We start from the raw sequence: 57,310 nt of genomic DNA, 5'->3' as shown, positions 1-57,310 counted from the left end.
GCGGCGGCCGTCGCGAGGGCGAACCGGGGAGCGACGGCGGGCGGAGTGGCCGAGGCGGGGACGTCCTGGGGGACTGGGGCAGAGATGGGCGGGGGGAGCAGGGCAGGGATGGGCGGGGGGAGCACAGCGGGGACGGCCGCACCGGCCGTACTGTGCCTGCGACTGCCCTTCCGCGCCCCTCTCAACCCCGACAACCTGTTCGGCCACCTCGCGGCGACGGCCGTGCCCGGGGTCGAGGAGTGGCGCGACGGCGCCTACCGGCGCACCCTGCGACTGCCCTACGGCCACGGCATCGTCGCGCTCACCCCGCACGCCGACCACATCGGCTGCCGTCTCACCCTCAGCGACCTGCGCGACCTGACCGTCGCCATCAGCCGCTGCCGCCGCATGCTCGACCTGGACGCCGACCCGGTCGCCGTGGACGACCAGTTGCGCACCGACCCGCTGCTCGCCCCGCTCGTCGACAAGGCGCCGGGGCGCCGGGTGCCGCGCACGGTGGACGAGGCCGAGTTCGCCGTACGGGCCGTACTCGGCCAGCAGGTCTCCACGGCCGCCGCGCGTACCCACGCCGCCCGTCTGGTCATCGCGCACGGCGAGCCGGTCGAGGATGCCGAGGGCGGCCTCACCCATCTCTTCCCTTCCCCCGACGCGCTGGCCGCGCTGGACCCCGAATCCCTCGCCATGCCGCGCACCCGCCGCACCACGTTCACCACGCTGGTGCGCCAACTGGCGGACGGCACACTTCACTTGGGGGTGGAGAGCGACTGGGCGCAGGCACGGGCCCGGCTCCTCGCCCTCCCCGGCTTCGGCCCCTGGACGGTCGACGTCATCGCGATGCGCGCCCTCGGCGACCCCGACGCGTTCCTGCCCACCGATCTCGGAGTCCGGCGTGCCGCACGGGAGTTGGGCCTGCCCTCCACTCCCGCCGCCCTCACCGCCCGCGCGGCGGCATGGCGCCCGTGGCGGGCGTACGCGGTCCAGTACCTGTGGGCGACGGACAGCCACCCGATCAACTTCCTTCCCGTATGAGCCCGTCCCGGGCCCGCACCAAGGACACCCAGTGAAACGACACACGGTCACCGACAGCCCCTACGGTCCTCTCACCCTCGTCGCCGACGACGGGCTCCTGTGCGGCCTCTACATGGTCGGACAGCGCCACCGCCCGCCCGAGGAGGACTTCGGCGAGCGTGACGACACCCTCCTGGCCGAGCCGAAGCGTCAGCTGGCGGCCTATTTCGCGGGCGATCTGAAGGAGTTCGACCTGCCGATGCGCCTCGCCGGCACGCCCTTCCAGCGCAGCGTCTGGGACCAACTGACCAGGATCCCCTACGGCGAGATCCGCTCGTACGGGGAACTCGCCGACGCCCTCGGCAACCCCAAGGCCTCCCGCGCGGTGGGCCTCGCCAACGGCAGGAACCCGGTCGGCATCATCGTGCCCTGTCACCGTGTGGTCGGCGCCGACGGAAGCCTCACGGGCTACGGCGGCGGCCTGGACCGCAAGCGGAGCCTGCTGGACTTCGAGCGGGGCTCCGCCCTGTTCTGACCCGTTCCGGCGCGGAGAGAATGAACCATGAGGTTCCTGAAGCGGGCGAGCTCCCGGGCGAGGCAGGCCGACGAGACTCCGGTCGACGACGAGGTATCCGCCCGTGGCGGCTACCTGATCAGAGCCGAGGCGGAGGCACCCGCGATGATCCTCACGGAGCCGATCCGGAGCATGCGCTCGGAGGAGTTCCCGGTCTCCGACCCTTCTTCGCCAGCGCTGAAGGCAGGGGTGCACTGCCTCCTCGGCGGCCCGGGGCAGCCGACCTGTGAGGTGGTGCAGGTCTCGGCGGCCGAACCCCGGCGCATTCGGCGAGGCATGTCCGGCACCCTCGCCTCCCCTCATCCGGCGGGCACGGTGGTCACCTTGGTCACCACCGAACGCATCGACGACTGGTCGCGGTGGAAGGGGGAGGACGGCGCGGGGCGAGGGAACCCGTGAGACCGGGGCGAGGCGAAACTTCCCGCCGTGATCAGCCGCTCTCCGCGCCGAGCCGACGCAGCAGCGCCGGCAGCGCGACACCGATCGGTTCCCGTACGACCTCCTCGGCGCGGTCGTCGTACGGCGTCGGTTGGGCGTTGACGACGACGAGCCGGACGCCGTGGTCGGCGGCGACCCCCGCGAGGCCGGCGGCGGGTTGGACCTGGAGGCTGCTGCCGACGGCGATGAACACCTGGCAGGCCTTGGCGATGGCGGCGGCCTGGCCGAGGACGACGGGGTCGAGGCGTTCGCCGAACATCACGGTCGCTGGCTTGAGGATCCCGCCGCACGTGAGACAGGCCGGGTCGCCCTCACCGGCGTCGACGCGTGCGAGGGCGTCTTCCATGGGCGTCTTCGCGTGGCACCCGGTGCACACCACTGTCCTTGCGGTGCCGTGCAGTTCGAGGACCTTGCGTGCGGGCATTCCGGCGAGCTGGTGGAGTCCGTCGACGTTCTGGGTGATGACCCGCACCGGTACCCCGGATCGCTCCAACTCGGCCACCGACCGGTGCGCGGCGTTGGGCTCGGCCCGGAGCGCGCCGCTCTCGCGCCGCATCTGCCACGCCCGGCGCCTGATCTCCGGATCACCCATGTAGTACTCGTACGTGACGAGCTTCTCGGCCTCGGGATCCTTCCGCCACAGCCCGTTGGGCCCGCGATAATCGGGGATCCCGGAATCGGTGGAGATGCCTGCCCCACTGAGGATGGCGACGAGTGGCCTGTTCATGGACATGAAGGTACGGCGCTCGCCTGCACGGAGCGACCCGATATCCGGGCACGGGCGATGGGGCTGGTTCTGCTGCCTCGCCGGGATCCGCATCGACTCGTCCACCGCTTGGGGGGCGGGTTCACAGACTGCAAGGGCCACTCCGCGGGTCATGGAATCGCACCTGTCCCCTTGGGCTCCCGTCCGAGGGTGGCCGGACGGCTGCCGTGGCAACACGACCGGCATCCTCTGACATGTTCCTTCGTGTTCAGTCCTGTTGATGCCGTCGGGGGTAACTCAACCGGCCTGCTGTGCAGATGCGCCCCATCATTCGCACGGATAACGGATAGGCGGGAGGGGCTACTTGATGAAGATGAAGGTGCGGGTCCCGCGTGGAAGACGAGGATCCGTCGACTTGGCCGCTGAACTCCTCGGCCAGATCCCACGTACCAGTCTCTGCGAACAGCACCGTGCCGACCGGCGCGGGGGCCTGCCGCAGGATGCATCCCCAGCGGCCGCCGACGTGCCGGCGGGATGCAACGAGCGATGCCACGAGAAAGGGTTCGACGATTTTAGCGGATACGAGTCGCCCGGTCAGCAGCACTCATGACTTAGCCGCCCCAGCCGGCCCGGAGGAGAAGCCGGGCGGAACGCATGCCCATCGGCAAGTGCACGGCCTGGATGGTCTCCGCGGCTTGGCGGCACTGTATGTGGTGCTGTTCCACTGCTGGCTGTACACCTTCCCGGGGTATCCCGACAGTTCGGCGCCTCCATGGCTGGACGGGCTCATGTACGGGCGCCTTGCCGTCGTCTTCTTTCTGGTGCTGTCCGGCTTCTCCCTGGCCATCTCCCCGGCGCGTCACGGTTGGCGCTCAGGCGGCGTCGCCCCATTCCTGCGCCGACGCGCCTGGCGAATCCTGCCTCCCTATTGGGCAGCGCTGGCTATGAGCCTGATCATTTCCACTTTCCTGGTGCCGGCTTCTCACCACGGGCCACCCAGCGGTACGTCGATCCTGGTGTACGGCCTCGTAGCTCAAGACATGTTCACCGCCCCCACACCAAACGGCGCATTCTGGTCCATCGGGGTCGAGGCCGAACTCTATCTCCTCTTTCCCCTTGTCCTGTTGCTCCGACGGCGCTTGAGCGCGGTGGCCCTGGTCGCCTGTGTGACCCTCCCGGTGATTGCCGGTGGCCTGATGGCGGCCGGCGCATCCCCGGTGGAGGGCGACAACTGGCTTGCCCCGCATCTCGCTCCTGTTTTTGCCGCAGGCGTAGGAGGCGCAGGGATCGTCATTGCGTCGGACAGAATTCAACGCCTGCCATGGGGATGGTTCGCCATGCTGGCCGCCTTGCCAGTCCTGACTCTCGGCATCATCCAGGGTTCCGCGTGGACGGTGGACCACTACTTCTGGGTAGATCTCGCCATCGCTCCCGCCATGGCGATGCTGCTTGCCGCGGTAGCCACCGGCAAACCCGCCCTACTCGTACGCCTCCTGACCACACGCCCCATTCGCAGCCTCGGCAGCTTCTCCTACAGCCTCTACCTGATCCACTTACCCATCGTCATGGTGGTAATCCGCCGAGTAGCTCCACGTTTCGTATCGCCTGGACTGCCCACATTCTGGATCACGCTTGTGGTGGCTCTGCCTCTCACGATCTTTATCGCGTGGCTGTTCTCCCGAGTTTTCGAGATTCCCTTCAAACGAAACAGATCATGGAAATCGCTGATCGATCGGGAACGTTCCCACTGGATCGGCAGGAGTGCGGGAGCAAGGTGAAGCGATGTGCATCACCTCCCACGCCGGCCGGCCGGGACGATCCGATGCCAAGCTGTCGGCCCCCACGCCGTTTGAGGATTGAGCCCGAGTTGGGCACCGCTCCGTAGCGTCGTTGTCTGCGGCGAGCGTGACAGGTGAGCGGTATCGCTTGTCCGGCCCGGGGCAGTCAGCGACGCCCCGGCTGCGTGCCGTTGAGTGGGTCGTTCGAGTGAGGGACAGGTTCTCCGCCTTGGCTTACGCGCTGGGTCCTGAGGCGACACTGCGGCTGCCGGGCCGGTTCGGGGACTTCCTCCTCGAGTCGAGCAAGTCCGCACTCAACTGCCCGCGTTCTCCGCCACGCCGCCCGTACGGGCCATGGGACAGCCGGCCAAGTCCGCCGGTACTGACGTGGCCGCACACCGCACGTACCCCGACATGGTGTGCCCGCCGGAATATCGACGTGGTGGGGGAAAGTCGCCGGGTGCGGGCCAGCCGGTGAGGGGGCCTGGCGGCGTTCCCGCGCTGTGAGAGCCGTGCTGCGCGACGTCAGTCGAAGGGCACGACCAGGCGAACGCCTTCATCCCCGAAGCGGCCGCTCATAGCCCTCATCACAGCGAAGACATGTGGCCAGTGCGTCTCAAGACCCAGGACAGCGCCAACGGTCAACGGTTCGTACGTACAGACCATCTCGCCGGTAGTCCACTCCACGCGTTCTGCCGCACCCCGCACGCCCGCGGGTGGTACGCCCACCACGGACAGAACGTCCGACGGCCACGGATCGTCCACGAACTGTCGATACCGCACCGATGGCAGCGATCTCGTGTGCCAGGTCAGTCGGCCCGTGCGGAGATTGGGAACGGCCGTGTGATCGATCGACGCAAGCTCCACCCAGCTGACCCAGCTCGCGCCGTCCAGATCGCCCGTTGCGACCAAGGGGCCCAACTGCGAACGCATCCCGCTCGACAGGTCATCGGGAAGTCCACGGCCCGGGGCAAGCGGTTGAAAGCCCGCGTAGTTACGCACTCCGAAGAGACAAGCGAAGGCGGCGTAGTCGGTCTCGTCATACAGCGGCCAAAGATCCATGGCCGTCACCCACGGCTCGCCGTCGTAGTAGTCGGTACCGGCGCCGGGATGGCGAAACTCGATCCCGCCATGGATATCCGTACTCACGACGTCGCACCCTAACAGCGTTCATCCGCGCGGACTTGAGCATTGTTGGTCAGTAGCGGAGGCGGGCCGTGTCCCCGTAGATACGCAAGATGCAGTCTCTGAAGCAGGTCAGAGGCGCACCTCCGCCCTGAGGGTGCAGGGTCAGCCCAAGTCCCATGAGGGGGCGGATGGCCTCCGCATTCCTCCTCCCGTCGGGGTCAGGTCCTTGTACGGCCGCCCACGCCTCGAACAGCGCCCGGCAGGTCGTCTCCCATCCCGGTCCGGGCACGAAGTGGCACAGGAACGTGGGCTGATCGACCCCGTATTCGCGAAGCTCACCCACCCGAACGTCGCCACGCATGAGCCACCACGTCCTCATCCTGAACCTCCCCCGGTCCCTACCACGCAAGCACGCTATCCTCCGGGACCTCCTACGCGGCAACGCACTCGAGGCGGATTCCACTCGCCTGGTTGTCTCGCACATGGTCGGCCTGGCGGGCGACGAACCGGGCGCCATGGCCCGCGAGTCGGCCCTCAACTCGACCAGCGAGGCGTGCAATCACCACAGCCTGCCTCTGGGCATCGTCCGACCGTTGGTCGCCGCAATGCCGACGATGGAGCCGGAGCTCGGCGCTCATGCCCTCTACATCTTCGGCGTGAAGCACGATCCCCAGGCCCTTCCATTGATCGAGCCCCTTCCTCAGTCATCCCGACACGGACGTGCGAGAGGAAGCCGAACACGCGGCAGCCGAGACCACCGCAGGCTGACGGTGGGCGGTCTCGGGGGAGACGCGAGACAAGATGGGCGAGGCCACCAAGGAGGATCGTCGTCGAGGTCTCGTGGCTGTCGGTGACAGCCCATCAAGGACCGGTACGGACTGCACCGGTTGGGTGGCAAGCGCAGGATCGACCTGTCCGGCGCCGCGACCAGCACGCAGTTGTATGCGGCCTGACCAGCCTGCCGGCCTCCGACCAAGTGCTCCGTGATCCGGATCGAGCACACGCGACGAGTCCCATATGCTCGCGAGGCAGCTGGTATGAACAGTTCATTTTTTTGGGGGCGAAGCCGTATGGCTGACGAGATCAGGTACGAGTACAAGACCGTGCGGACCGTTCGCGGCACCGACAGGTTGGTGATCTCGAAGATGCAGAAGGACGGCTGGGAACTCGTGGAGGAGGCCCAGGGCACTCTTCGCTCCACCCTCGGCTTCCGTCGGCCGAAGAAACCGCAGCCGTGGCTACTGATCGGCGCGGCGGCGGCCGTCCCAGTGGTTCTGGCCGCCGTCATCGGCGTTGCCTCGGCAGTCAGCGGCGGAGGCGATAAGGAAGGCAAATCGAACAAGTCGACGGCCATGGCGAGCGAGAAGCATTCCCCTACCCCGACTCCGACCGCAGCCGAGTCGGCTGCCACTGAAACGATCACCCCCCAGAACAACCCGGAGTTCGCGGAGCTGCTGAAGGCGGACTACTGCGACGACGCGAACCTGAACTTCGCAACCAAGCACAAGGGCGAAACGCTCGCGTTCAACGGTTCGATCGTGAACATGGCACACCATGGTGACTACGACACCCGCTACGACATCCTCCTGGGCCCGGGCAACAAGGGACCGAACACGACGGTCGGCCCGGCCTTCAAGTACGAGGACGTCAACATTGCTGACCTGAAACTGACTGGCAAGAAGATCCCCGCCACGATCGGCGAAGGTGACCAGTTCCGCTTCGTCGCCCAAGTGCGCGAGTTCAACGCCGACTCGTGCCTCTTCTTCCTCGACCCCGTCTCGACGGAAGTCCGGTAGCCGGATCGGCAGCCGATTCATCAACCCCGGCCAGCAGCGCCCGTTGAACCACAGGTCGTGACCACTCCTCGCTCGTCGTGGTCCGGATGAGGCACCGGACGGCCCGACTTACGGTTACGCAAAAGGCTGTGAGCGCGACTTGGCATGAGTCATCAGGGTGCACGCATGGCCCTTTCCATGGGGGACGACGTCCCGAACCCGCAGGTTGCCCCTGATTCCATCGGCGTCAGCGAGGGATGCCTGCGGCATCCAGGTATTCGTGCATCACTTCCGCGGGGAGGCTCGGGTTGGCGAGGGCGCTGGGGGAGGTGTAGGCCCAGCCCCGCCTCTCCCTGCCGCTCACATGGCCAGCGGGTCGACCGGCGGCCAGGGGTAGCCCAGTTGCCCGGCATCATGCGAACCTCCCCAGACCTCGGCGGTGGCACGGGGATCGCCTGCGGTCAGCAGCGCTTCAAGGCGCGCGGCCTGCTCCGACGGGTCGTCCGCGGAGATCGGGAGGGTCATCCCGAACTGGAGCCAGGGCAGATCCACATCGGTCCGGTCACGGGGGTGCGTCAGGACGACGTCGATTCGATCGGGTTCCTTGCGGGAGGCCCAGACACCTTCCAACTCGCAGTCCCACCTGCCCAGCCAGTCCCCGCGTCCCCTCAGCCCGGCCTCAACAGCCGCGCCACCGCTCCTGCCGGCCACTCCCAACTGCGGTCCTCTCCGGCTCGCAGGACCTCGGCCTCGTACTGACCCGCGGTGAAGCGAAGCTCCGGCAGGTCGAGGTCCTGATTGGCCACGTCGCGCCAGCCCGCCCAGACAACATGACCCCCGTTACGCGTGACCGTCATGTACAGCGCGCCACAGCACACCTCGACGCCGCACCCGGACCAAGCGAGACGAACCTCGTGGGGCGTCGCCGTGGCATGCAACGGCCCATCCTGGCCCAGCAGATACCTGGGGCCTACTCCCAGGTACCAGGGGCCACTGACCACACCGGGGACCACCTCGGCGAGAAGATCCCGGCCATTGACGATCGGGCGGACCTCCACCACACCCTCGTCGGGCGGAGGGCATGCGATGTTCAGACCCAGCAGGTCCGGTCTCGTGGTCATCGGCCAAGGATCGCGGAGGTGGCTCGCAACTGTCATGTGAATTCGCGTGGCCTCCGCTCGGCCGGGGAATTGCGTGATCGTCCGCACAAAGCGCGCTGAAACCGACGAGCAACCCGCCGAAGCCTGCCCCGGGGCGTCATCGTCGGCCCAGCCCCAGCGCGAGACCCCCGCTCCCAAAAAGGGCTCTGTGAGGGCGGTTTGACATGGATCATCGAGCCGCGTTCACAGCCACTCCTCCATGCCTGGCGGGAGGCCATCCACGCGCTTGCGGGCCTGGTCGGCGGCCGCGCGGTCGCCCGATGAGCACGTCGGCCGCATCCGGGCGATTGCTAAGGTCGGGACATGACCAGTCGCGGCCGCGACCGCGTCGGGGACGTCCGCGGCGTCGTGGTTGCGCACATGCCCGACTATCAGATCGAGTCCGTCGTACCGCTGGGCGAAGGCCTGGACAACCTGGTGTACGAGGTCAACGGTGAGCTGGTCGTGCGCTTCAGCAAGGAGCCCGACCTGGCACGGCGGAGCGCCCTGGTGGGCCACGAGGCCCGCGTGCTCGCTGCCGTCGCCGACATCTCGCCGCTCCCCGTCCCCGAACCGGCGTTCACGGTCGCGGAGCAGGGATGCCTGGCCTACCGCAAGCTCCCCGGCGCGCCATTGCTGGACATGTCGCGGCACCGGCGATCGGCCCACGGCACGTCGATCGCCGCCACGCTCGGCGAGCTGCTCACCGCGCTGCACGCTGTTCCGATCGACCGGCTGGTCGATCTGGTGGACGTGGACCACCAGCCGCTGGCCGAGTGGCGACAGGAGGCCACGGAGATCTACGTGACGGTAGCCGGGCAGGTACCGGCGGCGCACCGCCGACCCATCGAGGCGTTCTTGGACGCCGCACCACCGCACGAGGGATGCACCCCGAGGTTCTCCCACAACGATCTGGGGATCGAACACGTTCTCGTCGACCCGGGCACGTGGAGAGTGACCGGCATCATCGACTGGAGCGATGCAGCCGTCGTCGACCCGGCCTACGACTTCGGGCTGCTCTACCGCGATCTCGGCCCCGCCGCCACCCGCGCCGCCATCAGCGGCTATCGAACCGACGCCGACGACCTCGCGGCTCTCGGCGAGCGTGCCGTGTTCTACGCCAGGTGCAGTGTCTTCGAGGACCTCGCACACGGCATCGAGACGGAACAAGGCAAATACGTCGACAAGAGCCTCGCCGCGATGGATTGGCTGTTTCCGCCGTAGCCGCCTTGTCCCGACCGGAACGCCGTGAGGAGCTTGGCGAGGGACGCAGCGGTCCGGCGGTACGAAGGGGTGACCGATTCGACCGAGGTCGCACGTCTCGTGAACGAGGGGTTCGTGCCGCTCATGCGCAAGGTCTCCGGATCGTGGCCTACTGATGGCCTACTGGTCGCCTGCAAGGCTGTGCCGGCCCGCGGCGCCGACGTACGTGGTCGTCCTTCGCAGTGTTGATCCCGTGGGCCTTCCTCCCCGAGCCGCCTGACTCACCAGGCGGGCAACGGGTGACGAGCCTCTGTCCCGAGGAAGCGCATCATGCCGATCACCTGAGGATGCCGGACCTCACGTGAGGTACAACTACCCGTGAATCGGGGCGCCTTGCGCGTGATCACGCCTGCCTGTCCGGCGAGGGCGAACCACCGGCCGCCCGGAGCCCGTTACAGACAGGTGCATCCGGCACGGTGGACAACAGTGGTACAGCGCCGGCCGACGGTAACGGTCCTCCGGCCGGAGCGGAGAGCGGTCCGGCCGGAGGTGACAGCGTCGCTCTTCGCCTGCGTCGACCTGGGACTTCGCCCAACCGTGGCCGGAGCCGCTAGGGTGCGCCGGAGCGAGGGTCGCGGGGCCGCGAGGCCGTGATCCGTCGGTCAACGCGTATGAGGCCGCTGTGAATTCCTGAGGCACTTGAACGCACCCGGGCCCCTCTACGTATGGCATGGGGGATTTCCATGCCGGGCCTGTTACGAGGCGTAGGAGTACACACGTGAGACGGAACACGCGCAGACGCCCCACAGGGGCACGGCGTGCGACATTTGCCGCAGCCGCGCTGATATTGGGCGGAGGAGGGCTGGTGGCGGTGAACGTATACGCGTCAGCCACCGAGAGCTGGGGCGGTGCGTCCGGGCAGCAGAACGAGACCAAGGCGGCGGGAGCCGCCACGATCGACTGCCCGGACGTGGGCAGCAAGCTCACAGAGGTGCCGGAGGCGGCGAAGGCGGAGGTCGACAAGCAACTCGCCCTCCTCGACCAGCAGATCTCCGAGGCGTACGCACGCCTCGCCTCGGCGGAGCAGGCCCAGAAGCAGGACCCGAGCTTCGTGCAGAACGCGGTCCTCGGCCCGCTGAAGGAGAAGCGGGGCGCGGTCATCGACCGCATCAAGATCGATTTCAAGAACGCGGGCGCCGAGGCCCCGAGCATGCTCGACGGTGTCGCCACCTGCACCGCGGTCCCCGCCACTCCGGCCCAGAACAACACCGGTGACCAGAACGGTGACGGCCAGCAGCAGGGCGACAACGGCGGCCAGCAGCAGAACGGCAACGGCCAGCAGAACAACGGCCAGCAGGGCGGCGGCACCGCGCCCGTGAGCGGGCCCGTCGCCGCGGACTTCGTGGACATCACGACGGTCCAGCCGAACGTGCAGCAGAAGCCGGGCAACAGCGGCGGCGCCTCGACGGGTACGTTCACGACCACGTGCGGGGTGAACGCCAACAAGAAGTTCAACACCGACAACGTGATCGTCGCCCCCGGTGTCGCCAACGGCGCCCACCACCTGCACGACTACGTCGGCAACCAGTCGAACGACGCGTTCGCCAGCAACGACGACCTCGCGGGGGGCGACACCACCTGCAAGAACCAGGGTGACAAGTCCACCTACTACTGGCCGGTGCTCCGTGTGCAGGACGGCACGCAGGAGTTCGACGCCGACCGCAACGGCGGCGGTCTGGAAGGCAACATCGGCAAGGTCCTCCAGGCCAAGCAGGCGCAGATCGAGTTCGTGGGCTCTCCGCAGAGCAAGGTCGTCGAGATGCCGACCTTCCTGCGCATCATCACCGGCGACGCGAAGGCGTTCGTCAACGGCCCCGCGAACGCCAACGCGCACTGGAGCTGCACCGGGTTCGAGGACAAGGTGCAGTTGACGGACAAGTACCCGATCTGCCCCCAAGGCAGCAGCGTGATACGGAAGTTCGCCTTCCAGAGCTGCTGGGACGGGCAGAACATCGACAGCGCCAACCACCGCACGCACGTGGCCTTCGCCGACGCGAACGGCAACTGCGCGGGCGGATTCAAGGCGATTCCGCAGCTGACGATGCGGCTGGTCTACGACGTTCCGCAGCCGACCATCGACAACGGCCAGGTGAAGAACCCGTACGCCGTGGACGGGTTCCCCGAGCAGCTGCACAAGGCCATCACCGACCACGACGACTTCATCAACGTCTTCGACGCGTCCCTGATGCGCGACATGGTGGACTGCATCAACACCGGCAAGCAGTGCGTCGACGGTGCCGGTAACGGTGGCGGCGACAACGGCAACGGTGGCGCCGGTGGCAACGGTGGTGACAACGGCAACGCCAACGGTGGTGCCGGTGGCAACGGCGGTAACGGCGGCGGTGACAACGGCAACGCCAACGGTGGCGCCGGCGGCAACGGTGGTGACAACGGCAACGCCAACGGCGGCAACGCAGGCAACGGCGGCAACGCCGGCGGTGGTTCCGACGAGCCGACGAAGGAAGCCCCGACCCCGAGTGCCGACCCCACCTCCGGCGGAGACGCCGGGGCCGACCCCGGTACCCCCGCGGCGACGCAGCGGCCGAAGCCCCCGGCCACCACGCGCGGTGCCGAACCGGAGGGCAGCGACCAGGGCGGCGTCGTACCCAAGGCGGACACGACGACCCCGGCCGCCGGGAACGACGCGCCCGCTGGGACCCAGGACGGCGCGGCCGACACCGGTCAGACGCCGGCCACGAGCGGGGACGCCCCGTCCGCGCAGGTGTCGTCGCAGGCCCAGGCACAGACCGAACCGCAGACGGTCGCGAGCGGCGACCTGGCCGAGACCGGCACGAACCTGTGGCCGGCCGCGGGCGGCGGCGTGCTCGTGATCGCGGGTCTGGTGCTCCTGCGCCGGATCAGGCGCGGCACCGTGTGACATCGCCCCCAGGGTGACCGATGAGACGACGCCCGTACCCGCGAACCAGCGGGTACGGGCGTCGTCCCCTTCCTGGGCGTACATCTCGCCGCCCGGCGCCACCCAGGCCCGCCCCAGCACCCGCCGCACCGACGGAAGCGGCCCCGACGAAAGCGGCCCCGACCCCGTCGGTCCGGCCGTGGTCGACGGGTCCGACGGCGTCGGGCGCCTGATCCGCCTGGCCTCGGTCCGGCCCGCGCGTACCGCCGGCCGGACCGGACCGACGGATCTGGCGGAACGGGCGGAACGGGCGGAACGGGCGTCAGCCCACCCGGTGGCCGTTCTCGAGCTCCGCCGTTCCCGAGCCCTCGGACAGGACGTCGAGCGCGACCAGCACCCGGCGGCCGAGTGAGCCCGGCAGATGATGGGCGAGTTCCTCGCGCGGCACCAGCCGCCACGACAGCAACTCCTCCTCCTGCAGCCGGATCGCCTTGAGCTGTCGCTCGTCGAGGACTCCACCGTCGTACAGATAGGCGACCAGCGGGGGGCGCCCGGCCCCGTGCACCCAGTCGACCGCGAGCAGCCGGCCCGGGTCGATGTCGAGGCCGATCTCCTCGGCGGTCTCGCGGCGGGCACCCTGCCGTGGGGTCTCCCCGTCGTCCGACTCGACGGTGCCGCCCGGAAGGGCCCAGCCTTCACGGTAGTTGGGCTCGACGAGCAGGATCCGCCCGTCGGCGCCGCGGAAGAGCACGGCGGCACCGGCGAGGACACGGGGCAGCCCCGCGATGTACGTGGCGAAGTCCGGGGTGGTCATCCACGAAGCGTAACGAGCCCGCGCGCCGGCCCGGGACCGCCGCCGGCTCGGCTCCGTTCAGCCCGAGGCCGAGGCCGAGGTTCCGGCCTCCGCGAGCGTGACCGTGCGTGCCGCCAGTTCACTGATCCGTACGCCGTCGAAGCCGAAGACCGCGCTGCGTACCGTGTCCTCCAAGGGGTCCTTCCACTGCGCGGGAACTGCCTCGGCCCCGCACAGGACCCCGGCGACCGAGCCCGCCGTCGCCCCGTTCGAGTCGGTGTCCAGGCCGCCGCGGACGGTGAGCGTGATGGTGCGGGTGAAGTCGCCGTCGCCGTACAGGAGCCCGGCCGTGAGGACGGCGGCGTTCGGGATCGCATGGATCCAGCCGAGCCCGGAGGTCTCCTCGGACACCGTGCTCAGCGTGTCCTCCCAGGTCATCCGGGTCTCGTGGAGCGTGAGCACCCGGCGCACGGTGCGGGCGAGGCGGCTGCCGGCGGGGATGACGGTCAGCGCCGTGTCGAGCGCGTGGCGCACCGTGGGCGCGGTGAAAGCGGCGGAGACCAGCGCCGCCGCCCACATGGCGCCGTACACGCCGTTGCCGGTGTGGGACAGCACGGCGTCCCTGCGCGCCAGGGAGGCCGCGCGGCGCGGCAGCCCCGGACAGGTCCACCCGTAGATGTCGGCGCGGATCAGGGCGCCGATCCACTCCTGGTACGGGTTGTCGTAGGTGGCGGTGAGGGGCGGCTTGAGGCCGGCCGCGAGGTTGCGGTACGCCGCTCGCTCCGCGGTGAAGGTCTGCAGATAGGGCAGGCGCAGCAGCCACAGGTCGCCGACCTGCTCGGTGCTGAAGCCGAAGCCGTGTGTCTCCAGCAGGTCGAGGCCGAGGATCGCGTAGTCGACGTCGTCGTCCCGGCAACTGCCGTGGATACGGCCGCGTACGCACTGCCGCCACTCGGGCCGCAGCGCGAACTCGTCGCGGTCGCCCTCGCCGTCGTCGCTGTCGGCGGGCCCGGGAAGGTAGTCGGTGAGCGGCAGGGCGGCGGCCCGTCGCAGATAGCGGTCGATGCGGTCCCGCGTCCAGTGGTCGCCCTGCTCGACCGGCTTGCCGAGCATGTTGCCCGCGATCCGGCCCAGCCAGCCCCCGAGGACGCGGTCCGCGAGCTCAGTGCCCACAGGGGTCATGGTTCCGGTCTACCCGATTCCGGCCGCCGCCGTGCGGTGTTCCGCGGGCCGGTCGCAGTATGACGGCAGGGTCGTCCTCCGGTTAAGGTCGCAGCGGCGCGACTGCCTCGACGTGTGCGAGGCCGGAAAGCAAGGGGATTGCAAGGTGGCGGACTCTGCCGAGAAGACGACACGCGCGGGCGACCGGCGTGATCCGCGGGTGCTGATCGCCGCGGACAAGTTCAAGGGCTCGCTGACCGCCGTCGAGGTCGCGGAGCGGGTGACGGCCGGGCTGCGCCGGGTGGCGCCGGCCGCCGTGGTCGAGTCGCTGCCGGTGGCCGACGGCGGCGACGGCACCGTCGACGCGGCGGTCGCGGCCGGTTTCGAGCGCCGGGAGGTACGGGTCGCCGGGCCCCTGGGGGACGAGGTCACGGCCGCCTTCGCGCTGCGGGGCGACACCGCCGTCGTGGAGATGGCGGAGGCCAGCGGGCTGCAGCGGCTGCCCGCCGGGACCTTCGCGCCGCTCACCGCGTCGACGTACGGCTCCGGGGAACTGCTGCGCGCCGCCCTGGACGCGGGAGCGCGCACGATCGTGTTCGGTGTCGGCGGCAGCGCCACGACGGACGGTGGCGCGGGCATGCTGTCCGCGCTGGGAGCGCGCTTCCTCGACGCCGAAGGCGAACGGGTGCCGCCCGGCGGTGCGGCGCTCGGCGACGTGGTGACCGCGGACCTGTCCGGCCTGGACGCCCGGCTCTCCACGGTCGATCTCGTCCTCGCCAGCGACGTGGACAACCCTCTGACGGGTCCCAAGGGCGCCCCGGCCGTGTACGGCCCCCAGAAGGGCGCGAGCCCCGACGACGTGGTGGTCCTGGACACCGCGCTCACCCACTTCACCGCCGTCCTGGAGAAGGCGATCGGTTCGCGGGCCGCGGAGTACGCGGCCGCGCCCGGTGCCGGAGCGGCGGGCGGCATCGGGTACGGAGCGCTCGTCGTGGGCGCGCGTTTCCGTCCCGGCATCGAGGTCATGCTCGACGTCCTCGGCTTCGCCCCGGCTCTCGAGCGGGCCGACCTCGTCATCACCGGTGAGGGCTCGCTCGACGAGCAGACCCTGCACGGGAAGGCCCCGGCGGGCGTCGCGGCGGCCGCGCGTGCGGCGGGCAAGGAGGTCGTCGCGGTCTGCGGACGGCTCGCCCTGCCTCCGGAGGCGCTCGGGCGGGCCGGCATCCGGCGGGCGTACCCGCTCACCGACGTCGAGCCCGACATCGCGAAGTGCATCGCGGACGCGGGTCCGATCCTGGAGCGTGTCGCGGAGAACATCGGACGCGACTTCCTCCTCTGAGCCGTCAGGAGTCCGCTGAGCCGCCAGGAGTCCTCTGCGCCGTCGGGAGTCAGCCAGGGAGGCGGGGAGTCTTCCCGGCTGACGCCCGCCCCCGTGTCCGCGGGAGCCGCACCCGCCGCCCTGCCCCACCCCCCACACCCGCGCAGCCGACACCCGGCGGCCCAGGTGACTCGGCCGCCCGTTCGACCTCGGCCGCCCCTGCCGCACCCGCCCCCCTGCCGGAGGCCCCCTCACCCCGCCGGGGTCCCGCCCGCCGACAACCGGTACGCGTCCAGGGCCAGGGTCATCTCGATCAGGTCGCGGGGCCGGGCCAAGGAGCGTGACGTGAGTTGTTCCAGGCGTCGCAGCCGGTTGAAGACCGTGTTGCGGTGGCAGTACAGACGCCCCGCGGCCCGCCCGGCGGAGCCCTCGCACAGCAGCCACACGTCGAGGGTCTCCAGCAGCACCGCCCGGTCGGCGGGCTCCAGCTCCAGCAGCGCCCCGAACACGTCCGCCACCAGCCGCCCGGCCAGCTCCGGCTGACTCACCACCAGCGCGGTCGGCATCCGCTGGTCGAGCCGTACGACCTCCGTCGAGTCCGGCGTACAGGTGCGCAACGCCAGCTCGGCCAGCCTCCGCGCGCGCCCGAGTTCTCCGAGGCCCGCCACCACCGGACTGATGCCGCCCGGCCCCGAGCACCGGCCGTGGAGCAGCCGAACCACGCGGTCCAGGTCCCGGTCGGCGCCGAGCGCCACCACGCCGATCTCGCAGTCCGCCCGCATCCGCCAGATGAAGCGCAGCCCCCCGCTCTGCACCGGCCGGGGGACCGCCTCCCGTAAGTCCCGGCGCTCCGGGCGCAGGACCACCACGGCGTACGGTCCCTGTTCGGGCAGGTCGAGCCCCGCCGCGGCCCGCGCCGCGAGGCCGGGTGCCTCCTGCCCCTCCAGCAGGGCGTCGAGCAGCGCCTGCAACTGTTCGTCCGTGCGCCGCCGCAGCTCCCGCTCGGTGGTCCGGTATGCCTCGGACGCGGCGACCGTCTGGGCGTCCACGGCCGACCACACCATCGTCGCCGAACGCATCAGCACCGCCAGCCGCTCCGGCTCCCGGCCCACCGGGCCCTCCGGGCCTTCCAGGAGCGCGTCCCACACGAGATAGCCCGCGGCGCGGTAGGCGTGCACGAGCAGTTCCAGCGGCAGCCCCTGCTGGGCCCGTCGGCGGCCCGCCTGCTCGGCGTGCTCCAGATCACGGCGCGGCGAGGCCCGTGGCGCCGAGATCGTCTCGATGCCGATGCGCATGGCCGTCTCCGCCTCCCGCCACTGCTGGTCCTGCGGCAGCACCTGCGCGTAGACGGGCGAGTACTCGGCGAGCTGTCGCAGGTGCTGGTCGACGAGCTCGGGCAGTCGTTCCAGCAGAGCCCCGCAGGACTCCGCGAGCAGTTTCCAGTCATGACCGGTCCGCGGTCTGCGCCCTCCCATGGGCGGAGGATGCCATCCCCGCACCGCCCCGCACAGGCCCCTGACACGCAGTGTTGTGCGCGCGCACAACGGTCGGCCACGACCTCTGGGCACCCGCCGCGATTCGCCCGCCTCCCGTGGACGGACACTCCCCGCCGGTGCTGAGGTGAGCGCCACACCGAGCGAGGACAACCGAGCGAGGGCAAAGGACCGGGCAAGGACAACCGGGCAAGGACAAAGGACCCAGCAAGGACAAGGGAGGTGTCATGGGCGGTTCCGCTCTGCTCGTACGGAACCTGTCGGTCGGATACGGACCCGTGCGCGCGCTGCGCCAGGTGTCGCTGGACGTGCCGGAAGGTGCCGTGGTCACGGTCCTGGGCGGCAACGGCGCGGGCAAGTCGACGCTGCTGCGTGCTGTGTGCCGGACCCTCTCCTTCCACGCGGGGGCGGTGACCGGAGGGTCCGTCAGCCTGGGCGGCCGCCCACTCGACCGGCTGCCGCCGGACCGGGTGGTCGCCGCCGGAGTGTCCCAAGTGCCGGAGGGCAGGCGGGTGTTCGCCCGGATGACGGTCGCCGACAACCTGCGGGCCGGAGCGCTCGGCGCCACCGGTGGCCGGGCCGACCGGGCCCGGGCGCTGCGCCGCGTGCACGACCTGTTCCCCGTGCTGGCCGAGCGCGCCCAGCAGCGCGCAGGACTGCTGTCCGGCGGCGAGCAGCAGATGCTCGCGGTCGGACGGGCGCTGATGGGCGCCCCGAAGGTGCTCCTCCTCGACGAGCCCTCGCTCGGACTCGCCCCGCTGATGGCCGCCCGGATCGCCGACACCGTACGGGAGATCAACGCGCAGGGCACCTCCGTCCTCCTCGTCGAGCAGAACGCCGCTCTCGCCCTCCGGCTCGCCACCCACGCCTATGTCCTGGAGGTCGGCGAGGTCACCCTCTCGGGCCCCGCCGCCGAGCTGGCCGCCTCCGACGAGGTGCGCCGCCGCTATCTGGGCGTGGTGGACGAGGACGCCGCCGCCGACGCGTCACGCGCGCGCGGCGCGCTGCCGGCCCTGCCGCGCTGGAAGGGGTGAGCGCCTTCGTGGAGAGACCCGAGACCGTGCCAACCGCCGTCGAAGCGCCCGGACTTGCCGGGGACTCCGCCGTCCCCCCGCTCCACATAAGCGAGTTGACGGTCCGGTTCGCCGGGCTGACGGCCCTGGACGCGGTGAGCCTCACCGTGCGCCCCGGCACCGTGCACGCTCTCATCGGGCCCAACGGCGCCGGGAAGTCGACCTGTTTCAACGTCCTGTCCGGTGTCTACCGGCCGGCTTCCGGAAGCGTCCGCTTCGGCGAGCACGAACTGACCGGTCTGCCTCCGCACCGCATCGCGGCCCTCGGCGTCGCGCGGATCTTCCAGAACCTCGCCCTGCCGCCCCGCGTCACGGTCGAGGACAGCCTGCTGCTCGGCCGGCACCGGCTGACCCGTACCGGATTCCTCGGCGCGGGGCTGCGGCTGCCCTCCGCCGCCCGCGAGGAGCGCCGGCACCGTGAACGCGTCCGTGAGATCGCCGCGTTCGTCGGTCTGGAGCGGCAGCTCGGGCGGCCGGCCGGCTCGCTCCCGTACGGGCAGCAGAAGCTCGCCGAACTCGCCCGCGCCCTGTGCATGGAGCCACGGCTCCTGCTGCTGGACGAACCCGTCGCGGGCATGACCGCCGACGAGCGGCGCCGTACCGCCGAGGTCGTCGCGGGCGTCCGCGACAGCCTCGGCATCTCGATCGTGCTGGTGGAACACGACATGGGGGTGGTGATGCGGCTCGCGGACGCGGTGACCGTACTCGACTTCGGACGCCGGATCGCCGACGGCGCCCCCGCCGACGTACAGAACGACCCCGCGGTCGTCCGCGCCTATCTGGGCGAACGCCTCGACGCAGAGGAGACCGACCGATGAGCACGTTCGCCGAGCTCCTCCTCAACGGAGTCTCGCTGGGCTCCGTCTACGCCCTGATCGCCCTCGGCTTCGTCGTGATCTTCCGGGCCACCGAGGTCGTCAACTTCGCCCACGCCTCGCTGCTCCTCGCGGGCGGCTACATCACCGCGTCCCTGCACGACGACATCGGCTTCTGGCCCGCGCTGCTCGTCGGCATCGCCGGCGCCGCCCTGGTCGGTGCCGCCGTGGAGTTCCTGGTGATGCGCCGCTATCGCGGCTCCGACCACAGTGTCCTCGCCATCGTCACCATCGGCGTCGACATCCTGCTCACCACCGAACTGACCCGCCGTATCGGCACGAACGTCCTGAGCCCCGGCGATCCGTGGGGAGACGCCGTACTCACCATCGGGCCGGTCTCCCTCGCGCACACCCGGATCGCCGCGTTCGCCGCCGCGGCCCTGCTCATCACGGTCTTCCTGCTGGCCTTCCGCTACACGTCCTGGGGTGTGGCGATGCGCGCGGCGGCCGAGAGCCCCGAGACCGCGGCCCTGATGGGTGTGCGGCTGCGCCGGGTGTCGCTCGGGGCGTGGGCGGTCGCCGGGGGCCTGGCCGCCGTCGCGGCGCTGTTCCTCACCGTCTTCCCGACGCCCGGTCTCGAACGCGCCACCTCCCTCGCCGCGCTCAAGGCGTTCCCCGCGGCGATCCTCGGCGGCCTCGACTCGACGACGGGCGCGCTCGTGGGCGGGCTCCTCGTCGGCATCACCGAGTCCCTCGCCACCGGCTACCAGAGCGATCTCAGCTTCCTCGGGCGCGGTCTCGGAGATCTCGCGCCCTACGTGGTGATGGTCGCGATCCTGCTCATCCGGCCCGCCGGGCTGTTCGGCACGAAGGAGCTCGCCCGTGTCTGAGGTCCTCGCCCGCGAAGAGACGGCCGGTGAGCCGCGGCCCGCGCGCAGGCGCGCCCTCCGGGTGCCGCACGGTCACCTGTACGTCCGGGCCGGATGCGCCGTCCTCCTTCTCGCCCTGCCCTTCTACCTCGAACGTTTCTGGCTCCAGGCGGGCCTGTTCGCGATGGCCGCGGCGATCGGCGCGATCGGCATCAACCTGCTGACCGGCGCGACCGGACAGCTCTCCATGGGCCACGCCTTCTTCCTCGCGGTCGGCGCGTACGGCTACTGCGTGTTCGCCGCCGACGGGAGCGACGGCCTCACCGGTCTGGGACTGCCGACCTGGCTCGCCGCCGTGCTGGCCGTCGGCGTCTCGGGAGTCGCGGGAGGCCTCTTCAGCCCCATCGCCGGCCGGCTGCGCGGGGCCTACCTCGGCATCGCCACCCTCGCCCTGATCTTCATCGGCCAGCACGTGCTGTTCAACGCGCGCGATCTCACCGGGGGCTTCAACGGCCGCGACGTACCGCCGCTGAGCCTGTTCGGCCTCACCTTCGACGACCGCGAGACGGTGATCGCCGACGTTCCCTTCGGCTCCGCCGAGAAGCTCTGGTACGTGGGACTCGTTCTGGTCCTGGCGGGCGCGCTCTTCGCCCGCGGGGTGCTGCGCGGCCGTCCGGGCCGGGCCCTGAACGCGATCCGCGACCACCGGATCGCGGCCGGGGTGATCGGAGTCCCGGTCGCCCGGTTCCGCGCCGGGGTCTTCGTCCTGTCCTCGATGTACGCCGGTCTGGCCGGGGTGCTGCTCGCGCTGATCTTCCAGCGCACGGTGCCCGACTACTTCGGGATCACGCTCTCGCTCGACTATCTCGCCATGATCGTCATCGGCGGCCTCGGTTCGGTCGCCGGGGCGGTGGTCGGGGCGGCCTTCGTCTCCCTGCTGCCCCAGTTGCTGACCCACTACAGCGACGCCCTGCCCCTGGTCTCCGACCCGGGAACCGGCGGCATCGCACCGGGCGAGGCGGCCCGGTACCTGTACGGCGCCGCCGTCGTGGCGGCGGTGCTCTTCCTGCCCGGCGGCCTGGCCAGTGTGGCCGCCCGGCGTCGCGGCAGGCCCAACCCAGGGGAGGAAGGATGACCATGCGCATGGTACGGAGGCCGGGAGCACCCGCGGCGAAGGCGGTCGCGGGCGCGCTCGCGGTGCTGCTCGTGCTGGCCGGGTGCAGTTCCAAGGCCAAGGACGGCAAGGAGAGCGACAAGGAGGCGGCGGGTGGCGTCAAGACCGGCGCGGGTGTCTCCGGAAAGACCATCGCGCTCGGGGTGCTCACCGACATGACGGGGGTCTACGCGACCCTCGGCAAGAGCGTCACGCAGGCCCAGCAGCTCTACGTGAAGCAGACCAACGCCGACGGCGGTGTGTGCGGCTACCACCTGGCGCTCACCGTCCGCGACCACGGTTACGACCCGCAGAAGGCGGTCGCCGGGTACACCGAGCTGGAGCCGAAGGTACTCGGGTTCACGCAGTTCATCGGCTCGCCGTTCGTGGCCGCCGTCAAGCAGCGCGTGGACGGCCGGGACAAGGGTCTGGTGCTGCCCCAGGCCTGGTCGGCCCACCTGCTCGGCAGCCCGTACATCCGGGTCATCGGCTCCACGTACGACATCGAGACGATCAACGCCCTCGACTTCCTGATGAAGGAGAAGGGCCTGAAGAAGGGCGACAAGGTCGGCCATGTGTACTTCGAGGGCGACTACGGCGAGAACGCCCTGGCCGGTTCGAAGTACATGGCGAAGCAGTCCGGGCTCACCATAGTCGAGCAGAAGATCAAGCCGACCGACAACGACATGACCGCCCAGGTCGCCGCCCTGAAGCAGGCCGGCGTCAAGGCGATCGTGATCAGCGCGGGCCCGCGCCAGGCGGCCTCGCTCGTCGGGGTCGCGGCGGCGGGCAGGTTCGACGTGCCGATCATCGGCAACAACTCGGCCTTCGCGCCGCAGCTGCTCGCCACCCAGGCGGGTCCCGCCCTGATGAAGAACTACTACGTCGCCTCGCCCTCGCTGCCCATCGGCGCGGACACCCCGCAGGCCAGGAAGCTCGTCGAGGACTACAAGGCCGCCTACCCGAAGGACTCGCTGGACAACGGTGTGGTGGCCGGCTGGACCGCCGCTCTCGCCTTCGGTGAGGCCCTCAAGAAGGCCTGCGCCGGCAAGGACCTCACCAGGGAGGGCGTCGACAAGGCGCTGCTGACGATCAACGACTTCGACCCGGGCTTCGGGATCACCCAGGACTTCACCGACCCCAAGGCCCCCTCCTCGAAGGAGAGCGTCATCCTGCAGCCCGACAAGAACGCCGTGGGCGGGATGAAGGTCGTCCGGCAGGCCGCCGCCTCGGCCGTGGCCGAGGGCTACACACCGGGCGACTGACCCTGTCCGTTCACGCCGAAGGGCCCCGAACCGACCGGTTCGGGGCCCTTCGCCGTGGTACGGGGTGCTACGGCAGCTGTGCCGCCCGCGCCTCACGCCGGTTGTCGCGGAAGTTGTTCACCCTCCGGGCCGTGGCGAAGAGGGGAATCACCGCACCGAGGACCAGCTGGAGCGCACATCCGGTCTGGAGGAGCAGCTGCCCGCCGGGAGCGTCGAAGGCCCAGGCCGCCAGCATGCCCATGCTCAGGACGATCCAGGAGAGCATCGCCACCGCGAGGCGTCCCCGCGGCTTCGGATACTCGACCCGGCTCACCATGAGCCACGCGGTCCCGATGATCGCCATGAGCGTGGCGACGAAGGGAAGCTCCAGCAGCACGATCGAGACCACCGTCAGCGCGCCGAACGGCGACGGCATGCCCTGGAACGTGCCGTCCTTGACCGTCACGCAGGAGAAGCGCGCCAGTCGCAGCACGACCGCCAGCAGCACCACGATCGCGCCGACCGCGGCCACTCTCTGGTGCGCGTCGTCCGCGACCATGCCGTAGACCAGCACGAAGTAGGCCGGAGCGAGGCCGAAGCTGATCAGGTCCGACAGGTTGTCGAGTTCCGCGCCCATGGGGGAGGAGCGCAGTTTTCTCGCCACCAGGCCGTCGAACAGGTCGAAGACCGCGGCGCAGAGCATCAGGATGACGGCCGTGGCGGCGCTGTGCCGCGCCATGCCCGACTCCTGGCTGCCCGTGAGGTGCGGGATCAGGATGCCGGTGGTGGTGAAGTACACCGCCATGAAGCCGCACGTCGCGTTGCCGAGGGTGAGGGTGTCCGCTATCGAGAGGCGAAGAGAGAGGGGCATCTCCTCGTCGTCGTCCACCTCGTCGGCCTCCGGCACCCAGCCTGCCTGTGTCTCAGGATCAATCACGGTCAATTCGAGTCACCCCAGCCACGGTCTTCTGACCGACTTCCACATCGACCTCGACACCCTCGGGGAGGTAGATGTCGACGCGCGAGCCGAAACGGATCAGGCCGATCCGGTCGCCCTGCTCGACCTTCGTGCCCCGGGGAACATAAGGAACGATACGACGGGCGACCGCGCCGGCGATCTGGATCATCTCGATGTCGCCGAGCTCGGTGTCGAAGTGCCAGACGACGCGCTCGTTGTTCTCGCTCTCCTTGTTGAACGCCGGAACGAACCCACCGGGGATGTGCTCGACCGAGGTCACCGTGCCGGAGAGCGGCGCACGGTTGACATGGACGTTGAGCGGACTCATGAAGATCGCGACGCGGGTACGCCCGTCCTTCCACGGCATGATGCTCTGCACCACACCGTCGGCGGGCGAGATGACGCGGCCCTGGGCGATCTCTCGCTCCGGGTCGCGGAAGAACCACAGCATGCCCGCCGCGAGCGCGGTGGCGGGTACGGCCACGGCCTTCGCGGCGCCGGAGCGGCGCGAGCGGGCCAGGCTGAGTGCTGCGGTGGCAACGGTCGGGAGAAGCCACGGCGATGCTCCGCGCGCAAGGCGTACGCCGACCAGGCTGTCGCGAGGTGCAGAGGTTTGGCTGTGGGGCATGGATGACCTTCGTAGCGGATGATGCCGCGCTGGAACGGGGGACGGCGGCTTTCCCGGGATCGTACCGGTCGGGGGCCACAACTGGGCAAGCCAGGAAGCCGAGTCGACGGCCGAAGAGTGTTGACGGGGTGTGATCTTCTTCTCGAAGAAAACACCCCGAACCAGGACATCCAACCCCGGCTAGCTCTGGAGTCGATACTCTTCGAGCAGTCGGCGCCCGATGATCATTTTCTGGATCTCGGCGGTACCTTCGCCGATCAGCAGCATCGGTGCCTCACGGTAGAGACGCTCGATCTCGTACTCCTTGGAGAAGCCGTAGCCACCGTGGATCCGGAAGGCGTCCTCGACGACTTCTTTGCAGTATTCGGACGCGAGGTACTTCGCCATCCCCGCTTCGAGGTCGTTTCGTTCCCCGGAGTCCTTTTTGCGTGCCGCGTTCACCATCATCGCATGGGCGGCCTCGACCTTGGTGGCCATCTCGGCCAGCTTGAACTGGATGGCCTGATGCTGCGCGATCGGCTTGCCGAAAGTGTGACGCTGCTGGGCATACGAGACACCCAGCTCGAAGGCACGCTGAGCGACACCGCAGCCACGGGCCGCCACGTTCACGCGGCCGACCTCCACTCCGTCCATCATTTGGTAAAACCCTCGGCCGGTGGCGCCGCCGAGGACCCGATTGGCCGGAACGCGCAATCCGTCCATGATGAGCTCAGTGGTGTCGACACCCTTGTAACCCATCTTGTCGATCTTCCCGGGGATCGTGAGACCGGGGCGGACCTCGCCGAAGCCGGGCTCCTTCTCGACCAGGAAGGTCGTCATCGACTTGTGCGGCGCCGTGCCCTCGGGATGGCCCTCGTCGCTGCGCACCAGCACGGCCACCAGAGTCGACGAGCCGCCGTTCGTCAGCCACATCTTCTGACCGTTCAGAACGTACTCGTCGCCGTCCCGGACCGCCTTGGACGAGATCGCCGACACGTCCGAGCCGAGCGCCGGCTCCGACATCGAGAACGCGCCACGCACCTCGCCCAGCGCCATCCGGGGCAGGAAGTGGTCCTTCTGCTCCTGGGTGCCGTGCTGCTTGATCATGTACGCCACGATGAAGTGCGTGTTGATGATGCCGGACACCGACATCCAGCCGCGGGCGATCTCCTCCACGCAGAGCGCGTACGTGAGGAGCGACTCGCCGAGACCCCCGTACTCCTCGGGGATCATCAGGCCGAACAGGCCCAGTTCCTTCAGGCCGTCGACGATCTGCTGCGGGTACTCGTCGCGGTGCTCCAGCTCGGTGGCTACCGGGATGATCTCCTTGTCCACGAAATCGCGGACCGTGGAGAGGATCTCCTGCTGGACGTCGGTCAGACCGGCGGTCTGGGCGAGTCGCGCCATGGCTACTTCTCCGTCTTCTTCTCCGCGGGTGCGGTCGGCTCCGGGCGGCCGGGCTGCTCGCCGCCGCGCTCCTTGATGTACGTCTCGGTGGGGACCATCACCTTGCGGCGGAACACGCAGACCAGCGTGCCGTCCTGCTTGTAGCCCCTGGTCTCGACGTGCACGATCCCGCGGTCGTTCTTGCTCCGGGAGGGCGTCTTGTCGAGGACGGTCGTCTCGCCGTAGAGGGTGTCGCCGTGGAAGGTCGGCGCCACGTGCTTGAGCGACTCGATCTCCAGGTTCGCGATCGCCTTCCCGGACACGTCGGGGACCGACATGCCGAGCAGCAGCGAGTAGACGTAGTTGCCCACGACGACGTTCCGGCCGAAGTCCGTCGTCCGCTCCGCGTAGTTCGTGTCCAGGTGGAGGGGGTGGTGGTTCATGGTCAGAAGGCAGAAGAGGTGGTCGTCGTACTCGGTGACCGTCTTGCCGGGCCAGTGCTTGTAGACCGCGCCGACCTCGAACTCTTCGTACGTACGTCCGAACTGCATGGTGCTCAGGCCTCCGGAGCTTCGAACTTGCTGGTGCGCCGCATGCCGGCCGCCCGGCCCTTGCCGGAGATCACCAGAGCCATCTTGCGGCTGGCCTCGTCGATCATCTCGTCACCGAGCATCGCGGAGCCCTTCTTGCCGCCCGCCTCGGACGTGTAGTACTCGTATGCGTCGAGAATCAGCTCGGCGTGGTCGAAGTCCTCCTGCGAGGGCGAGAAGATCTCGTTGGCCGCGGCGACCTGGTCCGGGTGCAGCACCCACTTGCCGTCGAAACCGAGGGCGGCGGCGCGCCCGGCGACCTCGCGGTAGCCCTCCTGGTTGCGGATCTGCAGGTAGGGGCCGTCGATCGCCTGGAGGTCGTGGGTGCGCGCGGCCATCAGGATGCGCATCAGGATGTAGTGGTACGCGTCCGCCGGGTACCCCGGGGGCTGCTCACCGACGACGAGCGACTTCATGTTGATCGACGCCATGAAGTCGGCCGGGCCGAAGATGATGGTCTCCACGCGCGGCGAGGCGGCGGCGATCTCGTCGACGTTCACCAGGCCCTTCGCGTTCTCGATCTGCGCCTCGATGCCGATCTTGCCGACCTCGAAGCCCATCGTCTTCTCGATCTGGGTCAGCAGCAGGTCGAGGGCCACCACCTGCTGGGCGTCCTGGACCTTCGGCAGCATGATGCAGTCCAGGTTCTGGCCCGCGCCCTCGACGACCGTGACGACATCGCGGTACGTCCACTGCGTCGTCCAGTCGTTCACCCGTACGACCCGCGTCTTGCCGGTCCAGTCGCCCTCGTTGAGGAACTTCACGATGGTGTGCCGCGCGTCGGGCTTGGCCAGCGGGGCGCAGGCGTCCTCCAGGTCCAGGAAGACCTGGTCCGCGGGGAGGCCCTGGGCCTTCTCCAGGAAGCGCGGGTTCGAGCCGGGCACCGCCAGGCAGGATCGCCGCGGGCGAAGGCGGTTGACGGGCGTGGTCATGCGGGGACCTCCAGGGGGTCGAGCTTGTTCGCTTTCCGGATCTCGTCGACGATACGGCCGATGATTCCCGTGATGTCGAAGTCCTTCGGGGTGAACACCGCGGCCACTCCGGCGGCGCGCAGCTGTTCGGCGTCCGCGTTCGGGATGATCCCGCCCGCGATCACCGGGATGTCGGCGGCGCCGGCCTCGCGCAGCCGTTCCAGCACGTCCGGCACCAGTTGGGCGTGCGACCCGGACAGGATGGACAGACCGACGGCGTGCACGTCCTCGGCGATCGAGGCGTCCACGATCTGCTCGGGCGTCAGCCGGATGCCCTGGTAGACCACCTCGAACCCGGCGTCGCGGGCCCGCACGGCGATCTGCTCGGCGCCGTTGGAGTGCCCGTCCAGACCCGGCTTGCCCACCAGGAACCGGAGCTTGCCCACACCGAGGTCGCGGGCGGTCTCCTCGACCCGGTGGCGCACCAGCGCCATGGCGGTGCCCTCCTCGGCGGTGACCGCGACGGGCGCCGAGGAGACGCCGGTCGGCGCGCGGAACTCGCCGAAGACCTCGCGCAGGGCTTCCGACCACTCGCCGGTCGTGACCCCGGCGCGGGCGCACTCCAGGGTGGCCTCCATGAGGTTGTCGGTGCCCTTGGCCGCCTCCTTCAGCCGCTCCAGCGCCTTGCAGGGGCGCGGGTGGTTGAACGGCGGCTGGTAGCGGGTGTCGCGCCACTGCTGGAGCGCGGCGACGACATGGGCCTCGACGGCCGGGTCGACCGTCTGGATCGCCGCGTCCAGGTCGGCCGTCAGCGGGTTGGGCTCCGTCGACTCGTAGATGTTGACGCCGACGATCTTCTCGGTGCCGCCCTCGATCCGGGCCCGGCGCTCGGCGTGCGAGGAGACGAGCTGCGACTTGAGATAGCCGGACTCGACGGCGGCCATCGCCCCGCCCATCTCGTCGATCCGGTCCATCTCGGCGAGCGACTCCTCCACCAGAGAGGCCACCTTGGTCTCGATGACGTGCGAGCCCTCGAAGATGTCCTCGTACTCCAGCAGGTCGCTCTCGTGGGCCAGTACCTGCTGGATGCGCAGCGACCACTGCTGGTCCCAGGGCCGGGGCAGGCCGAGCGCCTCGTTCCAGGCGGGAAGCTGCACGGCACGCGCGCGGGCGTCCTTCGACAGTGTCACGGCCAGCATCTCCAGCACGATCCGCTGGACGTTGTTCTCCGGCTGGGCCTCGGTCAGGCCGAGGGAGTTGACCTGGACGCCGTAGCGGAAGCGGCGCTGCTTGGCGTCCTGGATGCCGTACCGCTCGCGCGTGACCTCGTCCCAGATGCGGTTGAACGCCCGCATCTTGCACATCTCCTCGATGAACCGGACACCCGCGTTCACGAAGAAGGAGATACGGGCGACGACGTCACCGAACTTCTCCGCGGGCACCTGCCCCGAGTCACGGACGGCGTCCAGCACCGCGATGGCCGTCGACATCGCGTACGCGATCTCCTGCACCGGCGTGGCACCGGCCTCCTGGAGGTGGTACGAGCAGATGTTGATCGGATTCCACTTGGGGATGCGGGAGACCGTGTAGGCGATCATGTCCGTCGTCAGACGGAGCGAGGGCACCGGCGGGAAGACGTGCGTCCCCCGCGAGAGGTACTCCTTCACGATGTCGTTCTGTGTCGTCCCCTGGAGCGTGGTGATGTCCACACCCTGCTCCTCGGCGACGACCTGATAGAGCGCCAGCAGCCACATGGCGGTGGCGTTGATGGTCATCGAGGTGTTCATCTGGTCCAGGGGGATGTCCTGGAACAGCCGGCGCATGTCACCGAGGTGCGAGACCGGAACCCCGACCCGGCCGACCTCGCCGCGGGCGAGGATGTGGTCGGGGTCGTAGCCGGTCTGCGTCGGCAGGTCGAACGCGACCGACAGGCCGGTCTGGCCCTTGGCGAGGTTGCGCCGGTACAACTCGTTGGACGCCTCGGCCGTGGAGTGACCGGCGTACGTGCGCATGAGCCACGGCCGGTCCTTCTGACGCTGACGCTCTGTCATCTGTGGACCTCAGACGTTCCGGAAGCGGTTGATGGCGTCGATGTGCTGCGCGCGCTTCTCCTCGTCGCGCACACCCAGGCCCTCACGGGGCGCCAGGGTGAGCACACCGACCTTGCCCTGGTGGAGGTTGCGGTGCACGTCGTACGCGGCCTGTCCGGTCTCCTCCAGGGAGTACACCTTGGAGAGCGTCGGGTGGATCTTGCCCTTGGCGACGAGCCGGTTGGCCTCCCAGGCCTCGCGGTAGTTCGCGAAGTGCGAGCCGATGATCCGCTTCAGTGACATCCACAGGTAGCGGTTGTCGTACTCGTGCATGTAGCCCGAGGTCGAGGCGCAGGTGGTGATGGTGCCGCCCTTGCGGGTGACGTAGACGCTCGCGCCGAAGGTCTCGCGGCCGGGGTGCTCGAAGACGATGTCGATGTCCTCGCCCCCGGTGAACTCGCGGATGCGCTTACCGAAGCGCTTCCACTCCTTCGGGTCCTGGGTGGTCTCGTCCTTCCAGAACTTGTAGCCCTCGGCGTTGCGGTCGATGATCGCCTCGGCTCCCATCGACCGGCAGATGTCCGCCTTCTGCTCGCTGCTGACGACACAGACGGGGTTGGCACCGCCGGCGAGCGCGAACTGGGTGGCGTACGAGCCGAGCCCGCCGCTCGCGCCCCAGATGAGGACGTTGTCGCCCTGCTTCATGCCGGCGCCGTTCCTCGACACCAGCTGGCGGTACGCGGTGGAGTTGACGAGACCGGGAGCCGCGGCCTCCTCCCAGCTCAGGTGGCCGGGCTTGGGCATCAGCTGGTTGGACTTGACGAGGGCGATCTCGGCGAGGCCGCCGAAGTTGGTCTCGAAGCCCCAGATGCGCTGCTCGGGGTCGAGCATCGTGTCGTTGTGGCCGTCCGAGGACTCCAGCTCGACCGAGAGGCAGTGCGCGACGACCTCGTCGCCGGGCTTCCAGGAGTTCACGCCGGGGCCGGTGCGCAGGACCACGCCCGCGAGGTCCGAGCCGATGATGTGGTAGGGCAGGTCGTGGCGCTTGGTGAGCTCGCTGAGCCGCCCGTAGCGCTCCAGGAAGGCGAAGGTCGACATCGGCTCGAAGATCGAGGTCCACACGGAGTTGTAGTTGACCGAGGAGGCCATGACGGCCACCAGGGCCTCGCCCGGCCCGAGCTCCGGCACCGGCACGTCGTCCAGGTGGATCGACTTGCGGGGGTCCTTGTCGCGGGTGCTGAGCCCGGCGAACATCTCCGTCTCGTCCTTGTGCACGGTGATGGCACGGTAGGACTCGGGGAGCGGAAGAGCGGCGAAGTCGGCGGACGTGGAGTCCGGCGACTGGATCGCGTCCAGGATTTCCTTCACGGTGTTGCCTCCGGCGATACGCGTCCGAGGGAAGACGCTGAGGGTTACGTCGGTGCTGCTGCTGAGGTGAGGGGTGTGCCGTCGGTTCGGCGGAGGTGGTGCTGTGGCAGCGCTTTGTCGGCGCGGGAGGGTGCCTGTGACGCAGGCGTCCGGGCGCGCTCACCAGTGGTGTGCGGGGACAGCCGGCGTACGAGGGATCTCTGCACGCCGGCCGCCCGGACAACATCAACGTATGGCACACCGTGCCACCTGGCAAGGCACGGAGTGCCATCAGTTGCGCTCAGGTGAAATCTTTACGTAACACGTGAGCGATGATCGATCAGACTGGCCGATGATCGATCAAAAACCGCAGCTCGGAGGGGGTGCGGCGAGCGGCCGTGGGCGGGGTGGCGAGTGCCGGGAAGTGGCGGGGAGGTGGCCGGAGGGGTGGTCCGGCGGGGGCGGAGAGCGGCCCCGGTGGGCACGGGGAGTGCCTTGGAGGGGCTGAGAGTGCCACGAACGGGCCGGGGGAGTGCCGGGAGGGAATGCCCGGGAGGGAGCGTCCCCGGGCGGGTGGCGACGCGGTGTTCGCGGAGCCACGGTCCGGCGGGTCGGGGGCAGGGGGCGCGGGTCCGGTCCGGGCTCTGTCGCCGCGTCGGCCGCCGTGCGCCGCGGGCGGCTCCCGCTTCCTGCCCTCCGCCGATCGGGTGACGGAGTCATGGGTCACGGATCACCGGTCAACGGGTCGGTGGGGCGTGGGCCGAAGGCGGCCGGACCCCTGCCAGGGCGTCTGCCGCAGGCCCTACGGGCGGTCGCGCAGCGCCTGCTCGATCGTCCGCATCACCTGGTCGAGCGGGGCGTCGACCCGGGCCACGGTCACCAGGACGTCCCCCTCCGTGAAGGAGGACGCGGGCGCCGTACGCGGCGCGGCGTCCCGCCCGGCGCCGATCCCGGTCCCGAACGTCCTGCGGACGATGGAGAAGGCGTGGTCGAGCTGGGCCTCCACGTCCCCCTGGCCGCCGGCCCGCAGCCAGCGCCGCAGGACGTGGTTGTGCGCCGTGACCACGGCGGACGCGGCGACCTCCGCGAGCAGCGGATCGTCGTTGGCGTCGTCGTCGTGGGCATGCTCGTCGAAGTGGCCGAGGAGGTAGCGGGTGAAGAGCCGCTCGTACCGGGCGACGGAGGCGATCTCGGCCTCCCGGAGCGTGGGCACCTCACGGGTCAGTTTGTAGCGCGAGACGGAGATCTCGGGCTGGGCCGCGTACATCTTCATGACTTCCTTGATGCCGCGGCACACCGTGTCGAGCGGGTGCTCGTGCGCGGGCGCCGCGTCGAGGACCGCCTCGGCGCGGATCAGGGTGTCGTCGTGGTCGGGGAAGATCGCCTCTTCCTTGGAACGGAAGTGGCGGAAGAAGGTGCGGCGGGCGACCCCGGCCCGCGCCGCGATCTCGTCGACCGTGGTCGCCTCGTACCCCTTGGTCGCGAACAGCTCCATGGCCGAGGCCGCCAGTTCCCGTCGCATCTTGAGCCGTTGCGCGGCGGCGCGACCGCCCGCGGCACTCTCCGGTGCGTCGGGCGTGGCCGGTGTACGTGAGGACTTGGCGGGCTGGGACATGACCCGAACGTACTGCATCTGCGCAGGAGAACGTGCAAGTCCGGGGATCCCCCCACCCTCGACGGGCGGGGGGTCTCCGGTCGGGTCGAGCAGTCCGCCCCAGTCGGCGCTGTCCACGGACCGGTCGCCGGGACGCTCAGCGGCGGGCATATTCGCGGAAGCCGCGCCCCGTCTTGCGGCCGAGGCAGCCCGCGGCCACCAGATGCTCCAGGAGCGGCGCCGGGGCGAGGCCCGGGTCGCGGAACTCCCGGTGCAGCACCTTCTCGATGGCCAGGGAGACGTCCAGGCCCACCACGTCGAGGAGTTCGAAGGGCCCCATCGGGTACCCGCCGCCCAGCTTCATCGCGGCGTCGATGTCGTCGAGCGTCGCGTAGTGCTCCTGGACCATCTTGATCGCGTTGTTCAGGTAGGGGAAGAGCAGGGCGTTCACGATGAATCCGGCGCGGTCGCCGCAGTCCACCGGGTGCTTGCGGATCTTCTCGCACAGCTCGCGGACCGTGCTGTGCACGTCGTCCGCCGTCAGCACGGTCCGGACCACCTCGACCAGCTTCATCGCCGGGGCCGGGTTGAAGAAGTGCATGCCGATCACGTCCTGCGGGCGCGAGGTGGCACGGGCGCAGGCCACGACGGGCAGCGAGGAGGTGGTGGTCGCGAGGATCGCGCCGGGCTTGCAGACCTTGTCGAACACCGCGAAGAGCTGCTGCTTGACCTCCAGGTCCTCGGCCACCGCCTCCAGGGCGAGATCGACCTCGGCGAAGGAGTCGTACGAACCCGCCGGGATGATCAGGTCCAGGGTGCTCGCGGCGGCCTCGGCGGTCATCCGGCCCTTGTCGACCGACCGTGCCAGCGACTTGCCGATCCGGGCCTTGGCGGCCTGTGCCTTCTCCTCGGAGCGGGCGGCCAGGACGACTTCGTACCCGGCCTTCGCGAAGACCTCGGCGATGCCGGACGCCATCGTTCCGGAGCCCGCGACGCCGACCGAGCGCACCGGACGGCCGGCGGTGCCGGGGCCGCCGGAGAGCGGCGTCAGCGCGTCCCGCACGACGCTCGCGCTGCCGGGAGCCTCGTAGGAGTAGAAACCGCGCCCCGACTTCCGTCCGGACAGGCCCGCCTCGCTGAGCTGCTTGAGGATGGGCGCGGGGGCGTGCAGCCGGTCCTGGGACTCGGTGTACATGGCCTCGAGCACCGTACGGGCCGTGTCGACGCCGATCAGGTCGAGCAGGGCGAGCGGACCCATGGGCAGGCCGCACCCGAGCTTCATCGCGGCGTCGATGTCCTCGCGGGAGGCGTACTTCGCCTCGTACATCGCCGCCGCCTGGTTCAGGTAGCCGAACAGCAGTCCGTCGGCGACGAAGCCGGGGCGGTCGCCGACCGCGACGGGCTCCTTGCCGAGGTCGAGGGCGAGGTTGGTGACGGCGCTGACCGCCGCGGGCGCGGTCAGTACCGAGGAGACGACCTCGACGAGCTTCATCGCGGGCGCCGGATTGAAGAAGTGCAGGCCGAGGACGCGCTCGGGGTGGGCCGAGTCGGCGGCCAGACGCGTCACGGAGAGGGCGTTGGTGCCGGTGGCCAGGATGGTGTCCGGACGCACGATGCCGTCCAGCGCGCGGAGGACCTGCTGCTTGATGTCGTACGACTCCGGGGTCACCTCGATGACCAGGTCGGCGTCGGCCGCGGCCGTGAGGTCGGTGGAGGTGCGGAAGCGGCCGAGGATGTCCTCGCGCTCCTGCCCCGTGAGGCGTTCGCGCCGCACGGCGCGGGCGGTGGAGGCTTCGAGCGCGGTGACGGCCTGGACGGCCGCGGCCTCGCTGATGTCTATGCCGACGACGTCGCGGCCGGCCCGGGCGAGGACCTCGGCGATGCCGGTGCCCATGGTGCCGAGGCCGACGACGGCGACGGTCTGGAGAGGGGACAGAGGGATGTCGGACTGGGGAGCGGCCATCGCGGGTCTCCAGATGAGGGTGACGACTGAGAAGGGCACGCGGGTGCGCCGAGGAGCGCACGGGGTGCGGAGCATTGCGGGTGGTGCCGGGCTGAGGAGCGCACATGCCCGGAGCCGTCCGGGCCGGGGAGCACGCGAGGGCGTACCCGGTGAACGGTGAAGCCGACCGGCTCTGTCCCGGAGCCATGTCGTACTGCGGTGCCTGAAGCACCGAACCGACTGCTCTCACGGCGGCTGCGTCACCAGGCCGCCCTGAGGAAAACGCGAGTGGGTAACTCGCTCGTCTGAGCTTAACCCGCCGGTAACGAGCGCGCCAGCCCCTGAGTTCGTGATGTACCTCCCCACGTCCCGGAGCCGCATCTAGGCTCGGCGACATGGACGAGGAGTTGCGATCACTCACGGAGCGTTTACGAGTCGAGGCGGGGGCCTCGCCGGCGTACGACCGACTCGTGGCGACCGATGACCTCGACGTACTGGCGGCGGCGCTGACCGAACCGGGGCAACCACTGTGGGCGCGGGAGGTGGCGGCCTTCCGGCTCGGGACGGCCGGCGACGGGCGGGCCTTCGAGGCGCTCGTCCTGCTGCTCAACCACCGCGAGCCACGGCGCTGCGCGTCCGCGGCGTACGCCCTCAAGCGCCTCGGCGATCGGCGTACGGCCCGTGCGGCGGCCGCGCTGGCCACCAACGAGCTGCGCGTCGCCTACGCGCTGCACCCGGTGCGGCTGCTGGTCGAGCTGCGCGCTCCCGAGGCCGTACCCGCGCTGATCACCACGCTGCGGCGCAGGCTGCGCCCGCACGATCCGTACCGCGCCGTCGCCCTCGCCTGCGTGCGGGGGCTGGGCGTGCTGGGCGACGTCCGCGCGGGACCCGTACTGAACGACGCGCTCGCGCATCCGGTGCTCGCCGAGGAGGCGGTGCGCGCGCTGGCGCGGCTGCCGGAGTGACGCGTGCCCCGCCGCGGCCCGCTCACCTGCCCGGCGCGCGCACCCGGCTGACACCCCCGCGGTCCGCTCCCGCCCGCCGGTGGGAAGGGCTGGGGGCGGGTGGCGGTCGAACCGGCGAGGACATCCCGGGGGGCCGCATTCCGGGTGGCTCCGCCGTCCGACCGCGTCAGACCGCGGAACCGTCCGCGCGGGCGGGGGCACCGGCATCGGTGCGAGCCGGGGTGGGCGGAGGGACAGGGGTGTCGGTGAGCGCACGGACGTAGCGGACCTCGGGCACCTCGACGCCGCCCGCCTCGAACGGCTCCTCGGCGCCGTCGGGGCCGAATCCGGCGTGCTCGTAGAACCCGCGCGCCCCCGTGTTCTCCTTGACCACCCACAGCAGCATCCGCTCGTACCCGGCGGTGGCACAGCGCTCGGCCGCCTCCCGCAGCAGTGCGCGACCCACCCCGGCCCCTGTCCGGTCGGGGTCGACGTAGATCGCGTACAACTCGGCGTCCGTGGCCCGGACTTCGCCGTCCCGGCACGGGCCGTGGCAGGCCCAGCCGACCACCTCGCCCGCCTGCTCCGCGACCAGGTTCACCACCGCGCCGCCGCCCTGCCCGAAGTGCCGGCGCCGCCCCGCCGCGTCCTCCTCCGTGCTGAGCGCGTCGAGGTACGGCTGGGGCATCAGGCCCCTGTACGCGGCCCGCCAGCCGCGGACGCGGATCTCCGACACCCGGTCGCAGTCCGCGAGGGTCATCTCCCGGACCCGGACGCCGCTCACCCGCCCAGCACCGCGTAGGCCTCGATCTCCATCAGGAACTCGGGGCCGACCAGGGCCGCGACCTGGACCGCGGAGGCGGCCGGCAGACGGTCCGCGGGTATGTGGGCGTCCCGGGCGGCGCGGATGGCAGGCATATGGGCCATGTCCGTGACGAAGAAGGTGAGTTTGACGACGTCGTCGAAGGTCGCGCCCGCGGCGGCCAGGCAGCGGCGCAGGTTCTCGAAGACCTGACGGGCCTGCGCGGCCGGGTCGCCCTCGCCGACGAGCCTGCCGTCCTCGTCCAGGGCGAGCTGTCCCGAGACCGCCACGAGGCGGCCCGTGCCGAGGACGACATGTGAGTACGCGGCGGCGGGGGCGACTCCGTCGGGGGCGGAGAGGCGGGTCAGTTCACTCATGCGTCCATGGTGGACCATGGGTGTGACAACGCCCCCGACGGGCGTCCGGGTGTGCTCAGCCGCGGGGGCCGAGCAGCCCGTGCAGGGTCGCACCCTGGGAGGTGGCGGACGCCGCCCGGGTGCTCAGCGGCTCCGGGTCGGGCAGCTTCTCGCACACCGCGTCGGCCTCACCGCTCCCGCGCGGCACCTTGCCGTTGGTGAGATACGCCGCCAGGTACTTGTCCAGGCAGGCGTTCCCGCTCAGCGTGATGCCGTGGTTGCCGCCGCCCTGCTCGACCACCAGGCTGGAGTCGAGCAGCTGATGATGGACCGTCACACCGCCCTGGTACGGGGTGGCCGCGTCGTCGGTCGCCTGGAAGACCAGGGTCGGTGGCAGTGCCGTGTTGGAGATGTCCACCGGCCGCAGCGTGCTCGCCGGCCAGAACGCGCACGGCGCGTTGTACCAGGCGTTGTTCCAGACCATGAAGGGCGCCTTGCCGTAGGCGGCCCAGTTGTCCTCGCGCCACTGGTTCCAGTCGCGCGGCCAGGACACGTCACGGCACTGCACCGCGGTGTAGATGCTGTAGCCGTTGCCGTCCGCGGCGTCCTTGGCGCCGATCTTCTTGTACGCCGCGAGGAGCGGGGTCGTCTCCTTCTTGTTCGTGTACGCCGAGAACGCCTCGGCGAGACGGGGCCAGTAACCGTTGTAGTAGCCGCCCGGGATGAAGGTGTCCTCCAGCTCGGAGGCGCCCACCTTCTTGTCGGCGGGCTTCTCGGCGAGCGCCCTGCGCATCGCGTACCACTTGGCCTCGACCCTGGCCGGGTCGGTGCCGAGCCGGTACGTCGCGTCGTGCTTGGCGACCCAGGCCAGGAAGGCCAGATGGCGGTCGTTGAAGGCGTAGTCCTGCCCGATGTTGTCGTCGTACCAGACGCCGGTGGGGTCGACGACGGAGTCGAGCACCAGCCGGCGTACGCGCTGCGGGTAGAGCTTCGCGTAGACGGCGCCCAGGTAGGTGCCGTAGGAGTACCCGAAGTAGTTGATCTTCTTGGCGCCGAGCGCGGCACGGATCGAGTCCATGTCGCGGACCGCGCTGATCGTGTCGATGTACGGCAGCAGGCTCGCGTACTTCTCGCCGCACCCCTTCGCGAAGGACCGGGCGCGGTCGAGGTTGGCCCTCTCGATCGCGGGGGTGCTGGGCACGGTGTCCGGCCGGACCGGGGCGAAGTGACCGGGCCTGCAGTCCAGCGCGGGCCGGCTCGCGCCCACGCCGCGCGGGTCGAAGCCGATGACGTCGTACTGCGCCGCCACCGCCTTGGGCAGCGCGGAGGCGACGAATCCGGCCATCGTGATCCCGCTGCCGCCGGGGCCGCCGGGGTTCACCAGGAGCGGTCCCTGATACCTCGTCGCGGTGTGCGGGACACGTGAGAGCGCCAGCGTGATGAGCCGGCCGTCCGGCTTCGAGTGATCCAGCGGCACCTGCACGGACGCGCACTGGAGCGCCGGATAGGTGCTGGTACCGCACTTCTTCCAGGTGAGCTTCGCGGTCCGGACGGTGCGCGGTGCGGTCGCGGAGCCGACGCTCGCGTCGGCGGGGATCGACGTGATCATCCCGGCCACCACGGCGGCAGCCCCGCACAGAGCAGCTGCGCGTTTCTTCACAACGCCTCCCAGGACGGAGGATTTTGAGCCGTGCACGCCACGGCCTTCGCCGCATCGTCCCGGGGTGGGGGCCCAGAAGAACCCGTTCTGACAAGACTTGACCCGATTGGGTCGCCGGATGCGCTCGGATGACGTCACAGAGGTTTCGGACGGCGCGGTGCCGAAAGGCGGGAGTTCGAACGCCAGTTCCGGGGCGGGCGACGTTCGGCCGCGGCGGCGCCGTTCAGAGCAGCGTGAGCTGCGTCGGCTCGGGCGCGGCCGGTTCAGCCGCTGCGGCCCCGGGGGCGGCGATCCTGCGTGGCGCGCCCCCGCGCGCGGGACCGATGCCGTACTCCTGGGCGAGCTCGTGGACCTGACGGGTGATCCGGCGCTGGTACCACTTGGGGGCGTACGCCCCCTCCGCGTAGAGCCGCTCGTAACGGCGTACGAGATAAGGGTGGTGGCGCTCCAGCCAGGCCATGAACCACTCGCGGGCGCCGGGCCGCAGATGCAGCACCAGCGGGGTCACGGAGGTGGCCCCCGAGGCCGCGATCGCCCGCACGGTGGCACGCAGTTGGGCCGGGTGGTCGCCCAGGAAGGGAATCACGGGGGCCATCAGGACCCCGCAGCCGATGCCGTGGTCCGTCAGGGTGCGGACGACGTCCAGGCGGCGTTCGGGCGCGGGAGTGCCCGGTTCCACGGTGCGCCACAGCTCGGTGTCGGTGAAGCCCACGGAGACGGAGATACCGACGTCGGTGACCTCGGAGGCCTGCTTCAGGAGGTCGAGGTCGCGCAGGATCAGCGTGCCCTTCGTCAGGATCGAGAAGGGGTTCGCGTGGTCGCGCAGGGCGGCGACGATGCCCGGCATCAGCCGGTAACGGCCCTCGGCGCGCTGGTAGCAGTCGACGTTGGTGCCCATCGCGATGTGCTCGCCGTGCCAGCGGTGAGAGCCCAGGTGGCGGCGGAGCAGGTCCGGCGCGTTGACCTTGACCACGATCTGGGAGTCGAAGTCGAGGCCCGTGTCGAGGTCCAGATAGCTGTGCGTCCTGCGCGCGAAGCAGTACACACACGCGTGCGTGCAGCCCCGATAGGGATTGACCGTCCATTCGAAGGGCATGCGGGAGGCCCCCGGCACCCGGTTCACGATCGAGCGGGCCCGGATCTCGTGGAACGTGACGCCGCGGAACTCCGGGGTGTCGAACGTGCGGGTGTTCACCGCGTCCGCGCCGAACAGCGCGGCGTTTCGGGCGCGGTCCCCGGCGGGGTCCGCTGTGAGGTTCTCCCAGCGCATGAGGCCTCCTCGGTAGCACTGGACACAGAATAGAACACATGTTCCCTTGATCGTGCGACCCGGTTTCCCGAGCCCTGTGACGGACCCCCGCCGCGCCCTCGGGGCGGACTCCCTCGGTGCCCTCGGGGCGTGCCCTCCCGCGCCCTCGCCGCGAACCCCTTCCGCGCCCCAGCCGCGAGCCCCTCACGCGCCCCGCGAGGACCCCGATTTGAGGGGGCGGCCCGCGTGGTGGTTGGCTTGCCGCACACCCCGAGTCACCAAGTGCTGGAGGAAGTGCCATGGCGCAGGTCGAGGCCACGACGGAGCGGGTCATCGCGGCGGACGCGGAGGCGGTGTTCGACGCCCTGGCCGACTACACCGGCACCCGCGCGAAGCTGATGCCCGAACACTTCAGCGAGTACGAGGTGCGCGAGGGCGGCGACGGCGAGGGCACCCTCGTCCACTGGAAGCTCCAGGCCACCAGCAAGCGCGTCCGCGACTGTCTGCTCGAGGTCACCGAGCCGACCGAGGGCGAGCTCGTCGAGAAGGACCGCAACTCCTCCATGGTCACCACCTGGCGGGTCACCCCGGCCGGCGAGGGCAAGTCACGGGTCGTCGTGAGCACCGTCTGGAACGGCGCGGGCGGCGTCGGCGGCTTCTTCGAGAAGACCTTCGCGCCCAAGGGCCTCGGCCGGATCTACGACCTGGTGCTCGAGAAGCTCGCCACCGAGACGGAGAAGTAGCACCGAGGGGGCCTTCGGTGATCCGCCGGCCCAAGAGGCAACCCCCCAGGGCGCGTTGCCGCCCTCACCGGTTCGAGTGCATCTCCTCGCGACGCGACGGTACGCCGTAACTCGTCGCGCTTGCTCGCAGTTGTCGCGATAAGCGGGAATTGTGCAGTGGGTGCGACGAGGGGAACGGACCGTGGGCGGGATCACTCTGGTACAGGACGAACCGGCTGCCTCACCCCCGCAGCCCGCCGTATCGGAGGTGATCGGCCCCACCGGCCCCGACCGGCTGGGCCCGCGCCAGGTACGGCTCGTCTTCCTCGGGCTCATGCTCGCGCTGCTGCTCGCCGCGCTGGACCAGATGATCGTCGCCACCGCGCTCCCCAAGATCGTCGGTGAGTTGCACGGCCTGGACAGGATGTCCTGGGCGATCACCGCCTATCTGCTCACCTCCACCGTCGGACTCCCGGTCTACGGCAAGGTCGGCGACCTCTTCGGCCGCAAGGGCGTCTTCCAGTTCGCGATCGCGACCTTCGTGATCGGCTCGGCGCTCGCCGGACGCGCGCAGACCATGGACCAGCTGATCGCCTTCCGGGCGGTCCAGGGCGTCGGCGCGGGCGGCCTCATGATCGGCGTACAGGCGATCATCGCGGACATCGTGCCGCCCCGGGAGCGCGGCCGCTTCATGGGCCTGATCGGCGCCGCGTTCGGTCTCGCCTCGGTCGCCGGGCCCCTGCTGGGCGGCTACTTCACCGACCACCTCTCCTGGCGCTGGTGCTTCTACGTCAACGTGCCCTTCGGCCTGCTCACCCTGGCCGTCGTCACCGTCGTCCTGAAACTGCCGAAGCCCGCCCGCCGGGGGCGGGTCGACGTGCTCGGGGTGCTGCTGCTCGCCGCCGCCTCGACCTGCCTCGTCCTGCTGACCAGTTGGGGCGGTACGGAGTACGCCTGGGGGTCCCGGGTGATCCTCGGGCTCGGCGCGGGCGCCCTGGCCGCGGCCGTCCTGTTCTTCGTCGTCGAACGCTTCGCCGCCGAACCCCTGATCCCACCACGGCTGTTCAGGGACGGTGTCTTCAACATCACGGCTCTGGTGGGCCTGGTGGTCGGCGTCGCCCTCTTCGGCGCCGCCAGCTATCTGCCGACCTACCTGCAGATGGTCGACGGGGCCAGCGCCACCGAGTCCGGCCTGCTCATGCTCCCGATGATGGGCGGCATCGTCGGCGCCTCGGTCGTCTCCGGCCAGCTCATCAGCCGCACCGGCCGCTACAAGATCTATCCGGTGCTCGGCGGCGCCCTGTCGGCGCTCGGCATGTGGCTGCTCTCCCGTCTGGAGGTCGACACGTCCCGGCTGGCCTACAGCGTCTGGATGGCCGTCCTCGGCACCGGCATCGGCATGGTGATGCCCGTGCTGGTCCTCGCCGTGCAGAACTCCGTGCGCGCCGCCGACCTCGGGACCGCGACCAGCGCCAACAACTACTTCCGGCAGATCGGCGGCAGCGTGGGCGCCGCGGTCTTCGGCACGCTGTTCGCCCGGCGGCTCGCGGACGCGCTCGCCGAACGCGTCCCGGCGCGGGCCGGCACCGCCCTCCCGGACCCCGAGTCGCTGACCCCGCAACTCGTCCACGCGATGCCCGCACCGCTGCGCGACGCCTACATCGCGGCCTACGCGGACGCCATGCCGCGGATCTTCCTCTACCTCGTGCCGGTGCTCGTCCTCGGCCTGTTCATCGCCTTCTTCCTCAAGGAGAAACCGCTGGTGTCCCACAACGCCCCCGCCGCCGACACCGATTCCGTGCCCCTCACCCAGGTGCCGGTCCCCCCGGCCCGCAGCACGTACGCCGCCGGGATCCCCGTCTGCGGAACCGTGCAGCACCCCGACGGAACCGTCGTGCCACGCGCCGCGCTCACGCTCATCGACATCGCCGGACAGCAGATCGGGCGAGGCGCCAGCGGTGAGGACGGGCGGTACGCGCTGTCCACGCCCGGATCGGGTTCGTACGTCCTGATCGCCGCGGCCGGGGGACACCAGCCGCAGGCCGTCTCCGTGACGATCGGTGAGCGTCCCGTGGAGCTGGACGTCGTGCTCGGCGGCGCCGGCCGCCTCGCCGGGAGCGTGCTGACCGCGGACGGCACCCCGGTGCGCGACGCCACCGTCACGCTGACCAACGTCCACGGCGAGGTGGTGGCCACCACCCGCAGCGGGCGCGAAGGAGGCTATGTCATCACGGAGTTGGTGGCGGGCGAGTACACCCTCGCCGGCAGCGCGCCCGCGTTCCGGCCGGCCGCGCTCCCGGTCAGCGTGCAGGCCTCCCGCGAGACCCGCCAGGACGTCGAACTCGCCGGCGGCGCCGTCCTGCGCGGCACCGTACGGGCGGGCGGCGGACGGCCCGTGGAGGACGCGCGCGTGACGCTCCTGGACGCCGCGGGCAATGTCGTGGACACCCTCACCACCGGCGCCGACGGCACGTTCCGCTTCGTGGACCTGTCCTCCGGCGAGTACACCGTCATCGCGGCCGGCTACCCGCCGGTGGCCACCGTGCTCCAAGTGGCCGGTGGGGGCCGCACGGAGCGCGATCTGCAACTCGGCCACGAGGACTGACCGGCGCCACCCGCCGCACCGGCGACGGGTGGCGCGCCGGAGCGGCGACAAGTGGTGCGCCGGAGCGGTCCCTGTAAAGGTCAATTCCCCTGTTGCCGCACATCGCGACGGGCCGCGGTCGTACGGTGGTGGGTGCGGCACAGATCTTGCCGAGCCGCGGGGAGAGGGGCCTGGGCCATGGAGAGCGGCACTTCGCGTGGCACCGAAGTGGGCACATCTCCCAGCCGCGCAGCTGGGAACGGCGTGACGGAACGCGCCGATGCCGGGCGCGTCCCGCTGGCCGTGGTCGCCGTGGACCGCGACGGCCTCGTGTCCCACTGGAGCACCGGAGCCCGACGTCTGTTCGGCGTTTCCAGGGAGGACGCGGTGGGCCACCCCGCCGTCGACCTGCTCCCCGTCTCCGGTGTGCTCCCCGAGGAGGACGAGACCGCGCTGTACGGGGCCTACGCCGCGTACGACGGGCTCGGCCCCGACCTGGAGTCCTCGCTCGACGGGCGGCTCTCCTACCCGGCCGCCGGGCGCGCCCGCCTCACGGTGCCCGGCCGGGAGTACGAGGCGGACGACGACAGCGGCCGGGGCGGAGGCCGCGTCGACGTGTTGTGGTGGGCGTACCCGCTGGTGGGCCCGGGGCGGGAGCGGCTGCTGGTCCTGGCCGCCGACGCGGGCGCGATGCGCCACACCGACGACCGGGTGGCCGTCGAGCGCATCGCACCCGCCTTCGCGCTGCACACCGACTTCCCCGGCGCCGAGGAGCTGGCCCGCAGACTGCCCGAGATCCTGCCCAGCATGAGTGTGGACGAAGGCGCCCGCGTCGTCGCGCAGATCCTCGAACTCGGTTATCCGGTGATGGAGTTCAGCCAGAACGACCGGGTGCCCGTCACCCCCGACTGGGGGGTGCCCCGGCGGGCCGGGCGCAAGGCCCGCCGTGAGCGGGCCGCGGGGGCCGCGGCGGCCGGCCCGCCGCTCCCGCGGGACGCACAGGACGCTCCGGACGCACTGGACATCCACGGCGCGGAGGACGAGGGCGAGGACCTCGAGTACGTCGCCGTGCGCGAGCGTCTGGAGTTCCTCAACGAGGTCAGCGGACGCATCGGCACCTCCCTCGACCTGGCACGGACCGTCATGGAGGTGAGCCGGGCCGTCGTGCCCCGCTTCACGGACGTGGCGGGCACCTATCTGCGCGAACAGGTCGTCGCCGGCGAGGGGTTCCCCGACGGCGTGCCCGACACCACCACGATGTGGCACCGCGTCGCGCTCGAGCACACGGACGAGCCGGGCCGCTGGGACGACGTCGTGCCCGTCGGCGAGGCCATGCCCTTCCCCGCGCACACCCCGTTCTTCCAGTGCATGACCACCGGCGAGCCCGTCCTCGTACCGCGCATCAGCGAGCGGATGGGCCACATGATCGCCGCGCAGTTCGAGAAGCGCGACATCAGGCCGCTCATCACCCACCGCTCCATGCTGGTCGTGCCTCTCAAGGCCCGCAACGTGGTGCTCGGGTTCATGGTCCTGCTGCGTCACCCGGAGCGCGTCGAATTCAACGACATGGACCGGGTCACCGGCGCCGAACTCGCCGCCAGGGCCGGCCTGGTACTCGACAACGCCCGCATGTACACGTACCAGGAGAGCGTCGCCGAGACGCTCCAGGACAGCATGCTGCCGCAGATAGCGCCCCGCATGGCCGGCTGTGACATCGCCACCCGCTATCTGCCCGGCACGCTCCTCGGACGCGTCGGCGGTGACTGGTTCGACTCGGTGAAGCTGCCCGGCTCCCGCACCGCCCTCGTCGTCGGCGACGTGATGGGCCACGGTCTCCACTCGGCCGCGATGATGGGACAGTTGCGTACGGCCGTGCAGACCATGGCGGCGCTCGACCTGCCGCCCGCCCAACTCCTGCGCAACCTCGACGACCTGGCCCAGCGGCTCGGGGAGCACTACCTCGCGACCTGCCTGTACGCGATCTACGACCCCATCGCCGGTGAGCTGCACATCGCCAACGCGGGTCACATCCCGCCCGTCCTGGTCCGCGCCGCGAACGGCCGCAGCGATCTGCTCGACCTGCCGACCGGCGCGCCCATCGGGGTCGGCGGTGTCCCCTTCGAGACGGTGCGCGTACCGGTGGCGACCGGCGACCGGCTCGTGATGTGCACCGACGGCCTGGTCGAGGTGCGCGGCGAGGACATCGGTGTCGGCCTCGCCACGCTCTGCGAGTCCGCCGCCCATCCGGCCGCGTCCATGGACGACGCCTGCGACACGATCATCCGGGCCCTCAACACCCGTGGCGGCCGCAAGGACGACGTGGCCCTGCTGATGGCCCGGCTGGGCGGCATCGAACCCGAGGACATCGCCGAATGGCGGCTCACGTCCGATCCGGCCGAGGCGGGCCGGGCCCGCGCCGCGGTCCGCGAGCAGCTCCACGACTGGGGCCTGCAGCGGCTCGCCGACCCCGCCGAACTGATGGCCGGCGAGCTGGTGGCGAACGCCGTACGGCACACGGACAGCCGCCGGGTCGAACTGCGCCTCGTGCGCGGTGACACCCTGCTGTGCGAGGTGGCCGACGACGACCACACCCTGCCGACGCTGCTCAGCGCGGGCCCCGGCGACGAGTTCGGACGCGGTCTGCGCGTCGTCAGCACGCTGGCCCGGGAGTGGGGCACGAGCCGCACCAGTGGCGGCAAGACCGTGTGGTTCGAACTGACGCTGCCGCGACGCTGACACACTCCTCGGGCTCCCCCGCACACTCCGCGGGCTTTCGGGGGCGCAGGGGGCGTGGGGGGCGCGCAACGGCGTAGACGGATCGAAATGACCCGTGAAGGAATGCGCCGCATGCTTGTCGCCGCACTCCAGGCGCGATAGACCGATCTCGCCCGTCGTGCTCGGCGGGCGGCGGTGCTACCTGGGGAGCGGGCATGAGCGTGACAGGTCGGTACAGGGGAGCCTGGGAGGGCTTCTGGCGCGAGGCCTCCGACGAACAGGGAGCCGTCTTCTGGGATGCGGAGCCGGCCCTGACCGCGGGCGTCCATCTCGCTCTCTTCGAACCGTACGTGACGTTCCACGGGCTGCCTCTCGTCGACCTGGGCTGCGGCAACGGCACCCAGACCCGATTCCTCGCCGACCGCTTCCCGCACGTCGTCGGCGCCGACATCTCGGCCGCGGCGCTCGACCACGCCCGTCATGCCGACGCCGCGGGACAGGCGACGTACCGGCTGCTCGACGCGTCGGAGAAGAGCGAGGTGCAGCACCTGCACGCGGAACTCGGCGACGCCAACGTCTATATGCGGGGCGTGCTCCACCAGTGCGAACCGGACGACCGCCAGCCGCTGGTGGACGGCATCGCCACCCTGGTGGGGGAGCGGGGCCGGGTCTTCCTCGTCGAACTCGCCGAGGCCGCCCGTCCCGTCCTGATGGGGCTGGCGCAGGGCTCCGACGGCCCTCCCGCCAAGCTGGCACCCGTCTTCCGGCACGGCATCGCCCCCGGCGAGGTCTCCGACGAATCCGTCCCCGACCACCTCGGGGCGGCCGGTCTCACCGTCCTCGCGAGGGGTGAACTCCCGCTCGTCACGGCCGAGTACACCGCGCTCGGCACCCGGATCGAACTGCCCTCGAAGTGGCTGGTGGCGGGCCGCACCGCGGACTGAGTCACGGCACGGGTACGGCGTCACCGGCCGGTCGGTGACGCCGTACCCCTCTCAGTGGCCCTGGTCGACAACGTCGACAACGCGGCGACCTCGGCCTGCGGCTCTGCTCAACGGCCCCGGGTACGCACCGCGCGACGCCCTCGCGCGACGATCTCCTTCAACGGGCTTCGTCAACAGCGTTCGTCAACGGCGTTCGTCAACGGCCCTTCGCGGCGCCTGTGTTCAGTGGCCGGGCCAGCCGTCCATGTGACGGTGCACCGCCACGGCCGGTTGGTCCGCGGCCTTCGGCGCGTCGGCCACCGCGTCGTGCAGGACTCCGGTGACCTCGGCGGCCAGCGCGTCGACCTTCGTCTTGAGGTCGGCGGCCGGGATACCGGAACGGCTCAACTCGTCGAGCCTGCGGTGGATGTCGGCGAGGCGGCTCTTCGTCGCACTGTCCAGAGTGATCGGACGCGCGGTGGAGACCACGAACTGGTAGGCACCGGCCAGGGTCTGGCATCCGTCACAGTGCTGGTTCGCCGCGTCACTGAGGTTCACCGCGTTCAGGTGCGTGTGCCGGCCCGCGAGGGTGACGATCTGGAAGGACAGGGCCACCGACCGGCAGTGCGCGTCGACCGAGCAGCCGACGGAGACCGCGTTGGCCTGGTTGCGGATGCCCGCGGACTTCACCGTGCCGAACTGCCGCACGGTGAAGGAGTCCTTGACCTGGGTCGGATGGGCCCGGTCCGCGTGGCTGAAGGTGTGGTCCTCGGCGACGGCGGCGTTATGGCCTCCGCCGCCCGCGGCCATGGCGGCCTGGGCCGGTACGGCGGCGGCGATACCGGCCGCGCCGGCCGCGAACAGGCCTATGCGCATGGCCTTTCGGCCGAGGGACTTGCCGACGGGGTTCGGCTTTCGATGGGCGTTGACATGTGCGCTCACATGGTTCTCCTGTGGTGTCGGTGCAGTGTGCGGCCGGTCACGGTGTGGCCGGGGGCGGTTCGCCGGTCGCGCTCAGGCTGTCGGTCGGGGTGGGCGGATCCGTGGTCGGCGCCGCCGAGGACGGATCCGCGGACGTCGACGGTTCGGCGGGTCCCTCGGAAGGACCGGCCGGCGTGCCCGCCGAGGCCGAACCCGTCGTGTTCTGGCCGCCGGTGGGCTCGGCCGGCTTCTGGGACGGGCCCGCGCTCGGCGACGTGGAGGCCCCGGCGTCCGCGCTGGGCGAGGCCGAGGCGCTCGCCGAGGCGGCGCCCGAGGCGCCGGGGGACGCGGCGCCGGACGGCAGGACCGCGGCGGTGCCGGACGGCGACGCCTGCGGTCCGGGCGCGGTCGCCTGCCGGGCGGGCGGCTCCGCCGTGGACACGCCGGGCTGGAGGATCGGGGCGATCGGCGGCCGCTTCGGCAGCGGCTCGGGCGTCACGCCGGAGACCCACGCGTAGCTCAGCGTGCCAAGACCGACCAGGGCCAGCGCGCACAGCGCCACCCTCAGTCGGGGCTTGTCGTCGGTCGAGCGCTTGGCGGCACGGAAGACCCGGCCGCCCATCTTCACCGACAGGTAGACCACACCGGCCATCGGGCACAGCAGCATGAAGCAGCCGATCACCCCGATCAGACCGGCGGCGATCTGGCCGTTGACGAAGGCGTCGCCCGTGCCCACGACCTGCGCGGTGAGCGAGCGGACCATCGTGGCGACGATCCGCGGCAGGTTCCACAGCGCGTAGCCGAGTTCACCGATCAGCAGCGGCACCATCGTGAGGACCCACGTGGTGATGATGGTGCGCGAGGACTTCTTGAGCCCGACGACCTCGGCGCGGGCCGCCTTTCCGCGTCGTCCGGGCACCGTGCTGAGCAGAATCGGTTTGATCTTGCCGTAGAGATCCGGGACGCCGGCCAGGTCGCCGAGGATGTAGTAGCCGTCCAGCCGGACGGCCGGCATCAGCTGCTCCAGGATCTCGAAGTGCCCGAGATACACCGTGGCCAGGAAGAACTGCTGACCGGTGGCGAAGTACGCGCCCGTCATGGCGAGCATGAAGACGAGGTTGAAGTACACCCCGCCCAGGTCCGTGCGGAGCCGTCCGGCCCGGCCGATCCGGTAGATGTCCGTCACGTCGGTGTACATGGACGGCCAGATGAGGAAGAGCCCGCAGCCGATGCACCCCGGCCGCGCGCCGCCGTATTTGCAGGCCGAGGCGTGACCGAACTCGTGGAACACGAGTGAGGCCACGGTGAGCCCGAACACGACGAGCATCAGCACCGGCTGGTCGAGGACCTGCAGCACGGGTTCGACCGCGCCGAAGAAGCCGAACAGCCAGACGTCCATGGCCACGGCCGCCGCCAGCATCAGCACGACCACCGTGGGGCGGTGCAGCCAGGCCAGCGAGCGGGCGATCCGGCCCGCCCGGCGCTCGTTGAAGATGATCCGGTGCCCCTTCAGGGCGAGGAGCAGATCGGACCGCGGCGCGGTGATCTCCCGCTCGTCCTGCCCCTCCGGCACCGTGACGCCGAGCGGGTCGAGTTTCTCCTCGACCAGGTAGCGCACGTTCTCCGCGCTGAGTTCGCGCCCGTAGCGGGCGCTCACCCGGTGCGAGATGGTCTCGATGTCGTGCACGCCGTCGATCGCGGAGGCGACCAGGTACAGCAGCCGGGACAGCTGCACGACCTGGCCGTCTCCGCGGCGCGCGATGTACTTCGGGTCGGTGAAGCCCGACCCCTGGTACTCCCCGTGCAGTTTGAGCCCGGAGCTGAGTCGGGGTACCGGCAGTACCTCGACGCCGACGCCGACAACCGGCAGCGTCCCCGTGGCGAACTGCTCGTAGGTGACCGGGATTCCTCCCGGCCCCGGCACCGGCGACCCGGTGTCGTACAGCAACGCGGGCCCGTCCCCCAGTGCCGTCATGTGTGGTCCTTCCCCCCCCCCCCCAAGGGCGGACCGCGCCCGCCCCGGGCGCGGTCCGCCGAACAGCCGTTGCGCGGCGGGTGTTACTGCGAGACGTTGATCGCCTGGCTGGCGCTGGACTCGGCCACCGACCACGAGGAGTGGTCGTTGAGCGCGGCCGACTCGTTGTGGGCGCTGATGTTGGCGACGTGCTTGGTCACGTTGGTGGTGCGGCCGAAGCTGAACTTCAGGCGTCCGAGGGCCTCACGGCCGGGAAGCAGCTCGGCGGACTCGGACTGCAGCTCGTTCATGTCCATGCTCATGGGATGTCCTTTCGGGACGTGGTTCGTTGATCTGGTCGTGGTGGTGACGCGAGGACGGACGCGGGCGTGGCGTCCGGAGCCGCGGGGGTGGACAGGGACGCGGGCGGGCGTCCCGTGCCGGGCTACTGCGAGACGTTGATGGCCTGGGCAGCGCTGGACGACGCGTCCGACCACGAGGAGTGGTCGTTGAGCGCGGCCGACTCGTTGTGGGCGCTGATGTTGGCGACGTGCTTGGTCACGTTGGTGGTGCGGCCGAAGCTGAACTTCAGGCGTCCGAGGGCCTCACGGCCGGGAAGCAGCTCGGCGGACTCGGTGTCGAGTTCACGGTTGTCCATCATGATCAGGTCCCCCTCAGGGATAGACATTTCCGATCGAACGAAGGCAGGTTCCCCCCAAACTTCGTCCAATCTTGTCGGACATGCTGTCCAACGAGATTGGACAGTAGTAGCCCCGGAGCTCGCCGCGCAAGCGGTTCGGGAAAAGACTTCTGGGGCCTGAGCGAAGCCCCACGTAGAATCGATCCCGCTTGGAAGAGTTCCGCCCGGCGGCGAGCAGGAAGTGACCATCGGTGGCCAACGCACTGCAGCAGATCATCAGAGATCGCCTCGACCGTGAGGGCTGGTCCTACGGAGAGGTGGCACGTCGGGGCGGCATCCCGCGCTCCACGGTCCATCACCTGGCGACGACCGAGCGCGTGGTGCGTATGCCACAGCCCAGCACGCTGGAAGGGCTGTCCAAGGGGCTTGGACTGTCGTTGGACACCGTGCGCCGTGCCGCCGCGGAGGCCTGCGGCATTCACGTGTACGCGGCCGACCCGGCGTCGGCGGTGGTGGACGCCGGCGCCTCGGCCGACCCCGAGGTCGACCTGCTCATCGCGAGCGTCCAGCAGCTCTCCGTCGACGACCGGCGCCATGTCGCCGCGCTCGTGGAATCACTCCTCGGGCGCGACGCCCACCGGGGCTGACCATCGGTCTGACGTCTGACGTCTGACGTCTGACGTCTGACGTCTGACGTTTGGCGTCTGGCGTCTGGCGTCAGATATCCAAAATCTGACGTCAGACGCCGGGGGCCGGCGTCGCGTCGGGTGGGACGGGGCCGTCGGGTGCCGGGCCCGGAGCGGTCCGGATGCGGCGCGGTCCGGACGCGACCCCGGGCGCGGTGCTTGTCAGGCTTCGGGGCCGACCGAGGGCGTACGGCATGGACGCGCGAGCACCCGTTCCGGTTCCCCTTCCCGGGGATCCCGGTAAAAGAATCCAGAACCGCCGAAACCGGCAAGATCCACGGCTAGTCTCTCATTCTGCTCGGGGCACGTGAGCCGCACGACCCCTGTGTCACCCAGGGGGACATGTGCTGTTCGTGCACGGAGGACCCACCACCGCCGTGGTCCGGGGCAGTACCGGCGAGTCCGTCGTCCTGCTCTCCGGCGAACTGCCCGACATACTGACCGAGACCGCGCTCGCCGAACTCCTCGACCTCGCCGCCGCCGTCCTCAGCGAGCAGGAGCTGAAGCTCTTCCGCCGCTGCCTCGACGCCCTGGTGCGCGGAGAGGGCGGGACGCCGCGCCGCATCGAGCTGGACGGCGTCGTCCTGACCGTCTACGAGGACTGATCCCGGCCGGGTTCGCCCCTCACGTCGAACTCCGGACGCCGAACTCCGGACCCCGGCCGCGAACCGCGGACCCGACTCCAGACCCCGGACAGCCCGGACGGCAACGCTGATGCCGGTACCGACGTCAGCCGAAGTGGCCCCCCTCGCGCAGTTCTCCGCGGCCGCCGTGAAACCCTGACCGCCTGACGGTCGCGAAGCGTGCCGCGGGACCGGTTCCGGCCGTTATGTCCATGCATGGCGTCCTGGCCCGGCGCCGCGTCGCCGCGTAGCGTGACCCGACATGGAGAATGCCGCTGACCTGTGCGAAGAGGGTGTGTCGTGAAGATCCTCATCAGCGCCGACATGGAGGGCGCCACCGGGGTGACCTGGCCGGCCGACGTGCTTCCGGGGACGCCGCAATGGGAGCGGTGCCGTTCGATGTTCACCTCGGACGTGAACGCCGCCGTGCTCGGTTTCCTCGACGGCGGCGCGGACGAGGTGCTGATCAACGAGGCGCACTGGTCCATGCGGAACCTGCTGCTCGAACGGCTCGACGAGAGAGCCGAGATGCTCACCGGCCGGCACAAGTCGCTGTCCATGGTGGAGGGCGTGCAGCACGGCGACGTGGACGGCATCGCGTTCGTCGGGTACCACACGGGCGCCGGCATGGAGGGCGTCCTCGCGCACACCTACCTGGCGAACTCGATCACGGGGGTGTGGGTGAACGGCGCGCGGGCCAGTGAGGGGCTGCTCAACTCGCATGTCGTCGCCGAGTACGGCGTCCCCGTCGTCCTCGTCACGGGCGACGACCTGGCCTGCGAGGACGCGCTCGGATACGCGCCGGAGGCGCTCAAGGTCGCCGTCAAGGACCATGTGTCGCGGTACGCGGCGGTGTGCCGAACGCCGTCCCGGACCGCCTCCGACATCAGGGCCGCCGCCAAGGAGGCGGCGGCGCTGGCCGAACGGCACGAACCGGTGGTGGGCGGCCCCTTCACGGTGGCGCTGGAGTTCGACGCGGAGCATCTGTCGATGGCGGCCACCGTCGTGCCGGGTGTGGAACGCACCGGAGAGCGCAGAGTGGCCTACACCAGCGACACCATGTACGAGGGAATCCGCACCTTCAAGGCGGTCACCACGATCGTCTCGGCCGCGGTGGAGGAGCAGTATGGCTGACGAACAGGCACTGGACGAGGTCGTACGGTTCACCTCCGACCTCATCCGCATCGACACCACGAACCGGGGCGGCGGCGACTGCCAGGAACGGCCGGCCGCCGAGTACGCCGCCGCGCTGCTGGCCGAGACAGGCCTGGAACCCGTCCTTCTGGAACGCACCAAGGGCCGTACGAACGTCGTCGCGCGGCTGGCGGGCACCGATCCCTCCGCCGAGGCGCTGCTCGTCCACGGGCACCTCGACGTGGTGCCCGCGCAGGCCGAGGACTGGAGCGTGCACCCGTTCTCCGGGGAGATCCGCGACGGTGTCGTCTGGGGGCGCGGCGCGGTGGACATGAAGAACATGGACGCGATGATCCTCGCGGTCGTACGCGGCTGGGCACGCCTCGGTGTGCGGCCCCGGCGCGACCTCGTGATCGCGTTCACCGCCGACGAGGAGGCGAGCGCGGAGGACGGGTCCGGATTCCTCGCCGACCGGCATCCGGAGCTGTTCGAGGGCTGTACCGAGGGGATCAGCGAGTCCGGGGCGTTCACCTTCCACGACGGCGGCGGCCGGGAGCTCTACCCGATCGCGGCGGGGGAGCGCGGCACCGGGTGGCTCAAGCTCACGGCGCGCGGCCGGGCAGGGCACGGCTCCAAGGTGAACCGGAACAACGCCGTCACCCACCTCGCGGCCGCGATAGCCAGGATCGGCGCGCACGAGTGGCCCATCAGACTCACGCCGACCGTCCGTGCGGCCCTCACCGAACTCGCCGCGCTGTACGGGATGGACGCGGACCTCGACGGCCTCGACGGCGTGGACGAACTGCTGCGCAAGCTCGGCCCCGCCGCCGCGCTCGTCGACGCCACCGTGCGCAACAGCGCCAACCCGACGATGCTCAGCGCCGGTTACAAGGTCAACGTGATCCCCGGGGAAGCGGTCGCGTACGTGGACGGCCGCCATCTCGCGGGCACCGAGGACGAGTTCCGCGCCACCCTCGACCACCTGACGGGACCGGACGTGGAGTGGGAGTTCCACCACCGCGAGGTCGCCCTGCAGGCGCCGCTGGACTCGTTGACGTACCACCGGATGCGTGCGGCGGTCGAGGAGTTCGCGCCCGAGGGGCACGTGGTGCCGTACTGCATGTCGGGCGGCACGGACGCCAAGCAGTTCTCGCGCCTCGGTATCACCGGCTACGGATTCGCGCCGCTGAAACTGCCCGAGGGCTTCGACTACCAGGCGCTCTTCCACGGTGTCGACGAACGCGTTCCCGTCGAGGCACTGCACTTCGGCGTCCGCGTTCTCGACCGCTTTCTGCGCACGGCCTGAGGGGGACGGAATGCGGACACTGTCATACGGATCATGGCCCTCGCCCATCGACGCGGCGCTCGCCGCGGCACACGACGGGCACCCCGAGTTCGCCGGGTTCGTCGGTGACGAGGCCTGGTGGACCGAACCCCGGCCCACCGAGGGCGGCCGGCGTACCCTCGTGCGGCGACGCGCCGACGGCACACAGGAGTCGGTGCTGCCCGCCCCGTGGAACGTCCGCAGCCGCGTCATCGAGTACGGCGGACAGCCCTGGGCGGGGGAGATGCGCCCCGAGGGGCCGTTCGTGGTGTTCGTGAACTTCGCCGACCAACGGCTCTACGCGTACGAGCCCGGCGCCGAGCCCCGTCCCCTCACGCCCGTGTCCTCCGTCGGCGGCGGACTGCGCTGGGTGGACCCGCAGTTGCACCCCGACCGGGGTGAAGTGTGGTGCGTGATGGAGGAGTTCACCGGCGACGGACCGACCGACGTACGACGGGTCGCCGCCGCGGTGCCGCTCGACGGGTCGGCCGCCCGGGACCGGGGCGCCGTGCGTGAACTAACCGACGCACGCCACCGGTTCGTCACCGGACCGCGGCTGTCCCCCGACGGCGGCCAGGCGGCCTGGCTCGCCTGGGACCACCCGCGGATGCCCTGGGACGGCACGGATCTCATCCTCGCGGACGTCACCGAGGACGGCACCCTGCACGCCCCGCGGGTGGTCGCGGGCGGCCCCGAGGAGTCGATCGCCCAGGCGGACTGGGCCGCCGACGGCACGCTGTTGTACGCGGGGGATGCCACCGGCTGGTGGAATCTGTACCGGCTCGGACGGGAGACGCCCGTCTGTACCCGGGAGGAGGAGTTCGGCGGCCCGCTGTGGAAGATCGGGTACCGCTGGTTCGCGCCGCTGCCGAGCGGGCTCGTGGCCGTCGTGCACGGACGGGGCGCCACCGCTCTCGGGATTCTGGACCCGGAGACCGGCGAGGTCGTCGACGCGGCGGGACCCTGGACCGAGTTCACCCCGACACTCGCCGTGCACGGCAGCCGCGTCCTCGGTGTCGGCGCCAGTCCGCGCAGCGCGTACGAGGTCGTCGAGCTGGACTTCCGCACCGGACGTGCCCGGGTGGTCGGCGCCGCCCACGACGACCCGGTGGATCCCGCGTACTACCCGGAGCCGCAGATCCGCACCTTCACCGGCCCCGCCGGCCGGGAGATCCACGCCCACGTCTATCCACCGCACCACCCCGACCACGTCGCTCCCGGCGACGAACTGCCGCCCTACGTCGTCTGGGCACACGGCGGCCCCACCGGCCGGGCCCCCCTCGTCCTCGACCTGGAGATCGCCTACTTCACCTCGCGCGGCATCGGTGTCGCCGAGGTCAACTACGGCGGTTCGGCGGGACACGGCAGGGAGTACCGCAACCGGCTGCGCGAGCAGTGGGGTGTCGTCGACGTCGAGGACTGCGCGGCCGTCGCCGTCGCCCTCGCGGAGGAGGGCACCGCCGACCGCCGCCGGCTCGCCATCCGTGGTGGCAGCGCGGGCGGCTGGACCGCCGCCGCGTCCCTCACGGCCACCGACGTGTACGCCTGCGGCACGATCCTCTACCCGATCCTCGACCTCACCAGCTGGGGTTCGGGCGAGACCCACGACTTCGAGTCCCAGTACCTGGAGTCGCTGATCGGTCCCCTCGCCGAGGTACCCGGCCGCTATGTGGAGCGTTCACCCGCCGAGCACGCCGACCGGATCACCGCGCCCTTCCTGCTGCTCCAGGGACTCGACGACGTCATCTGTCCGCCCGCGCAGTGCGAGCGGTTCCTGGCCAGGATCGCGGGGCGCCACGTCCCGCACGCCTACATCGCCTTCGAGGGCGAGGGGCACGGATTCCGCCGGGCCGACACCATGGTGCGCGCCCTGGAGTCCGAACTCTCCCTGTACGCACAGGTCTTCGGCCTGAACCCGACCGGCATTCCCGCCTTGGAGCTCCTCAAGTGAAGTCCCTGACCCGTCCCGCCCGGCTCGCACCCGGGGCCCGCGTCGCCGTCGTCTCGCCGAGCGGTCCCGTGCCCGAGGAGCGGCTGGAGGCGGGCCTCGACCTGCTGCGCGGCTGGGACCTTGATCCCGTGGTGGCGCCCCATGTCCTCGACCGGCACGCCGAGTTCAACTACCTCGCGGGCGCCGACGCCGACCGGGCCGCCGACTTCCAGGCCGCCTGGTGCGACCCGGAGGTGTCCGCGGTGTTCTGCGCCCGCGGCGGCTACGGCGCGCAGCGCATGGTCGACCTCCTCGACTGGGACGCGATCCGTTCCGCGGGCCCCAAGGTGTTCCTCGGCTTCAGCGACATCACCGCGCTGCACGAGGCGTTCGCGACCCGCGCCGGGCTGGTCACCCTGCACGGACCCATGGTCGCGGCCGTCGACTTCCTGAAGAACGCGCGGACGCAGGAACACCTGCGGGCGACGCTCTTCGAGCCGGAGACCGTACGAACCCTCACGTCCGTCCCGTCGGACACGGGAGGCGCGCTGGTGCCGGGGCGGGCCCGGGGTGTCACCCTCGGTGGCTCTGTCAGCCTGCTGGCCGCCGACCTCGGTACACCGCACGCCCGTGCCTCCGCCCGGGGCGGACTGCTGCTGATCGAGGACATCGGTGAGGTGGCCTACCGGCTGGACCGGATCCTCACCCAGCTCCTGCGGGCCGGGTGGCTCGACTCGGTCGCCGGGATCGCGCTCGGTTCCTGGGTGGACTGCGGCCCGTACGAGAGCGTGCGGGCCGTCTTCGCCGACCGGCTGGGCGGCCTCGGCGTGCCGGTCGTCGAGCACTTCGGGTTCGGCCACTGCGAAGGGGCCCTCACGATTCCGTTCGGCGTCGGGGCGGAACTGGACGCGGACGAGGGGACACTGACACTGGACGAGCCCGCACTCGCGTAGATCCAGCCGTCGCCCGTCGCCCGTCGCCCGTCGCCCGTCGCCCGTCGCCCGTCGCCCGTCGCCCGTCGCCCGCGGGGCGCCGTGGTGTCAGTGGTGGGGTTGCCGCCTCTCAGGGCGAGCCGGGAGCCCGGGTGCGGAGGGGTGACCTGCCGGGGCGGCCGGGAAGGTGTGGACAGGGCCCGCCGGTCACCCGGAGGAACCTCCCACCGAGCGGACCGCCGTCCCGCGGCCCATGCTGGGCGCATGAGTCCGAAGTCCCCCGACGCCTCCGGCACGAGCGGCGCGAAGAGCCGCGCCGGGCTGATGACACCGGGCAGGACCACCGTCGTGGCGCTGGTTCTCCTCGCGCTGGTCTTCGTCTTCGAGAACACCCGGAGCACGAAGATCCGGCTGCTGATCCCGGAGGTGACCACGCCCCTGTGGATGGCGCTGCTGGGCACCGGGGCGATCGGTGCGCTGTGCGGGGCGTACTCCTCGAGGCGACGGCCGTGAGAACGTGGAGACCACGGGGCCGCAGAGCGGCGGCGGCGTACTGTGGCCGGATGCCTGAGAACGCCTCCCCCTACCTCGCCCAGGGCCCCCACGCGGGCATACGGCACTTCGCGTACGAAGACGCGGCCGAGTTCACCGCGCGGGTCCGCGAGAGCAAGGCCCTGCATCAGCCCTGGCTCTTCCCGCCGGGAAGCCCCGACGCCTACGCGGCGTACGCGGGACGGCTCATCAAGGACCCCACGAAGGCCGGTTTCCTCGTCTGTGAACGGGACGGCGGGGCCATCGCCGGCTTCATCAACATCAACAACATCGTGGAGGGCGGCTTTCTGAGCGGGGCGCTCGGATACGGCGCCTTCGCACAGGCCGCGGGACGGGGACTCATGTCCGAGGGGCTCGGGCTCGTGGTCCGGTACGCCTTCACGACGATGGGGCTGCACCGGCTGGAGATCAACGTCCAGCCCGGGAACGCTGCCTCCATCGCGCTAGCCCGGCGCTGCGGATTCCGGCTCGAGGGCTTCTCGCCGGACTTCATCCACATCGACGGCGCCTGGCGCGACCACGAACGCTGGGCGATCACCTCGGAGATGACCACTTCCCCGTGACCCGCCCGCGCCCGCCGCGGATCCCGGCCCTCGCGGGGCCCACCGGCGCCCAGGGCCGCGCGGCACGGCCGCCTTTGCGCAATCCTGACCGTATCCTGACGAGCGGAACCCCTGGTCAGGTGGGCGATGTCGCTGTTCCATGGTCG

At 70.6% G+C, this 57,310-nt stretch carries 51 protein-coding genes (2 of these 51 running past the window's edge); 27 read left to right on the top strand and 24 right to left on the bottom strand.

Annotated features, from left to right (window positions below; all coding sequences use genetic code 11):
• The 3 genes in view from ABZV34_RS19790 to ABZV34_RS19780 are tightly spaced (at most 31 nt apart) and all read left to right on the top strand, a layout consistent with a single transcriptional unit that may run on beyond the window.
• A protein-coding gene (locus ABZV34_RS19790; protein WP_356277922.1) for an AlkA N-terminal domain-containing protein crosses the window boundary here: on the top strand, positions 1–1,029 show its 3' portion. Its footprint begins 582 nt before the window's first position; only the last 1,029 of its 1,611 coding nucleotides appear in the window; its start codon lies beyond the left edge, outside the window; it ends in the stop codon at positions 1,027–1,029.
• Between the two features lie 31 nt (positions 1,030–1,060).
• Positions 1,061–1,543 carry a methylated-DNA--[protein]-cysteine S-methyltransferase gene (locus ABZV34_RS19785; RefSeq protein ID WP_356277919.1) on the top strand — a complete coding sequence of 161 codons (483 nt, stop codon included), beginning with the start codon at positions 1,061–1,063 and terminating at the stop codon, positions 1,541–1,543.
• Positions 1,544–1,570: 27 nt separating this feature from the next.
• Positions 1,571–1,981: a hypothetical protein gene (locus ABZV34_RS19780; RefSeq protein WP_356277916.1), complete on the top strand. Its 411-nt coding sequence runs from the start codon at positions 1,571–1,573 to the stop codon at positions 1,979–1,981.
• A gap of 31 nt (positions 1,982–2,012) precedes the next feature.
• Here ABZV34_RS19780 and ABZV34_RS19775 read toward each other — a convergent pair whose 3' ends face one another.
• Positions 2,013–2,747 (bottom strand): Sir2 family NAD-dependent protein deacetylase, encoded by a 735-nt coding sequence (locus tag ABZV34_RS19775; protein ID WP_356277914.1) that lies wholly within the window; start codon positions 2,745–2,747, stop codon positions 2,013–2,015.
• 647 nt (positions 2,748–3,394) lie between these two features.
• Between ABZV34_RS19775 and ABZV34_RS19770 the strand changes: the two genes are divergently transcribed.
• Positions 3,395–4,504, top strand: a complete 1,110-nt coding sequence (locus tag ABZV34_RS19770) for an acyltransferase (protein WP_356277911.1) — start codon at positions 3,395–3,397, stop codon at positions 4,502–4,504.
• A gap of 525 nt (positions 4,505–5,029) precedes the next feature.
• On the opposite strand, the gene ABZV34_RS19765 is transcribed toward ABZV34_RS19770, so the two are convergent.
• Positions 5,030–5,653: a hypothetical protein gene (locus ABZV34_RS19765; protein ID WP_356277908.1), complete on the bottom strand. Its 624-nt coding sequence runs from the start codon at positions 5,651–5,653 to the stop codon at positions 5,030–5,032.
• Positions 5,654–6,702: 1,049 nt separating this feature from the next.
• Here ABZV34_RS19765 and ABZV34_RS19760 point away from each other — a divergent pair.
• Positions 6,703–7,428: a DUF4839 domain-containing protein gene (locus ABZV34_RS19760; RefSeq protein ID WP_356277905.1), complete on the top strand. Its 726-nt coding sequence runs from the start codon at positions 6,703–6,705 to the stop codon at positions 7,426–7,428.
• Between the two features lie 339 nt (positions 7,429–7,767).
• On the opposite strand, the gene ABZV34_RS19755 is transcribed toward ABZV34_RS19760, so the two are convergent.
• Both ABZV34_RS19755 and ABZV34_RS19750 read right to left on the bottom strand, forming a co-directional pair.
• Entirely contained in the window at positions 7,768–8,037 is a 270-nt protein-coding gene (locus ABZV34_RS19755) for a hypothetical protein (protein WP_356277902.1), read from the bottom strand.
• 38 nt (positions 8,038–8,075) lie between these two features.
• A complete protein-coding gene (locus ABZV34_RS19750) occupies positions 8,076–8,528 on the bottom strand; it encodes a hypothetical protein (protein WP_356277900.1) in 453 nt (150 codons plus the stop codon).
• A gap of 342 nt (positions 8,529–8,870) precedes the next feature.
• On the opposite strand from ABZV34_RS19750, the gene ABZV34_RS19745 reads away from it, so the two are divergent.
• Both ABZV34_RS19745 and ABZV34_RS19740 read left to right on the top strand, forming a co-directional pair.
• A complete protein-coding gene (locus tag ABZV34_RS19745) occupies positions 8,871–9,770 on the top strand; it encodes a phosphotransferase (RefSeq protein ID WP_356277898.1) in 900 nt (299 codons plus the stop codon).
• Between the two features lie 757 nt (positions 9,771–10,527).
• Positions 10,528–12,687, top strand: a complete 2,160-nt coding sequence (locus ABZV34_RS19740; RefSeq protein ID WP_356277895.1) for a DUF1996 domain-containing protein — start codon at positions 10,528–10,530, stop codon at positions 12,685–12,687.
• 301 nt (positions 12,688–12,988) lie between these two features.
• Here ABZV34_RS19740 and ABZV34_RS19735 read toward each other — a convergent pair whose 3' ends face one another.
• Both ABZV34_RS19735 and ABZV34_RS19730 read right to left on the bottom strand, forming a co-directional pair.
• A complete protein-coding gene (locus ABZV34_RS19735; protein WP_356277892.1) occupies positions 12,989–13,480 on the bottom strand; it encodes an NUDIX hydrolase in 492 nt (163 codons plus the stop codon).
• Between the two features lie 57 nt (positions 13,481–13,537).
• Positions 13,538–14,641: an ADP-ribosylglycohydrolase family protein gene (locus tag ABZV34_RS19730; RefSeq protein WP_356277889.1), complete on the bottom strand. Its 1,104-nt coding sequence runs from the start codon at positions 14,639–14,641 to the stop codon at positions 13,538–13,540.
• A gap of 199 nt (positions 14,642–14,840) precedes the next feature.
• Here ABZV34_RS19730 and ABZV34_RS19725 point away from each other — a divergent pair, with 199 nt between their 5' ends.
• Positions 14,841–15,959, top strand: coding sequence for a glycerate kinase (locus ABZV34_RS19725; RefSeq protein ID WP_356278005.1), 1,119 nt, complete (start codon positions 14,841–14,843; stop codon positions 15,957–15,959).
• Between the two features lie 230 nt (positions 15,960–16,189).
• On the opposite strand, the gene ABZV34_RS19720 is transcribed toward ABZV34_RS19725, so the two are convergent.
• Entirely contained in the window at positions 16,190–17,413 is a 1,224-nt protein-coding gene (locus ABZV34_RS19720) for a helix-turn-helix domain-containing protein (protein WP_356277887.1), read from the bottom strand.
• Positions 17,414–17,658: 245 nt separating this feature from the next.
• Here ABZV34_RS19720 and ABZV34_RS19715 point away from each other — a divergent pair, with 245 nt between their 5' ends.
• From ABZV34_RS19715 to ABZV34_RS19695, 5 genes are all read left to right on the top strand, one after another.
• On the top strand, positions 17,659–18,465 hold the full coding sequence (locus tag ABZV34_RS19715) for an ABC transporter ATP-binding protein (protein ID WP_356277884.1): 807 nt from the start codon (positions 17,659–17,661) through the stop codon (positions 18,463–18,465).
• 86 nt (positions 18,466–18,551) lie between these two features.
• Positions 18,552–19,322, top strand: a complete 771-nt coding sequence (locus ABZV34_RS19710) for an ABC transporter ATP-binding protein (RefSeq protein ID WP_356278002.1) — start codon at positions 18,552–18,554, stop codon at positions 19,320–19,322.
• Entirely contained in the window at positions 19,319–20,209 is an 891-nt protein-coding gene (locus ABZV34_RS19705) for a branched-chain amino acid ABC transporter permease (RefSeq protein WP_356277881.1), read from the top strand. Before ABZV34_RS19710 ends, ABZV34_RS19705 begins: the two co-directional genes overlap by 4 nt.
• 61 nt (positions 20,210–20,270) lie before the next feature.
• Complete coding sequence (locus tag ABZV34_RS19700; RefSeq protein WP_356277999.1) at positions 20,271–21,323, top strand: branched-chain amino acid ABC transporter permease; 1,053 nt, start codon at positions 20,271–20,273, stop codon at positions 21,321–21,323.
• Positions 21,320–22,606, top strand: coding sequence for an ABC transporter substrate-binding protein (locus tag ABZV34_RS19695; protein ID WP_356277879.1), 1,287 nt, complete (start codon positions 21,320–21,322; stop codon positions 22,604–22,606). Before ABZV34_RS19700 ends, ABZV34_RS19695 begins: the two co-directional genes overlap by 4 nt.
• A gap of 67 nt (positions 22,607–22,673) precedes the next feature.
• On the opposite strand, the gene pssA is transcribed toward ABZV34_RS19695, so the two are convergent.
• From pssA to ABZV34_RS19650, 9 genes are all read right to left on the bottom strand, one after another.
• Positions 22,674–23,492 (bottom strand): CDP-diacylglycerol--serine O-phosphatidyltransferase, encoded by an 819-nt coding sequence (pssA, locus tag ABZV34_RS19690; protein WP_356277996.1) that lies wholly within the window; start codon positions 23,490–23,492, stop codon positions 22,674–22,676.
• Between the two features lie 22 nt (positions 23,493–23,514).
• Complete coding sequence (locus ABZV34_RS19685) at positions 23,515–24,171, bottom strand: phosphatidylserine decarboxylase (RefSeq protein WP_168530910.1); 657 nt, start codon at positions 24,169–24,171, stop codon at positions 23,515–23,517.
• A 180-nt stretch (positions 24,172–24,351) separates the two neighbouring features.
• Positions 24,352–25,557, bottom strand: coding sequence for an acyl-CoA dehydrogenase family protein (locus tag ABZV34_RS19680; RefSeq protein ID WP_356277876.1), 1,206 nt, complete (start codon positions 25,555–25,557; stop codon positions 24,352–24,354).
• 2 nt (positions 25,558–25,559) lie between these two features.
• Positions 25,560–26,087: a MaoC family dehydratase gene (locus ABZV34_RS19675; protein WP_356277873.1), complete on the bottom strand. Its 528-nt coding sequence runs from the start codon at positions 26,085–26,087 to the stop codon at positions 25,560–25,562.
• A 5-nt stretch (positions 26,088–26,092) separates the two neighbouring features.
• On the bottom strand, positions 26,093–27,058 hold the full coding sequence (locus ABZV34_RS19670; protein ID WP_356277870.1) for a CoA ester lyase: 966 nt from the start codon (positions 27,056–27,058) through the stop codon (positions 26,093–26,095).
• On the bottom strand, positions 27,055–29,088 hold the full coding sequence (locus ABZV34_RS19665; protein ID WP_356277868.1) for a methylmalonyl-CoA mutase family protein: 2,034 nt from the start codon (positions 29,086–29,088) through the stop codon (positions 27,055–27,057). Before ABZV34_RS19665 ends, ABZV34_RS19670 begins: the two co-directional genes overlap by 4 nt.
• A 9-nt stretch (positions 29,089–29,097) precedes the next feature.
• Positions 29,098–30,435, bottom strand: a complete 1,338-nt coding sequence (gene ccrA, locus ABZV34_RS19660) for a crotonyl-CoA carboxylase/reductase (RefSeq protein WP_356277865.1) — start codon at positions 30,433–30,435, stop codon at positions 29,098–29,100.
• A 781-nt stretch (positions 30,436–31,216) separates the two neighbouring features.
• Positions 31,217–32,029: a TetR family transcriptional regulator gene (locus ABZV34_RS19655; RefSeq protein ID WP_356277862.1), complete on the bottom strand. Its 813-nt coding sequence runs from the start codon at positions 32,027–32,029 to the stop codon at positions 31,217–31,219.
• A 136-nt stretch (positions 32,030–32,165) separates the two neighbouring features.
• Positions 32,166–33,971, bottom strand: coding sequence for a 3-hydroxyacyl-CoA dehydrogenase family protein (locus tag ABZV34_RS19650; protein ID WP_356277859.1), 1,806 nt, complete (start codon positions 33,969–33,971; stop codon positions 32,166–32,168).
• Between the two features lie 374 nt (positions 33,972–34,345).
• Here ABZV34_RS19650 and ABZV34_RS19645 point away from each other — a divergent pair, with 374 nt between their 5' ends.
• Positions 34,346–34,915 (top strand): adenylosuccinate lyase, encoded by a 570-nt coding sequence (locus ABZV34_RS19645; RefSeq protein ID WP_356277856.1) that lies wholly within the window; start codon positions 34,346–34,348, stop codon positions 34,913–34,915.
• Between the two features lie 166 nt (positions 34,916–35,081).
• Here the strand turns inward: ABZV34_RS19645 and ABZV34_RS19640 are convergent, their stop codons facing one another.
• The 4 genes from ABZV34_RS19640 to ABZV34_RS19625 all read right to left on the bottom strand — a co-directional run bounded on the left by ABZV34_RS19640 (position 35,082) and on the right by ABZV34_RS19625 (position 38,982).
• On the bottom strand, positions 35,082–35,654 hold the full coding sequence (locus ABZV34_RS19640; RefSeq protein ID WP_356277993.1) for a GNAT family N-acetyltransferase: 573 nt from the start codon (positions 35,652–35,654) through the stop codon (positions 35,082–35,084).
• Positions 35,655–35,674: 20 nt separating this feature from the next.
• A complete protein-coding gene (locus tag ABZV34_RS19635) occupies positions 35,675–36,073 on the bottom strand; it encodes a RidA family protein (RefSeq protein ID WP_356277853.1) in 399 nt (132 codons plus the stop codon).
• 55 nt (positions 36,074–36,128) lie between these two features.
• The gene (locus ABZV34_RS19630) at positions 36,129–37,712 is read right to left on the bottom strand and encodes an alpha/beta hydrolase (RefSeq protein ID WP_356277850.1); all 1,584 of its coding nucleotides are present in this window, start codon (positions 37,710–37,712) and stop codon (positions 36,129–36,131) included.
• A gap of 223 nt (positions 37,713–37,935) precedes the next feature.
• A complete protein-coding gene (locus ABZV34_RS19625) occupies positions 37,936–38,982 on the bottom strand; it encodes an Rv2578c family radical SAM protein (RefSeq protein ID WP_356277847.1) in 1,047 nt (348 codons plus the stop codon).
• Positions 38,983–39,260: 278 nt separating this feature from the next.
• Between ABZV34_RS19625 and ABZV34_RS19620 the strand changes: the two genes are divergently transcribed.
• From ABZV34_RS19620 to ABZV34_RS19605, 4 genes are all read left to right on the top strand, one after another.
• Complete coding sequence (locus ABZV34_RS19620) at positions 39,261–39,704, top strand: SRPBCC family protein (RefSeq protein WP_356277844.1); 444 nt, start codon at positions 39,261–39,263, stop codon at positions 39,702–39,704.
• A 181-nt stretch (positions 39,705–39,885) separates the two neighbouring features.
• Positions 39,886–42,288 (top strand): MFS transporter, encoded by a 2,403-nt coding sequence (locus ABZV34_RS19615; protein ID WP_356277841.1) that lies wholly within the window; start codon positions 39,886–39,888, stop codon positions 42,286–42,288.
• Between the two features lie 177 nt (positions 42,289–42,465).
• Entirely contained in the window at positions 42,466–45,003 is a 2,538-nt protein-coding gene (locus ABZV34_RS19610; protein WP_356277839.1) for a SpoIIE family protein phosphatase, read from the top strand.
• A 194-nt stretch (positions 45,004–45,197) separates the two neighbouring features.
• Positions 45,198–45,926 carry a class I SAM-dependent methyltransferase gene (locus tag ABZV34_RS19605; protein WP_356277838.1) on the top strand — a complete coding sequence of 243 codons (729 nt, stop codon included), beginning with the start codon at positions 45,198–45,200 and terminating at the stop codon, positions 45,924–45,926.
• 222 nt (positions 45,927–46,148) lie between these two features.
• On the opposite strand, the gene ABZV34_RS19600 is transcribed toward ABZV34_RS19605, so the two are convergent.
• The 4 genes from ABZV34_RS19600 to ABZV34_RS19585 form a co-directional block, all read right to left on the bottom strand.
• Positions 46,149–46,847 carry a hypothetical protein gene (locus ABZV34_RS19600; RefSeq protein WP_356277835.1) on the bottom strand — a complete coding sequence of 233 codons (699 nt, stop codon included), beginning with the start codon at positions 46,845–46,847 and terminating at the stop codon, positions 46,149–46,151.
• 37 nt (positions 46,848–46,884) lie between these two features.
• Positions 46,885–48,801: a hypothetical protein gene (locus tag ABZV34_RS19595; RefSeq protein WP_356277832.1), complete on the bottom strand. Its 1,917-nt coding sequence runs from the start codon at positions 48,799–48,801 to the stop codon at positions 46,885–46,887.
• A gap of 83 nt (positions 48,802–48,884) precedes the next feature.
• Positions 48,885–49,103, bottom strand: coding sequence for a hypothetical protein (locus ABZV34_RS19590; RefSeq protein ID WP_148013015.1), 219 nt, complete (start codon positions 49,101–49,103; stop codon positions 48,885–48,887).
• Between the two features lie 122 nt (positions 49,104–49,225).
• A complete protein-coding gene (locus tag ABZV34_RS19585; RefSeq protein WP_228120476.1) occupies positions 49,226–49,441 on the bottom strand; it encodes a hypothetical protein in 216 nt (71 codons plus the stop codon).
• Positions 49,442–49,671: 230 nt separating this feature from the next.
• On the opposite strand from ABZV34_RS19585, the gene ABZV34_RS19580 reads away from it, so the two are divergent.
• From ABZV34_RS19580 to ABZV34_RS19540, 9 genes are all read left to right on the top strand, one after another.
• Positions 49,672–50,067 (top strand): helix-turn-helix transcriptional regulator, encoded by a 396-nt coding sequence (locus ABZV34_RS19580; protein ID WP_356277830.1) that lies wholly within the window; start codon positions 49,672–49,674, stop codon positions 50,065–50,067.
• A gap of 383 nt (positions 50,068–50,450) precedes the next feature.
• The gene (locus ABZV34_RS19575) at positions 50,451–50,711 is read left to right on the top strand and encodes a hypothetical protein (protein WP_228120474.1); all 261 of its coding nucleotides are present in this window, start codon (positions 50,451–50,453) and stop codon (positions 50,709–50,711) included.
• 318 nt (positions 50,712–51,029) lie between these two features.
• The gene (locus ABZV34_RS19570) at positions 51,030–51,863 is read left to right on the top strand and encodes a M55 family metallopeptidase (protein WP_356277827.1); all 834 of its coding nucleotides are present in this window, start codon (positions 51,030–51,032) and stop codon (positions 51,861–51,863) included.
• On the top strand, positions 51,856–53,169 hold the full coding sequence (locus ABZV34_RS19565) for a M20/M25/M40 family metallo-hydrolase (RefSeq protein ID WP_356277824.1): 1,314 nt from the start codon (positions 51,856–51,858) through the stop codon (positions 53,167–53,169). The genes ABZV34_RS19570 and ABZV34_RS19565 overlap by 8 nt, the downstream gene beginning before the upstream one ends.
• A gap of 10 nt (positions 53,170–53,179) precedes the next feature.
• Positions 53,180–55,138, top strand: a complete 1,959-nt coding sequence (locus ABZV34_RS19560; RefSeq protein WP_356277821.1) for a prolyl oligopeptidase family serine peptidase — start codon at positions 53,180–53,182, stop codon at positions 55,136–55,138.
• Entirely contained in the window at positions 55,135–56,070 is a 936-nt protein-coding gene (locus tag ABZV34_RS19555) for an LD-carboxypeptidase (RefSeq protein ID WP_356277818.1), read from the top strand. The genes ABZV34_RS19560 and ABZV34_RS19555 overlap by 4 nt, the downstream gene beginning before the upstream one ends.
• A 243-nt stretch (positions 56,071–56,313) precedes the next feature.
• Positions 56,314–56,562: a LapA family protein gene (locus ABZV34_RS19550; protein WP_329527813.1), complete on the top strand. Its 249-nt coding sequence runs from the start codon at positions 56,314–56,316 to the stop codon at positions 56,560–56,562.
• 50 nt (positions 56,563–56,612) lie between these two features.
• Positions 56,613–57,164: a GNAT family protein gene (locus ABZV34_RS19545; protein WP_356277815.1), complete on the top strand. Its 552-nt coding sequence runs from the start codon at positions 56,613–56,615 to the stop codon at positions 57,162–57,164.
• A 139-nt stretch (positions 57,165–57,303) separates the two neighbouring features.
• On the top strand, positions 57,304–57,310 hold the 5' end (the start) of the coding sequence (locus ABZV34_RS19540) for a DUF5107 domain-containing protein (RefSeq protein ID WP_356277812.1). It continues 1,997 nt past the right edge of the window; only the first 7 of its 2,004 coding nucleotides appear in the window; the start codon lies at positions 57,304–57,306; the stop codon falls past the right edge of the window.

The sequence above is a fragment of the Streptomyces sp. NPDC005195 genome (genome assembly GCF_040608315.1).
Taxonomy (GTDB): Bacteria; Actinomycetota; Actinomycetes; order Streptomycetales; family Streptomycetaceae; genus Streptomyces; species Streptomyces kaempferi.
This window is presented reverse-complemented; position numbering and strand designations above follow the sequence as displayed.

Coding starts and splice junctions, on each gene's coding strand:
- ABZV34_RS19780 (WP_356277916.1), top strand. CDS start 1,571: ATGAGGTTCCTGAAGCGGGCGAGCTCCCGGGCGAGGCAGGCCGACGAG.
- ABZV34_RS19775 (WP_356277914.1), bottom strand. CDS start 2,747: ATGAACAGGCCACTCGTCGCCATCCTCAGTGGGGCAGGCATCTCCACC.
- ABZV34_RS19760 (WP_356277905.1), top strand. CDS start 6,703: ATGGCTGACGAGATCAGGTACGAGTACAAGACCGTGCGGACCGTTCGC.
- ABZV34_RS19750 (WP_356277900.1), bottom strand. CDS start 8,528: ATGACCACGAGACCGGACCTGCTGGGTCTGAACATCGCATGCCCTCCG.
- ABZV34_RS19745 (WP_356277898.1), top strand. CDS start 8,871: ATGACCAGTCGCGGCCGCGACCGCGTCGGGGACGTCCGCGGCGTCGTG.
- ABZV34_RS19735 (WP_356277892.1), bottom strand. CDS start 13,480: ATGACCACCCCGGACTTCGCCACGTACATCGCGGGGCTGCCCCGTGTC.
- ABZV34_RS19730 (WP_356277889.1), bottom strand. CDS start 14,641: ATGACCCCTGTGGGCACTGAGCTCGCGGACCGCGTCCTCGGGGGCTGG.
- ABZV34_RS19720 (WP_356277887.1), bottom strand. CDS start 17,413: ATGGGAGGGCGCAGACCGCGGACCGGTCATGACTGGAAACTGCTCGCG.
- ABZV34_RS19715 (WP_356277884.1), top strand. CDS start 17,659: ATGGGCGGTTCCGCTCTGCTCGTACGGAACCTGTCGGTCGGATACGGA.
- ABZV34_RS19705 (WP_356277881.1), top strand. CDS start 19,319: ATGAGCACGTTCGCCGAGCTCCTCCTCAACGGAGTCTCGCTGGGCTCC.
- ABZV34_RS19695 (WP_356277879.1), top strand. CDS start 21,320: ATGACCATGCGCATGGTACGGAGGCCGGGAGCACCCGCGGCGAAGGCG.
- ABZV34_RS19685 (WP_168530910.1), bottom strand. CDS start 24,171: ATGCCCCACAGCCAAACCTCTGCACCTCGCGACAGCCTGGTCGGCGTA.
- ABZV34_RS19680 (WP_356277876.1), bottom strand. CDS start 25,557: ATGGCGCGACTCGCCCAGACCGCCGGTCTGACCGACGTCCAGCAGGAG.
- ABZV34_RS19675 (WP_356277873.1), bottom strand. CDS start 26,087: ATGCAGTTCGGACGTACGTACGAAGAGTTCGAGGTCGGCGCGGTCTAC.
- ABZV34_RS19670 (WP_356277870.1), bottom strand. CDS start 27,058: ATGACCACGCCCGTCAACCGCCTTCGCCCGCGGCGATCCTGCCTGGCG.
- ABZV34_RS19665 (WP_356277868.1), bottom strand. CDS start 29,088: ATGACAGAGCGTCAGCGTCAGAAGGACCGGCCGTGGCTCATGCGCACG.
- ABZV34_RS19655 (WP_356277862.1), bottom strand. CDS start 32,029: ATGTCCCAGCCCGCCAAGTCCTCACGTACACCGGCCACGCCCGACGCA.
- ABZV34_RS19650 (WP_356277859.1), bottom strand. CDS start 33,971: ATGGCCGCTCCCCAGTCCGACATCCCTCTGTCCCCTCTCCAGACCGTC.
- ABZV34_RS19645 (WP_356277856.1), top strand. CDS start 34,346: ATGGACGAGGAGTTGCGATCACTCACGGAGCGTTTACGAGTCGAGGCG.
- ABZV34_RS19640 (WP_356277993.1), bottom strand. CDS start 35,654: ATGACCCTCGCGGACTGCGACCGGGTGTCGGAGATCCGCGTCCGCGGC.
- ABZV34_RS19635 (WP_356277853.1), bottom strand. CDS start 36,073: ATGAGTGAACTGACCCGCCTCTCCGCCCCCGACGGAGTCGCCCCCGCC.
- ABZV34_RS19625 (WP_356277847.1), bottom strand. CDS start 38,982: ATGCGCTGGGAGAACCTCACAGCGGACCCCGCCGGGGACCGCGCCCGA.
- ABZV34_RS19620 (WP_356277844.1), top strand. CDS start 39,261: ATGGCGCAGGTCGAGGCCACGACGGAGCGGGTCATCGCGGCGGACGCG.
- ABZV34_RS19610 (WP_356277839.1), top strand. CDS start 42,466: ATGGAGAGCGGCACTTCGCGTGGCACCGAAGTGGGCACATCTCCCAGC.
- ABZV34_RS19605 (WP_356277838.1), top strand. CDS start 45,198: ATGAGCGTGACAGGTCGGTACAGGGGAGCCTGGGAGGGCTTCTGGCGC.
- ABZV34_RS19595 (WP_356277832.1), bottom strand. CDS start 48,801: ATGACGGCACTGGGGGACGGGCCCGCGTTGCTGTACGACACCGGGTCG.
- ABZV34_RS19590 (WP_148013015.1), bottom strand. CDS start 49,103: ATGAGCATGGACATGAACGAGCTGCAGTCCGAGTCCGCCGAGCTGCTT.
- ABZV34_RS19585 (WP_228120476.1), bottom strand. CDS start 49,441: ATGATGGACAACCGTGAACTCGACACCGAGTCCGCCGAGCTGCTTCCC.
- ABZV34_RS19565 (WP_356277824.1), top strand. CDS start 51,856: ATGGCTGACGAACAGGCACTGGACGAGGTCGTACGGTTCACCTCCGAC.
- ABZV34_RS19560 (WP_356277821.1), top strand. CDS start 53,180: ATGCGGACACTGTCATACGGATCATGGCCCTCGCCCATCGACGCGGCG.
- ABZV34_RS19550 (WP_329527813.1), top strand. CDS start 56,314: ATGAGTCCGAAGTCCCCCGACGCCTCCGGCACGAGCGGCGCGAAGAGC.
- ABZV34_RS19545 (WP_356277815.1), top strand. CDS start 56,613: ATGCCTGAGAACGCCTCCCCCTACCTCGCCCAGGGCCCCCACGCGGGC.